Annotated in this window: 52 protein-coding genes and 1 tRNA gene; 31 read left to right on the forward strand and 22 right to left on the reverse strand. The window is 55.1% G+C overall.

Going from position 1 to position 53,839, the window contains the following annotated elements; translation table 11 throughout:
- Positions 1–127 precede the first annotated feature (127 nt).
- From folD to gcvPB, 7 genes are all read left to right on the forward strand, one after another.
- Positions 128–982 (forward strand): bifunctional methylenetetrahydrofolate dehydrogenase/methenyltetrahydrofolate cyclohydrolase FolD, encoded by an 855-nt coding sequence (gene folD, locus MJO47_RS07380; RefSeq protein WP_253960474.1) that lies wholly within the window; start codon positions 128–130, stop codon positions 980–982.
- Positions 983–1,052: 70 nt separating this feature from the next.
- Complete coding sequence (locus MJO47_RS07385) at positions 1,053–1,697, forward strand: methylenetetrahydrofolate reductase C-terminal domain-containing protein (protein WP_253960475.1); 645 nt, start codon at positions 1,053–1,055, stop codon at positions 1,695–1,697.
- Between the two features lie 9 nt (positions 1,698–1,706).
- A complete protein-coding gene (locus tag MJO47_RS07390; protein ID WP_253960476.1) occupies positions 1,707–2,561 on the forward strand; it encodes a methylenetetrahydrofolate reductase in 855 nt (284 codons plus the stop codon).
- Positions 2,562–2,579: 18 nt separating this feature from the next.
- Complete coding sequence (gcvT, locus tag MJO47_RS07395) at positions 2,580–3,671, forward strand: glycine cleavage system aminomethyltransferase GcvT (RefSeq protein ID WP_253960477.1); 1,092 nt, start codon at positions 2,580–2,582, stop codon at positions 3,669–3,671.
- A 44-nt stretch (positions 3,672–3,715) separates the two neighbouring features.
- Positions 3,716–4,102 carry a glycine cleavage system protein GcvH gene (gene gcvH / locus MJO47_RS07400; RefSeq protein ID WP_253960478.1) on the forward strand — a complete coding sequence of 129 codons (387 nt, stop codon included), beginning with the start codon at positions 3,716–3,718 and terminating at the stop codon, positions 4,100–4,102.
- Between the two features lie 29 nt (positions 4,103–4,131).
- Positions 4,132–5,484, forward strand: coding sequence for an aminomethyl-transferring glycine dehydrogenase subunit GcvPA (gcvPA, locus tag MJO47_RS07405; RefSeq protein WP_253960479.1), 1,353 nt, complete (start codon positions 4,132–4,134; stop codon positions 5,482–5,484).
- The gene (gene gcvPB / locus MJO47_RS07410; protein ID WP_253960480.1) at positions 5,484–6,947 is read left to right on the forward strand and encodes an aminomethyl-transferring glycine dehydrogenase subunit GcvPB; all 1,464 of its coding nucleotides are present in this window, start codon (positions 5,484–5,486) and stop codon (positions 6,945–6,947) included. Before gcvPA ends, gcvPB begins: the two co-directional genes overlap by 1 nt.
- Positions 6,948–6,973: 26 nt before the next feature.
- Here gcvPB and MJO47_RS07415 read toward each other — a convergent pair whose 3' ends face one another.
- On the reverse strand, positions 6,974–7,873 hold the full coding sequence (locus MJO47_RS07415) for a TonB family protein (protein ID WP_253960481.1): 900 nt from the start codon (positions 7,871–7,873) through the stop codon (positions 6,974–6,976).
- A gap of 211 nt (positions 7,874–8,084) precedes the next feature.
- Between MJO47_RS07415 and pta the strand changes: the two genes are divergently transcribed.
- Positions 8,085–9,086: a phosphate acetyltransferase gene (pta, locus tag MJO47_RS07420; RefSeq protein WP_253960482.1), complete on the forward strand. Its 1,002-nt coding sequence runs from the start codon at positions 8,085–8,087 to the stop codon at positions 9,084–9,086.
- Between the two features lie 83 nt (positions 9,087–9,169).
- Here pta and MJO47_RS07425 read toward each other — a convergent pair whose 3' ends face one another.
- Positions 9,170–10,435, reverse strand: coding sequence for an acetate kinase (locus MJO47_RS07425; RefSeq protein ID WP_253960483.1), 1,266 nt, complete (start codon positions 10,433–10,435; stop codon positions 9,170–9,172).
- Between the two features lie 286 nt (positions 10,436–10,721).
- Between MJO47_RS07425 and MJO47_RS07430 the strand changes: the two genes are divergently transcribed.
- Complete coding sequence (locus MJO47_RS07430) at positions 10,722–10,892, forward strand: DUF362 domain-containing protein (protein ID WP_253960484.1); 171 nt, start codon at positions 10,722–10,724, stop codon at positions 10,890–10,892.
- Positions 10,893–10,981: 89 nt separating this feature from the next.
- Entirely contained in the window at positions 10,982–11,173 is a 192-nt protein-coding gene (locus tag MJO47_RS07435; RefSeq protein ID WP_253960485.1) for a twin-arginine translocase TatA/TatE family subunit, read from the forward strand.
- Positions 11,174–11,247: 74 nt separating this feature from the next.
- On the opposite strand, the gene MJO47_RS07440 is transcribed toward MJO47_RS07435, so the two are convergent.
- Both MJO47_RS07440 and hpt read right to left on the reverse strand, forming a co-directional pair.
- Positions 11,248–12,753, reverse strand: coding sequence for a DUF3426 domain-containing protein (locus MJO47_RS07440; RefSeq protein ID WP_253960486.1), 1,506 nt, complete (start codon positions 12,751–12,753; stop codon positions 11,248–11,250).
- 23 nt (positions 12,754–12,776) lie between these two features.
- Complete coding sequence (gene hpt / locus MJO47_RS07445) at positions 12,777–13,304, reverse strand: hypoxanthine phosphoribosyltransferase (protein ID WP_253960487.1); 528 nt, start codon at positions 13,302–13,304, stop codon at positions 12,777–12,779.
- Positions 13,305–13,484: 180 nt separating this feature from the next.
- On the opposite strand from hpt, the gene MJO47_RS07450 reads away from it, so the two are divergent.
- The 5 genes from MJO47_RS07450 to MJO47_RS07470 all read left to right on the forward strand — a co-directional run bounded on the left by MJO47_RS07450 (position 13,485) and on the right by MJO47_RS07470 (position 16,751).
- The gene (locus tag MJO47_RS07450) at positions 13,485–14,189 is read left to right on the forward strand and encodes a DUF1573 domain-containing protein (protein ID WP_253960488.1); all 705 of its coding nucleotides are present in this window, start codon (positions 13,485–13,487) and stop codon (positions 14,187–14,189) included.
- Positions 14,190–14,250: 61 nt separating this feature from the next.
- A complete protein-coding gene (locus MJO47_RS07455; RefSeq protein ID WP_253960489.1) occupies positions 14,251–14,685 on the forward strand; it encodes a ubiquinol-cytochrome c reductase iron-sulfur subunit in 435 nt (144 codons plus the stop codon).
- Between the two features lie 9 nt (positions 14,686–14,694).
- Positions 14,695–15,792, forward strand: a complete 1,098-nt coding sequence (locus MJO47_RS07460; RefSeq protein ID WP_253960490.1) for a cytochrome bc complex cytochrome b subunit — start codon at positions 14,695–14,697, stop codon at positions 15,790–15,792.
- Positions 15,789–16,598 carry a NapC/NirT family cytochrome c gene (locus MJO47_RS07465; RefSeq protein ID WP_253960491.1) on the forward strand — a complete coding sequence of 270 codons (810 nt, stop codon included), beginning with the start codon at positions 15,789–15,791 and terminating at the stop codon, positions 16,596–16,598. Before MJO47_RS07460 ends, MJO47_RS07465 begins: the two co-directional genes overlap by 4 nt.
- Positions 16,599–16,674: 76 nt before the next feature.
- A tRNA-Arg gene (locus tag MJO47_RS07470) sits at positions 16,675–16,751 on the forward strand.
- Between the two features lie 574 nt (positions 16,752–17,325).
- On the opposite strand, the gene MJO47_RS07475 is transcribed toward MJO47_RS07470, so the two are convergent.
- The 3 genes from MJO47_RS07475 to MJO47_RS07485 all read right to left on the reverse strand — a co-directional run bounded on the left by MJO47_RS07475 (position 17,326) and on the right by MJO47_RS07485 (position 19,198).
- A complete protein-coding gene (locus tag MJO47_RS07475) occupies positions 17,326–18,288 on the reverse strand; it encodes a hypothetical protein (RefSeq protein ID WP_253960492.1) in 963 nt (320 codons plus the stop codon).
- 216 nt (positions 18,289–18,504) lie between these two features.
- Positions 18,505–18,870, reverse strand: a complete 366-nt coding sequence (locus MJO47_RS07480; protein ID WP_253960493.1) for a ParA family protein — start codon at positions 18,868–18,870, stop codon at positions 18,505–18,507.
- 4 nt (positions 18,871–18,874) lie between these two features.
- A complete protein-coding gene (locus MJO47_RS07485) occupies positions 18,875–19,198 on the reverse strand; it encodes a hypothetical protein (RefSeq protein ID WP_253960494.1) in 324 nt (107 codons plus the stop codon).
- A 555-nt stretch (positions 19,199–19,753) separates the two neighbouring features.
- Between MJO47_RS07485 and MJO47_RS07490 the strand changes: the two genes are divergently transcribed.
- The 10 genes from MJO47_RS07490 (at position 19,754) to MJO47_RS07530 (ending at position 31,114) form a co-directional block, all read left to right on the forward strand.
- On the forward strand, positions 19,754–22,864 hold the full coding sequence (locus MJO47_RS07490; RefSeq protein WP_253960495.1) for a type I restriction endonuclease subunit R: 3,111 nt from the start codon (positions 19,754–19,756) through the stop codon (positions 22,862–22,864).
- Positions 22,858–24,492, forward strand: a complete 1,635-nt coding sequence (locus MJO47_RS07495; RefSeq protein ID WP_253960496.1) for a class I SAM-dependent DNA methyltransferase — start codon at positions 22,858–22,860, stop codon at positions 24,490–24,492. Before MJO47_RS07490 ends, MJO47_RS07495 begins: the two co-directional genes overlap by 7 nt.
- The gene (locus tag MJO47_RS07500) at positions 24,485–25,780 is read left to right on the forward strand and encodes a restriction endonuclease subunit S (protein ID WP_253960497.1); all 1,296 of its coding nucleotides are present in this window, start codon (positions 24,485–24,487) and stop codon (positions 25,778–25,780) included. The genes MJO47_RS07495 and MJO47_RS07500 overlap by 8 nt, the downstream gene beginning before the upstream one ends.
- A 93-nt stretch (positions 25,781–25,873) precedes the next feature.
- On the forward strand, positions 25,874–27,631 hold the full coding sequence (locus MJO47_RS07505; RefSeq protein ID WP_253960498.1) for an ATP-binding protein: 1,758 nt from the start codon (positions 25,874–25,876) through the stop codon (positions 27,629–27,631).
- A gap of 111 nt (positions 27,632–27,742) precedes the next feature.
- The gene (locus tag MJO47_RS07510) at positions 27,743–28,456 is read left to right on the forward strand and encodes a DUF3800 domain-containing protein (RefSeq protein WP_253960499.1); all 714 of its coding nucleotides are present in this window, start codon (positions 27,743–27,745) and stop codon (positions 28,454–28,456) included.
- Complete coding sequence (locus MJO47_RS07515) at positions 28,453–28,953, forward strand: hypothetical protein (RefSeq protein ID WP_253960500.1); 501 nt, start codon at positions 28,453–28,455, stop codon at positions 28,951–28,953. The genes MJO47_RS07510 and MJO47_RS07515 overlap by 4 nt, the downstream gene beginning before the upstream one ends.
- Before the next feature lie 168 nt (positions 28,954–29,121).
- Positions 29,122–29,361, forward strand: coding sequence for an ATP-binding protein (locus MJO47_RS15620; RefSeq protein WP_371926637.1), 240 nt, complete (start codon positions 29,122–29,124; stop codon positions 29,359–29,361).
- A 61-nt stretch (positions 29,362–29,422) separates the two neighbouring features.
- Positions 29,423–29,584 (forward strand): hypothetical protein, encoded by a 162-nt coding sequence (locus MJO47_RS07520; RefSeq protein ID WP_253960501.1) that lies wholly within the window; start codon positions 29,423–29,425, stop codon positions 29,582–29,584.
- Positions 29,585–30,248: 664 nt separating this feature from the next.
- On the forward strand, positions 30,249–30,530 hold the full coding sequence (locus MJO47_RS07525) for an EAL domain-containing protein (protein ID WP_253960502.1): 282 nt from the start codon (positions 30,249–30,251) through the stop codon (positions 30,528–30,530).
- Positions 30,531–30,781: 251 nt separating this feature from the next.
- The gene (locus MJO47_RS07530) at positions 30,782–31,114 is read left to right on the forward strand and encodes a toxin-antitoxin system HicB family antitoxin (RefSeq protein ID WP_155875321.1); all 333 of its coding nucleotides are present in this window, start codon (positions 30,782–30,784) and stop codon (positions 31,112–31,114) included.
- Between the two features lie 1,303 nt (positions 31,115–32,417).
- On the opposite strand, the gene MJO47_RS07535 is transcribed toward MJO47_RS07530, so the two are convergent.
- Both MJO47_RS07535 and MJO47_RS07540 read right to left on the reverse strand, forming a co-directional pair.
- Positions 32,418–33,752 carry a hypothetical protein gene (locus MJO47_RS07535; protein ID WP_253960503.1) on the reverse strand — a complete coding sequence of 445 codons (1,335 nt, stop codon included), beginning with the start codon at positions 33,750–33,752 and terminating at the stop codon, positions 32,418–32,420.
- A 359-nt stretch (positions 33,753–34,111) separates the two neighbouring features.
- Positions 34,112–34,279 (reverse strand): hypothetical protein, encoded by a 168-nt coding sequence (locus tag MJO47_RS07540; protein WP_253960504.1) that lies wholly within the window; start codon positions 34,277–34,279, stop codon positions 34,112–34,114.
- A gap of 1,014 nt (positions 34,280–35,293) precedes the next feature.
- On the opposite strand from MJO47_RS07540, the gene MJO47_RS07545 reads away from it, so the two are divergent.
- From MJO47_RS07545 to MJO47_RS07555, 3 genes are all read left to right on the forward strand, one after another.
- Positions 35,294–36,109 carry a rhodanese-like domain-containing protein gene (locus MJO47_RS07545; protein WP_253960505.1) on the forward strand — a complete coding sequence of 272 codons (816 nt, stop codon included), beginning with the start codon at positions 35,294–35,296 and terminating at the stop codon, positions 36,107–36,109.
- Between the two features lie 380 nt (positions 36,110–36,489).
- Positions 36,490–36,714, forward strand: coding sequence for a carboxymuconolactone decarboxylase family protein (locus tag MJO47_RS07550; protein WP_155875325.1), 225 nt, complete (start codon positions 36,490–36,492; stop codon positions 36,712–36,714).
- A 38-nt stretch (positions 36,715–36,752) separates the two neighbouring features.
- On the forward strand, positions 36,753–37,451 hold the full coding sequence (locus MJO47_RS07555; RefSeq protein ID WP_253960506.1) for a TVP38/TMEM64 family protein: 699 nt from the start codon (positions 36,753–36,755) through the stop codon (positions 37,449–37,451).
- A 525-nt stretch (positions 37,452–37,976) separates the two neighbouring features.
- On the opposite strand, the gene MJO47_RS07560 is transcribed toward MJO47_RS07555, so the two are convergent.
- The 8 genes from MJO47_RS07560 to MJO47_RS07595 form a co-directional block, all read right to left on the reverse strand.
- Positions 37,977–38,486: a PCYCGC motif-containing (lipo)protein gene (locus tag MJO47_RS07560; RefSeq protein WP_253960507.1), complete on the reverse strand. Its 510-nt coding sequence runs from the start codon at positions 38,484–38,486 to the stop codon at positions 37,977–37,979.
- 20 nt (positions 38,487–38,506) lie between these two features.
- Positions 38,507–39,556, reverse strand: coding sequence for a cytochrome b N-terminal domain-containing protein (locus tag MJO47_RS07565; protein ID WP_253960508.1), 1,050 nt, complete (start codon positions 39,554–39,556; stop codon positions 38,507–38,509).
- 4 nt (positions 39,557–39,560) lie between these two features.
- On the reverse strand, positions 39,561–40,004 hold the full coding sequence (locus MJO47_RS07570) for a ubiquinol-cytochrome c reductase iron-sulfur subunit (RefSeq protein WP_253960509.1): 444 nt from the start codon (positions 40,002–40,004) through the stop codon (positions 39,561–39,563).
- Positions 40,001–41,629 carry a cytochrome c gene (locus MJO47_RS07575; RefSeq protein WP_253960510.1) on the reverse strand — a complete coding sequence of 543 codons (1,629 nt, stop codon included), beginning with the start codon at positions 41,627–41,629 and terminating at the stop codon, positions 40,001–40,003. The genes MJO47_RS07570 and MJO47_RS07575 overlap by 4 nt, the downstream gene beginning before the upstream one ends.
- A gap of 105 nt (positions 41,630–41,734) precedes the next feature.
- On the reverse strand, positions 41,735–42,358 hold the full coding sequence (locus tag MJO47_RS07580) for a hypothetical protein (protein ID WP_253960511.1): 624 nt from the start codon (positions 42,356–42,358) through the stop codon (positions 41,735–41,737).
- Between the two features lie 551 nt (positions 42,359–42,909).
- The gene (locus MJO47_RS07585; RefSeq protein ID WP_253960512.1) at positions 42,910–43,137 is read right to left on the reverse strand and encodes a hypothetical protein; all 228 of its coding nucleotides are present in this window, start codon (positions 43,135–43,137) and stop codon (positions 42,910–42,912) included.
- Positions 43,138–43,256: 119 nt separating this feature from the next.
- A complete protein-coding gene (locus tag MJO47_RS07590; RefSeq protein ID WP_253960513.1) occupies positions 43,257–45,686 on the reverse strand; it encodes a heavy metal translocating P-type ATPase in 2,430 nt (809 codons plus the stop codon).
- Between the two features lie 646 nt (positions 45,687–46,332).
- The gene (locus tag MJO47_RS07595) at positions 46,333–46,575 is read right to left on the reverse strand and encodes a hypothetical protein (RefSeq protein WP_253960514.1); all 243 of its coding nucleotides are present in this window, start codon (positions 46,573–46,575) and stop codon (positions 46,333–46,335) included.
- 462 nt (positions 46,576–47,037) lie between these two features.
- On the opposite strand from MJO47_RS07595, the gene MJO47_RS07600 reads away from it, so the two are divergent.
- The 3 genes from MJO47_RS07600 (at position 47,038) to MJO47_RS07610 (ending at position 49,898) form a co-directional block, all read left to right on the forward strand.
- Positions 47,038–48,978: an aconitate hydratase gene (locus MJO47_RS07600; RefSeq protein WP_253960515.1), complete on the forward strand. Its 1,941-nt coding sequence runs from the start codon at positions 47,038–47,040 to the stop codon at positions 48,976–48,978.
- Between the two features lie 41 nt (positions 48,979–49,019).
- Positions 49,020–49,202: a DUF362 domain-containing protein gene (locus tag MJO47_RS07605; RefSeq protein ID WP_253960516.1), complete on the forward strand. Its 183-nt coding sequence runs from the start codon at positions 49,020–49,022 to the stop codon at positions 49,200–49,202.
- Between the two features lie 210 nt (positions 49,203–49,412).
- A complete protein-coding gene (locus tag MJO47_RS07610; RefSeq protein WP_253960517.1) occupies positions 49,413–49,898 on the forward strand; it encodes an HlyD family efflux transporter periplasmic adaptor subunit in 486 nt (161 codons plus the stop codon).
- A 7-nt stretch (positions 49,899–49,905) separates the two neighbouring features.
- Here the strand turns inward: MJO47_RS07610 and MJO47_RS07615 are convergent, their stop codons facing one another.
- The 5 genes from MJO47_RS07615 to MJO47_RS07635 all read right to left on the reverse strand — a co-directional run.
- A complete protein-coding gene (locus tag MJO47_RS07615; RefSeq protein WP_253960518.1) occupies positions 49,906–50,415 on the reverse strand; it encodes a GNAT family N-acetyltransferase in 510 nt (169 codons plus the stop codon).
- Entirely contained in the window at positions 50,416–50,685 is a 270-nt protein-coding gene (locus MJO47_RS07620) for a DUF1778 domain-containing protein (protein WP_253960519.1), read from the reverse strand.
- Between the two features lie 167 nt (positions 50,686–50,852).
- Entirely contained in the window at positions 50,853–52,124 is a 1,272-nt protein-coding gene (locus MJO47_RS07625) for a hypothetical protein (protein WP_253960520.1), read from the reverse strand.
- A complete protein-coding gene (locus tag MJO47_RS07630) occupies positions 52,121–53,140 on the reverse strand; it encodes an NAD-dependent epimerase/dehydratase family protein (protein ID WP_253960521.1) in 1,020 nt (339 codons plus the stop codon). Before MJO47_RS07630 ends, MJO47_RS07625 begins: the two co-directional genes overlap by 4 nt.
- Before the next feature lie 103 nt (positions 53,141–53,243).
- Positions 53,244–53,839 (reverse strand): integrase core domain-containing protein (locus MJO47_RS07635; protein ID WP_253960522.1); only part of this gene is annotated, 596 nt, incomplete at its 5' end.

The following is a 53,839-nucleotide window of genomic DNA, read 5'->3' on the forward strand; positions in this document are numbered from 1 at the left end:
CGAGATTTTGACTTGTGAGGGCGGTTTTTTTCGGCGGGACGGGTAGAGAAAAGTATACATCTTCTCATTCTTTACAATCGATATTCGGTTGCGTATAGTTAATTCCATTTGAAGGAGGTTACGACACGTGGACAAAATTATTGATGGAAAAGCGATAGCGGCCAGCCTGCGCCAGGCCATTGCCGCCGACACGGCGAAGCTCACCGCTCAGGGGACGACGCCGGGGCTGGCTGTGGTCCTGGTCGGTGAGGATCCTGCCAGCCGGGTCTATGTCAGCATGAAGGAGAAAGCCTGCGCCGCCGCCGGCATCTATTCGGACGAACACAAGCTGCCGGCGGAGACGACCGAGGCCCAGCTGCTGGCTCTGATTGAGGAACTGAACCGGGACGAGCGCATCGACGGCATTCTGGTGCAGCTGCCTCTGCCGGCCCACATCGACGAGAGCAAGGTGCTCGAAGCCATTTCGCCGGCCAAGGATGTCGATGGCTTTCATCCTTACAACGTCGGGCGGCTGGTGACGGGCAATCCCCTCTTCCGCCCCTGCACTCCCTATGGGGTCATGAAGATGCTGGAGGCCACCGGCGTCGAACTGGCCGGCAAGGAAGTGGTCGTGGTGGGGCGCTCCAATATCGTCGGCAAGCCCGTGGCCCTTATGTGTCTGGCCGAACATGCCACCGTAACCATCTGCCATTCGCGCACCCGCGACCTGGCTGACAAGGTGCGGGCCGCCGACGTGGTCATTGCGGCTGTCGGCCGGCCGGAAATGGTGAAGGGGGACTGGATCAAGGAAGGCGCCGTGGTCATCGATGTCGGCGTCAACCGGGTCGGCGAAAAGAAGTTGGTCGGTGACGTCGATTTCGCCGCCGCCCGCGAGCGGGCCAGCGCCATTACGCCGGTGCCGGGCGGGGTGGGGCCCATGACCATCACCATGCTGCTGTACAACACGGTGGAAAGCGCCAAGCGGCGCGCCGCCGGCAAATAGACAATCCCCAAGGCGTTCAGGACACGGTGTTCCTGGGCGCCTTTTGTTTTTCGCCGCCGGTGGGGGCGCCATGATTATCAGTCAGCAGAAAAATCGCGAAGAGCTGCTGCAAAACCTCGAAGGGAAGAAGCGTCTATTTCTCGTCGGCTGTGGCGCCTGCGCCACCGCCTGCAAATCGGGCGGGGAGGAGCAGGTCTTCCAGTTGCAGGAGTGGCTCGCCTCCGTGGGGCGCGAGGTGACCGGCAGCGTGATCATCGACGAGGCCTGCCATATCATGCGTGCCGCCCGTGATCTGCGTCATCACCGCGACGCCGTGGCTGAGGCCGACGCCCTAGTAGTGCTGGCCTGCGGCGCCGGCGTGCAGTCCATCTCGAGCAACACCGACAAACGGGTCATTGCCGGTCTCGATTCGCTCTTTCTCGGCAATATCCGGCGGCTGGGGCAGTATGAAGAGAAGTGCTCCCTCTGCGGTGCGTGCATCCTCAACGAAACAGCGGGCATCTGTCCGGTGACCACCTGCGCCAAGGGGCTGCTCAACGGTCCCTGCGGCGGCATGGAGGAGGGGCACTGCGAGGCGGACCGGGAGGTGGAGTGCGCCTGGCACAGCATCTACGAGCGCCTGAAGAAGCAGGGGCGCCAGGGGGTCTTTGCCCGTACCGTGCCCCCCAAAAACTGGGGAAAGCTGCGCAAGCCCGGGCGGCTGAAGCTGGGCTGAGGGGTTCGGATGTCGCAGCTGCAAAGAGAGTTGAGCCAGCACCGTTTTGTGGTGACTACGGAGATTGCGCCCCCCAAGGGAGTGGATCTGTCGGCAGCGCTGGCCAAGGCCCGCGCGCTGCAAGGCATTACGGCAGTGAATGTCACGGACAATCAGGGGGGCAACATGCGTCTGTCTCCCCTGGTGCTGGCCGCCCGCCTGCTGGAGGCGGGTGTCGAGCCGATTCTGCAGCTGACCTGTCGCGACCGCAACCGTCTGGCCCTGCAGGCGGATCTGCTTGGCGCGGCGGCCCTGGGGGTGGAGAATGTCCTGCTCCTCTCCGGGGACCATATGCGCTTCGGCGATCATCCGCAAGCGAAGGCGGTCTTCGACCTCGATTCGGTACAGCTGCTGCAGGCCGTGTCGCATCTCAATCTGGGGCGGGATATGGCGGACCGGAAGCTGCAGGGCGTGCCCAGTTTCTTCGCCGGGGCGGCGGTATCCCCGGGGGCCGAGCCCTTCGAGCTGATGTTTCAGAAATATCGGAAGAAGGTGGAAGGCGGAGCCCGTTTCTTTCAGACCCAGGCGATTTTCGCGGAAGACAAGCTGCGTCGCTTCATGGACGCCGCCCGCCCTCTCGGCATTCCCGTGCTGCTGGGGGTGCTGCTGTTGAAGAACGCCGCGACGGCCCGCTTTCTCAACGCCAACATCCCCGGGGTGCAGGTGCCGCCGGAACTGGTGGAACGCCTGGAGCAGGCGGCCGACCCCCTGGCCGCAGGGGTGGCCATCGCCCGTCAGCAGGTCGCCCTGGCGCGGGAGATCTGCCAGGGAGTGCATCTCATGAGTCTGGGACAGGAAGAACTGATCCCGGCCATGCTGACCTGAAGCAAAAGGAGGGACCGCATGAAAAAGACGCCGCTCAATGCCGTACACAAGGAGATGAGCGCTCGCATGGTCGACTTCGGCGGCTGGGAGATGCCGGTGCAGTACCGCGGGGTTATCGACGAGCACCTGGCCGTCCGCCATGCCGCCGGCCTCTTCGATGTCTCTCACATGGGAGAGATCGCCGTTAAGGGCAACGGGGCGCTCGATTTTATCCAGCAACTGACCATCAATGATGCCAGCCGCCTGGTCAATGGCCAGGTCCAGTACAGCGCCCTGTGCTACCCGCACGGCGGCACGGTGGATGATGTGACCCTCTACCGCTTTGATCACGACCATTACCTCTTCTGCGTCAACGCCTCCAACATCGACAAGGATTTCGCCTGGATGCAGGAAGTGCTGGAAGAGGGGGATTTCGGTGACGTCCAGCTGCACAACGTCAGCGACGATTTCGCCCAGCTGGCCCTGCAGGGCCCCGGCGCCCAGACCATCCTCTCCCGCCTCACCGACACCCGTCTCGACCAGATCGCCACCTACCACTTTTATGAGGGGCTGGTGGCCGGCGAACCGGCCGTTATCTCCCGCACCGGCTATACCGGCGAGGACGGCTTCGAACTCTATTTCGACCCAGCGGCCGCCGTGGCCATCTGGCGGGCCTTGCTGGAGGCCGGTGCTCCCGACGGACTGGAGCCCATCGGCCTGGGTGCTCGCGACACCCTGCGCCTGGAGAAGAAACACGCCCTCTACGGCCATGAACTGTCGCCGGAGATTTCTCCCCTGGAGGCCGGGCTGGGGTGGATTACCGCCTTCGATAAGCCTGCCTTCATCGGCCGCGAAGCCCTGCTCCGGCTCAAGAAGGAGGGGCTGCCGCGCCGCCTGGTCGGCTTCGCCATGGTCGAGGCGGGTATTCCCCGCGCCGGCTATCCGCTCTTTGTCGGCGACGAGGAGGTCGGCCTGGTTACCAGCGGCACCCTGTCTCCCTCGCTGCGGGTCGGCATCGGTCTGGCCCTGGTCAAGCCGACCCAGGCCGCCGTCGGCACCGCGCTGCAGGTCGGTATCCGTCAGCGCCGGGTGGCGGCCCGCATCGTCAAGACACCCTTTGTGAAGAGATAACCCCCAACCCCTTTGTACCGTTTCAGCCAAAAGGAGGACGAACGATGGAATTTCCCGAGGAGCTCAAGTACACCGAGGAGCACGAGTGGGTCCTGGTCGAGGACACGATCATCACTATCGGCATCACCGATTTTGCCCAGGACAGCCTGGGCGATGTGGTCTTTGTCGAACTGCCGGAAGTCGGCGCCGAAGTAGTGGCCGGTAAGTCCTTCGGCGTGGTCGAGTCGGTCAAGGCCGTTTCCGACATCTATGCCCCTGTTTCCGGGGAAGTGGTAGAAATCAACGAAGAGCTCCCCGAAACGCCGGAGCTGATCAACACCTCGCCCTACGAGGACGGCTGGATGATCAAGGTGCGCATCAACGATCCGGCCGATCTGGCTGACCTGATGGACGCCGACGCCTACCAGGCCTTTGTCGAGGAGGAAGAATAGACGCCCAGCAGAACACGGAGAGAGCGGACATGAGCCATCCTTATATCCCCCACACCGAAGAGGACGTCCGGCAGATGCTGAACACTGTTGGCGTCCCGACGGTGGATGCCCTGTTTGAAGGCCTTCCCGGCGAGGTCCGGCTGACGCGACCCCTTGAGCTGCCCGGTCCGCTGGCCGAAAGCGATCTGCTGCGGGACTTAAAGCGTTTGGCCGACCAGAACGCCACGGTGGAGAGTCATGTAAGTTTCCTCGGCGGCGGCGCCTACAATCACTTTATCCCCGCCGCGGTCGACTATCTGGTCTCTCGCAGCGAGTTCACCACGGCCTATACCCCGTACCAGCCGGAGATCAGCCAGGGCACCCTGCAGGCCATTTTCGAATTTCAGACGATGATCTGTCAGCTGACGGGGATGGACGTGGCCAACGCCTCCATGTACGACGGCGCTTCCGCCTGCGCCGAGGCGGTGCTGATGGCCGTGCGGGCCACCCGGCGCCGGCGGGTGCTGATATCCGGAGCCCTGCACCCCCACTACCGGGAGACGGTGCGCACCTACTGCCAGTGTCTCGAGGTGGAGCTGGTGGAGGTGCCCTGGGACACTTCGGGAAGGACATCGCCTCCGGCACTCCGGGAGCTGCTCGATGGCGAGACGGCGGCGCTGGTGGCCGGCTATCCCAATTTCTTCGGCGTGATTGAAGGGGTGGCGGACCTGGCCGAAGCCGCTCATGCCGCCGGCGCCCGTCTGGTCGTCGCCGTGCCGGAGCCGGTCGCCCTCGGTCTGCTCAAAGCGCCCGGCGAGCTGGGGGCCGATATCGTCGTCGGGGAGGGGCAGAGTTTCGGCATTCCCCTCTCCTTCGGCGGCCCGTCTCTCGGCTTCTTCGCCTGCCGCCAGCAGGATCTGCGCTCCATGCCCGGCCGCCTGGTCGGCGAGACCGTCGACGCGCAGGGGAAACGCGGCTACGTGCTGACCCTGTCCACCCGCGAGCAGCATATCCGCCGGGAAAAAGCGACCTCCAATATCTGCTCCAACCAGGGCCTGTGTGCGCTGACCGCCACCATCTGGCTTGCCCTCCTTGGCAAGAAGGGGATTCGCGAGCTGGCCCAGCACAATCTGGCCAAGGCCGCCTACGCCCGTCGACAGATCGCGGCCCTGCCCGGCTTCTCCCTCCCCTTTACCGGGCCGGTCTTCAATGAATTCGTGGTGAAGGTTCCCGGCAGGGTCCAGATGCTTCTCGACCGCCTGGCGGGGCTGGGTATCCTGGGGGGCATTGCCCTGGCGCCCTGGTACGAAGGGATGGATGATTGCCTGCTGGTCTGCGTGACCGAACAGAACAGCCGCGCGCAGATCGACGCGCTGGTGGCCGCCCTGGCAGGAGGTGCCTGATGGAGAGTCTGGGAACGACGGGCCTTGTCCTCAACGAAAAGCTGCTCTTTGAACATTCCGATCCGGGCCGACAGGGCTATTCCCTGCCGCCGCTGGACGTGGAGGAGGCGACCTTGCCGGCGGGCCTGACCCGCGACGAGGTCGGCGGCCTCCCCGAGCTGTCGGAAGTGGACGTGGTGCGCCACTTCACCCGACTCTCCACCTGGAACTACGGGGTCGACTCGGGCTTTTACCCCCTTGGCAGCTGCACCATGAAGTACAATCCCAAAGTCAACGAGGTGGTCGCGCGACTGCCGGGTTTTGCCGCCACCCATCCCCATGCGCCGGCCGCGCTCTGCCAGGGGGCGCTCGAACTGATGCACGATCTGCAGCAGGCGTTGGCCGAAATCTCCGGTTTTCCGGCCCTGTCCCTGCAGCCGGCGGCGGGCGCCCAGGGGGAGTTCGCCGGCATGCTGGTCATCCGCGCCTGGCACGAATCCCGGGGGGAGAAGCGTCACCGGGTGCTGATCCCCGATACGGCTCACGGTACCAACCCCGCCTCGGCCGCCCTGTGCGGCTATGAGGTCAGTCCCGTGGCTTCCGGAGCCGACGGCCGCCTCAGCGCCGCCGCCGTAGCGGCGCAGATGACCGAGGACGTCGCCGCCCTCATGGTGACCAATCCGAACACCCTGGGGCTTTTCGAGTCGGATATCGCCGAAATCTGCCGCATCGTGCATGCCAAGGGGGGGCTGGTCTACTGCGACGGCGCCAACCTCAATGCCCTGCTCGGCATGGCCCGGCCGGGGGACATGGGCATCGATGTCATGCACTTCAATCTGCACAAGACCTTTGCCACTCCGCATGGCGGCGGTGGTCCCGGCGCCGGTCCGGTGGGGGGCTGCGCCAAGCTCGCTCCTTTTCTGCCCGCCCCGGTCGTCGAGAAGACCGCCGAGGGCTATCGGCTCACAAGCCCCGACCGCTCCGTCGGCCGGGTGAAGGCCTTTCACGGTCACTTCGGCGTCCTCGTCAAGGCCTATGCCTACATTCGCAGCATGGGTGCCGACGGGCTCAAGCGGGTGGCGCACATGGCCGTACTCAACGCCAATTATGTGCGGGCCCGCCTGCAGGAGGTCTATCATCTCCCCTACCGCGGGCGGTCTCTGCACGAGGTGGTCTTCTCCGATAAAAATTTGGAGGGTGGCTGCCATACCCTCGATCTGGCCAAGCGCCTCATCGACTACGGCTACCATCCGCCCACCATCTACTTCCCGCTCGTGGTCAAGGGCGCCATCATGATTGAGCCGACCGAGACGGAGAGCCTCGAAACCCTCGACGAATTCTGCGAGGCGATGCTGGCCATCGCCCGCGAGTCTCGGCAGAGTCCCGAATTGCTTCTCAAGGCTCCTGGTCGTACGCGCATCGGGCGACTGGATGAAACGGCGGCAGCCCGGCGACCCAAGCTGAAGTGGGAAAAATCAGACTGAAGGAGGGGGCCCGCAAGGGCCCTTTCCTATAGGATGTCACCAGGCCGGGAAGAAAAACTGGTCAGGTGATATTGGAAGAAGACGAAGATGGTCAGGGTCTCTTTCTCGTAGTAGCGGGAAAGAGCGCCGTAGGGAGCACCCTTGCGTACGGCATCGATCGCTTCCTGGTCAAGCAGCGGGTAGCCGGAGCTCTCCTTGAGTTCCACGTCCCGCAGAGTGCCGTCCTTGTTGACGGTGACCTGTAGCAGGCAGCGTCCCTGTTCCCCCCGTTCGGCGGCACGGGCGGGATAGCTCCACACCCCGTAGATGTTGTCCCGGAAGCGGCGGAAGAAGGAATTCAGCAGGTCGTTTTCCATGTCCAGCCAGACCGCCTGACTTTCTTCCACATCCTCTCGATACTTATTTCGCCACTCCTGCAGATACTGGTTGGCGCTTTTGGCCGCGGCCTGATTAAGGGCTGCCATCAGGGCTTTTTTATCCGGCAGCTCCGCCGGTTGCTCCGGTGCTGCCGGCGCTGGACCGGTGGTGCCGGGCCGGGACTCGATGCCTGCCTTGGCCGAGGGGCGCTCGGCGGGCGTTTCGGGGGCCGGGGGCGTCGGAGACGGAGGTTGTTGCGGCCGCGGCGGTGCCGAAGGAGCGCTGGGGGTCCGATCCTCGATGAAATCGCCCTTGGGGGCCGTCTCTCTTTCCACCTGCTGGTCGGCGGGGCCGAGACGTTTGGCGGGGGTCTGGCGCGGCTGTTCCGGCGGGGTGACGACCGGAGCGTCGAGTTCGCGCTCCCGGGCCGGGCGTCTGGGCTCGGGCGGGCGCATCTCCACGACCATGGGCGTGTCGGCCTCGGGTTCGGGGAAAAGGGAGCGCTGCGGCACCAAAAGGAGCAGCAGGAGATGCACCAGCAGGGACAGAATGATAAAGACCAGGATCATCGGATCCTGGTTGCGGCTGAATTGCATAAGGCAACGATGTCGTTAATAGGAAAAGGTTTACGGACAGTATACATGAATACCGCCGAGGGAGGCCAGCGCTCATTCATCGGGAAGAAGCGGCTCGGTCTGGGGAAAATGGTTGACCTTGGCAGGGAGCTTCAGGTATAAAATGAGGCTTTAATAAAACCCTGTTTTGAAGGAGGAACCTCTTATGCATTTGGTCGATCAGATTAAAACAAAAGCCCGGCAAAATGTGCAGACCGTTGTTTTGCCGGAAGGGTACGACGACCGCATGATTCAGGCTGCCGGCCAGATTGTTCAGGACGGCCTGGCCAGGGTGGTGCTGCTGGGCCAGCCTGATGCGCTTACGGCCAGGGCCCGCGAACTCCAGGCATCTCTGGAAGGAGTCACCTGTCTCGATCCCAAAACGGCGCCGCAGTTGGAAGCCTACGTGGATGAACTGGTCGAACTGCGAAAGAAAAAGGGGCTGAGCCGCGAGGAGGCCAAGGCGCTGTTGACCGCCGAGGACAATCTCTACTTCGGCGCCATGATGGTGCGCAAGGGGGATGCCGGCGGTGCCGTGGCCGGGGCTTTTAATACCACGGGCGATGTGTTGCGCGCCGCGTTTCAGGTGATCGGCACCTCGCCGGGGATGAAGACCGTCTCCTCTGTCTTCCTCATGGTGACCAAAAATACGGCCTTCGGTGAAAACGGAGTTCTGCTCTTCGCCGACTGCGCCGTTAACCCCAATCCCGATGCCGAAGCTCTGGCCGAAATTGCCGTGGCCACGGCCAGAAGCTGCAAGAGCTTCCTTGGTGTCGAGGCCCGCGTCGGCATGCTGTCCTTTTCCACCAAAGGCAGTGCCAGCCACCAGGATGTGGACAAGGTGCTCAAGGCGCTCGAGTTGGCCAAAAAACTCGACCCCTCGCTGCAGATCGACGGCGAGCTGCAGGCCGATGCAGCGCTGCTGCCTAAGGTTGGTGAAAAGAAGGCCCCGGGTTCTCCGGTGGCAGGCAAGGCCAACACCCTCATCTTCCCCGATCTCGATGCCGGCAATATCGGCTACAAGCTGGTGGAAAGAATAGCCGGTGCCGAGGCGGTCGGCCCCATCATTCAGGGACTGGCCAAGCCGGTGAACGATCTTTCCCGCGGCTGCTCCGTGGAAGACATCATCAGCGTCGCCGCTATCACGGCGGTGCAGGCCCAGGGTTGATGCCGTAATTCTGGCAGTCAGCGTAAACGCAAAAAGGCCGGCGGATAACCATCCGCCGGCCTTTTTGCGTAATTTTCCGCGTTCTATTTGCGCTGAAAGTCGCTGCTGGCAAAAGAATAGCAGAACTGCATATGGTCGGTATAGGTGTCTTCGAGAATGCCGACGACGTCTTCGGTAAAGACCAGTTCTTCATCTGTGGGGATAACAAACACCTTGACCTTGGAGTCGGGCTTGGTGATGACCGTCTCCCTTTTGCGCGTCATGGTGTTACGGTTCTTTTCCTTGTCAAGGAGGATTCCCATGAATTCGAGACCTTCCAGGGCCTTCTCCCGAATGAGCCAGGCCATCTCGCCGACTCCGGCTGTGAACACAACGGCGTCGATGCCGCCGATGGCCGCGGCATAGGTGCCGATATATTTTTTGAGGCGGTAGGCTTCGATTTCAAGCGCCAGTTGGCAGCGCTCGTCGCCTTTTTCTGCTCCTTCGATAACGTCGCGGCGGTCGGTGAACTGGCCGGTGATGCCGTAGATGCCGCTCTTCTTGTTGAGGATGGAGTCGATCTCGCGAGGGTTGAAGCCTTCCTGATCCATAATAAAGGCCGGGATGGCAGGATCGATGTCGCCGCAGCGTGTCCCCATGACGGCCCCTTCGAGCGGCGTCAGGCCCATGGTGGTGTCGACGGAGACGCCCCCCTTGATGGCGCAATGGGACACGCCGTTGCCAATGTGCATGGTGATGATGTTGCAGTCCTTCGGGGCTTTGTCGAGCAGGACCGCCGCCCGCTTGGAAACATAGAGGTGGCTGGTGCCGTGAAAACCGTAGCGACGCACGCCGTATTTTTCGTACCACTCGTAGGGCAGGGGGTAGATGTAGGCGTGCTGCGGCATTGTCTGGTGGAAGGCGGTGTCGAAAATGGCCACGTGAGGAACGTTGGGCAGCACAGCCTGGGCGGCTTCGATGCCGGCGATATTGGGCGGATTGTGCAAAGGGGCCAGATGCTGGACGTCCTTGATGGCGTTCAGAACCTCGTCGTCGATGCGAACGGACCGGGTGAATTTTTCACCGCCGTGGACGACTCGATGGCCGACGGCAGAGATTTTGTTCAGATCGCTGACCACCCCATGGGTTTTGTCGGTCAAGGTTTTAATAATAAGGTGCATGGCCACCTTATGGTCAGGGCATTCGTACTCTTCCCGGTAGGTCTCCCGTCCGGGAACTTCGTGAACGATAAAAGAGTCCCCGATGGTGACACGCTCGACCATGCCTTTGGCGATGACTTCCTTCCGTTCCCAGTCAAAGAGCTGGTATTTGAGTGATGAGCTGCCGCAGTTCAGAGCGAGTATATCCATGAAGCGAATGTCCTCCTCGGATTAGGTAGATAAGATAGCCGAATATTTCAAAATATTGTTTTATATGACTGAAAAAATTTGTTGAAAATAAAAAATGTCCGCAATGAATTCAGCCGGTTGGACCACTGGATAGCGGATAAAAATGTTCTAGAAGACTATAGCAACGCTGTTCGGATTGCAAGAACTTTGTTTCATTTTCAGGGTTCTTTGGGGGTGGACACGGGGTGGCAACTGGTGTATATATGCCCGATGAGAAGACAATAAACAGGAAAAGGAGGTGATTCCTTTGGCTCACACTATTACTGAAGAGTGTATCAACTGCGGTGCTTGCGAACCCGTCTGCCCCGTTGACGCCATCAGCGAGCAGGGTGACGTTCGCGTCATCGACGCAGCTACCTGCACTGATTGCGGCGCCTGTGTCGACACCTGCCCCGTCGACGCGATCGAGGCTCCCTGATCGACCCGTACCAAGGGGCGGCTCTCGGGCCGCCCCTGATTTTTTCTGCCATCCCCTGAAATTTATTCCTCGGTAAACGGGAGGTTCGCATGTTCGGATTGGGCACCACGGAGCTCGTCATTATTCTGGTGCTGGTGCTGGTGATCTTTGGTGCCGGCAAGTTGCCCGAAATCGGTGGTGCCCTTGGCAAGGGCATCCGCAACTTCAAGAAAGCCACCCAGGAACCCGATGAAATAGATATCAGCCCTGACCGCAAGGATGAAGACGAGGAGCCGAAGTAGGGACCCTCAGGCTGGAAGCACCAACTAAAAAAGCCGCACATTGTGCGGCTTTTTTAGTTGGTGAAACAGTGAAGTTACTGCTTGGAGCCAGGCTTGGAATCGGCCATTTCGACCGTGAACTCGCTCAGGTCGCGCGGCAGGTTCTTGAAGACGATGGTGAAGGGAATGCGGGCGCCGGGCGCGACGTTGAGATTGGAGAGGGAGTCGCCGAACTGATTGTTCATGGCTTCTTCAATTTTGGCAAAAGGCCATTCCTGCAGTTCCGTTGCCGTGAGGCGGTTGCCGCAGAAGACCGTCTGTTGCAGCAGGGCTTTGCCGTTCGGGTTGTAGAGAACGCCCTTGACGGCAATGGCCGAACGGACCTCCTTGAACTGATTGACAGCCTGGCCCTGAATGACAAAGAGTTCACCCGCCTCGCGGTTGTTGACAAAGGTACTGGACAGATCCGTGATCTGGATTTGCCCGGCTGGTTGCGCCGGAGGCGCCTGGCCCGTCAACTGGGTAATGATAGCGCCGATGTCGAGATTTCCCTGCTTGTAAAAGAGGTACCCGCCAGCGGCGCTCAGGCCGAGAAGTAGGACAAGGATAAAAAGGATGAGACCGCGCAATGGGCTCTTGCGGGGTTTTCTCCCCGGCTTTTTTCTGGCCTTGGTCGATTTTTTGGAGCCTTTGGCGGTGGACTCTTCGGAGACTTCCTTCGGCGATGGAATCGCGGCGGCCGCCGAAGTTTCTTCTTCCGCCTCCGGTTCGCCAAATAGAAAGCTCGCTTCGCCTGCACTCTGGTCCACCAGGTCTTCATCCTCAAAGGGCTGGTCCAGTGCGGGGGAGCTGGCGGATTCTTCAAATTCAAAATCGCCGGCGCCGCTTTCAGGAGATGTTTCTTCCCAGGAGAAATCATCGTCGCGGGCTTCGCCAAAGCTGTCTTCGAAAGGTGAGGCGATCTCTCCAGGTGTTTCGTCCGTCTCGGTGGCAAAGAAATCTTCCGTATCCGACGGCGACTCGTCCGTAAAGCCGAAATCGTCCTCAGTCGTCTCGCTGCCAAAATCGAAGTCTTTCGCCGAATCGTCACTGGCCAGCGCGGTTTCCTCCGTCAGGCCGCCAAAGAAATCGTCGTCCTGCTCGCTGCTCTCGGCCGAAGGCTCAGCAGGGCTGTCCTGGTCGCTGGTCTCTAAGGAGGTCTCTTCCGTATCACCGAAGGAAAAAGGCGGCTCCTCTTTTTCTTCCGCGGCCTCCTCGCCGAAAGAGAATTCATCGAAGGAAGAGGCGGACGTGTCTTCACCCATTTCTTCTGTCTCATTTTCAAACAGGCCCTTGACCGCATCCTCTTCGTCGCTGGCTTCAAAGGCGCTGAAGTCGATGTCAAGCTTGGGGCCGGCCGGCTGTTCCGGTTCGGGGGTTGGTGCCGTAAAGGATTCTCCCGCCTCTTCGATCTCAGCGGGTATGGAGACCTCCTCGGGCTCGGGAGGATAAACGGTGAAAATATGACGGCATTTCGAACAACGGACTTTCGTGCCTTCGGGTTTGACTTTTTCGTCCGCGAGTTTAAACCGGGCCTGGCACTCGGAGCATTGGATGATCATGCGTTCCTCTCCTATAAGGCTTGTCAGACGCCTTCTACCAGATAGATATCTGGGAGATTGCGGTATTTTTCATCGAAATCAAGGCCATAGCCGACAATGAAGCCATCTTCCATGGTGATGCCGGTGTAATCTGCGTCGATATCCACCTCGCGGCGCGCTTTTTTGTCGATGAGCGTACATATCTTGAGGGACTTGGGGTCGCGCAGAAGCAGGCGATTGTACAGCGACTGCAGAGTGAAGCCGCTGTCGACAATGTCCTCGACGATAATGACATTGCGCCCTTTTATGGGCTCTTCCAGGTCTTTGCGCATTTCGACGATACCGGAAGACTGGGTGTCGGACCCGTAGCTTGCCAGGCGCACGAAATCGACCACGACCTGAGAGGTGATTTCTCTGACCAGATCGGCGAAGAAGAGGAAGGATCCCTTGAGGACGCCGACCAGTAGAACCTCTTCCTGGGCATAGTCACGGCTGATCTCTTCGCCCAGGCGTTTGACCTGTTCGGTGATATAATCCTTCGAATAGAGCACTGTCAGGGTGGGTTTTTCCATGCGATTTCCTGAAAAAGGGGATGGTGAGTTAAAGCTGTATTCTATAGCAAGATAACGAAGTTGTGTCAATTTATTCGGTATATTTCAATAGGTTTACAGAGGGCTTTCTTGGATGTGGTAAACTAGAAAAGTTGTTTTTCCCTTCAAGGGGGATTTTTTCAGTTCAAAGGAGGTTGCAGGATGCAGATAAAGAGGGTGTGGGCCGGACTTCTGCTGGTGGGTCTTTTTTCCGGCTTGGCTTTGGCGCAAGAGCCGCGCCTGTGGGCGGAATCAACCGATTTTCGCTTTGGCGAGATTTACCAGGGGCAGCAGTTGGAACATGCTTTTCGCCTCGAAAATACCGGCAATGAGCCGCTCCTCATTGAAAAGATCCGTAGCTCCTGCGGCTGCACGGCGGCCCTGCTGTCGGATTACCAGATTGAACCCGGGCAGTCAGCGCAGCTGCGGGTGACCTTTGATTCGACCCGCTTCCGGGGCCCGGTCGTCAAAACCGTCTACGTTTACACCAATGACCCGCTTCACCGGGTCGCCCAATTCTATCTGCGTGGCCAGGTGACGCCCGAGCTCGTGTTGGAGCCCGCCAAGGCTGATCTGGGGTCACTTGAGCCTGGCGCCGTCGGCGAGGTGGCTATCGTGATCGGTAATGTCGGTCCACAGAACATCGCGATCCAGGAGGTTCAGACCGACCTGCAGGATGTTCAGGCCACTCTCTCCAGCAAATTGCTGCAGGCGGGTGGATCCGTGACGCTCCATATTACCGCCACGGCGGGGGAGGAGGGGGCTGTCAAACGCAAGGGATATGTCGTTATGTCCACCGACAGCCCCTACTCGCCCGTGGTGAAGGTTCCCGTCAGTTTTTCCGTTACAGGTGTGGCGCAGCCATGAAAATGTTCCGGGCAGAACATGGCCGCGCGTCTGCCGGCATCAAATGAAGTCAGGGGAGTCTATGGAAAACCAGCCCGTTTCTTCCTCTCAGCGAAGATTCTTTCTCTCCGTGGTATTGGCTGCTATCGGTGCCGCCCTGGCGTTTCTAGCCGGTTGGCCTTTGCTGCGCTTTCTCACGCCTCTACAGCAGGACGGGGACGATGGACGTGTCGCCATTGACCGGAAGCGCCTCGAAGTCGGCGGTGTCCTGTTTTTCAGCTATCGTGGCGGCACCGCGGTGGTCCTGCAGATGGCGCCTGGCGAATTCACCGCTTTTTCCGCCATCTGCACCCATCTCGGTTGCGTCGTGCAGTGGAAGTCCCAACCGCAGGAATTCGTCTGCCCCTGTCATGGTGGCCGTTTTTCTCCAGCGGGTGCCGTTCTCGGTGGTCCCCCGCCAAAGCCTCTAGTACCCCTACCTGTGACCCTCTCGGGGGAACAGCTTCTCATTGGATAGGAGTAAACCATGCGTCTCCTTGCGGGGATGGTCGAATTTCTGGATGCCCGGCTGGGTATCCGCGAGCTCATCCGAGCCAACCTGACTGGCTACCTGGTGCCGCGGCAAATCAATGTCTGGTACGCGCTGGGGTCTGTTCTGCTGACGCTCTTTGCCGTCCAGGTCGTCAGCGGTATGCTGCTGCTGATTTATTACGTGCCGCATGCCGCCATGGCCTATGACAGTGTCCACCGGATTATGAACGAGGTGCCCTTCGGCTGGCTGTTCCGCTATTTGCACGTCGTCGGCTCCAATGTGATCGTCATCGTTCTGCTGCTCCACATGCTCTCCGTTCTCTTCATGGGGAGTTACAAGAAACCGCGAGAACTCAACTGGCTCTCTGGATTCATCCTTCTCAACCTGACCTTCGGCCTGTGTCTGACCGGCTATCTGCTGCCCTGGAGCCAGTTGTCCTTCTGGGCGACCACGGTCGCCACCGATGTGGCAGGAGCCGTGCCCTTTGTAGGGGAGGCGCTGGTGAGCATGCTGCGGGGCGGCGCTATGGTTTCAGAGGCCACGCTGGGGCGATTCTTTGTCCTGCATGTCATCGCCCTGCCTCTGTTCCTGGCTCTTTTGGTCGGGTTTCATCTCTTTTGTGTGCGGCGGGTCGGTATTTCGACCCCTCCCTTCGCATCGGGCAGCCAGGGAGCACCGGCTGACAACCCTTCATCACCCGCTGCTGCAGGCGATATTCCCTTTTTCCCCAATGTCATCACCAAGGACCTGGCCGTCAACGCTTTTGTCTTCGCCGTCTTTATGGCCCTGACCTTTTTTGTCCCCCACCTGTTTATCCCGCCGGCTGCCTTTAGCCCCGCCGATCCCTTTGTGACGCCACCCGGCATCAAGCCCGAGTGGTATTTTTTGTGGGCCTATCAGACCATGAAAATTTTCCCGAACGAATTCCTGGGGCTTGCCGCCCAAGGGGCCGCCATGACCTTTATGGCGCTCCTGCCTTTCATCGACCGCGGGCCAGAACGCCGCCCCGCTAAGAGGCCGCTCTTTGTCACCTGTTTTGTCCTCGGTCTGCTCCTGTTTGTCGCCATTTCCCTGTGGGGGCACCACTCATGAGAATAGCTGTCTGTCTATTGATGAGTTTAGTGACCTTCCTGTTGGTGTCGATATCAGCCGCGGCCGTAACGAAACCAGCTCAAGCGACTGTCTGCTTGCAGTGTCACGGCGGTCAGGACGGTCGGCTCGGCCAACCTGTACCCCAGTGGCGCCAGAGTATCCACGCCGAGCAGGGCATCTCCTGTCACCATTGTCACGGCGGCGACCCCACGGATGCCCCAATGGCGATGAGTCCCGAAAGGGGATTTGTCGGGGTGCCGACCCCTTCACAGGTGGCCGACTTCTGTGGCCGCTGCCATATCGGCGTACTCGAAGACTATCTCGCCAGCGCGCATGGCAAGGCCCCCAAAGGAGCAGGTCCCCAGTGTGTGACCTGCCATGCTGCCCACCCCATCAAAAAGGCCAGCACAGATTTGATCAATTCCCAAACCTGCGGGCAATGCCACGGGTATGAGCGCGCAGACGAAATTCGCCGCGCCCTGGCCGCTACCGATCATGAAATCGCCGAGTTGGAAAAAGAGTTGAATCTGCTGCAGGGCCAGGGAGTAGCCACTGACACCCTGCAGAAGTCACTGTTCTCGCTGCGTAACGAATACCACCGACTCTTTCACAGCGTCGATTTGCTGAAAATAAAAGCCGAAACGGGAAAATTCAGGGAATCCCTGCGCGAGATGCGGCAGCAAGTCGATACCATTCTCGACGAACTGGCGGGCCGCAAGGTCTACGGTGCCATTGTCGTCGGTTTTTTTGTGCTGGCCGGTTTCGTGCTGCTGCTTATTCGCAAGACCTACGAAGAGGAAGAATAAGGTGCCGCCCCGAACAGCCCCATCACAAGAATGCGGTTGCAATTCGGCAGGAGATGGTTTATATAGAACAGCCCATGCGCGATTAGCTCAGCTGGATAGAGCGTTGGCCTCCGGAGCCAAAGGTCACAAGTTCGAATCTTGTATCGCGCGCCAAAAATTCAAGGGATTTCTGATGGTTGAAAGACTGTTGGAAGTCCTTTTTTTGTGTGTAAAACCTTGGTGGGGACAATTCAGTGTCCCCGTTTTGTCCCCGTAAATTTTATTGGATCATTTTGTGTCATTTTAGAAACTGTCCCCGTTTTGTCCCCGAGCCATCACCCTCTCCCGGAAGCCTGTCAGGAATTTCTTTAATGTGCGGTCCAACCGGAGAGTGTTCGACTGGGACAACAGCTCTTTACATAAAAAGATTTAACCGCCTTTATTAGAAAGCGCAGCGAGTACCTAATATCTCGTAGTAGTCTTCGCTGGTACCTGATATCCCGTAAATCGCTCTTTGTGGATACAGACGGGATATCAGGTACATTTGCGCTTGAATTGAGCAATCAGCCCGTGATGGTGTACCTGATATCCCGTCAATAGGGTTCATGCAACATGCAGGTAAGATACTCTCTATCTCCTGCGGGATATCAGGTACGTTTTTTTGAGGCTTTTATTGCGATCCGCAGGGTGTACCTTATATCCCGTTCAGGGCTGTACCTAATGTCCCGCTGGACAGGCCCAACTGACTTTACGGGATTTCAGGTACACTTCCGTACTTGCCGGCAACCTCTTTCCATTTAGCCCGCAAGAAAATAGAGGCTGGTTCCGGAAAGGCTTTGCCGGTTCTCTCTCTTTCGTATTCCTCCTTGTCTTTGTCGGACAGGGAATCGAGCCAGTTTTGAAAGGCTTCCTCCTCTAGCTTTTCTCTTTTTGCCTGCCGATTTTTTTCGGCATCCAGAGCTTCTTCCAACTCGTCTTTGTATCCTTTTGGACGGCGGTAGCAACCTCGAAGACTCAGGCTAGAAAAAACAAAGGAAGCCGGGTCTTCGACAGCGCGGCCCTCTTTATCGACCATTTTTCCATGAGCCAATTCCCACTCGGCGTATTCCAGGGAGACTGGGATAAGGTCCAGAGGTTTAAGCCGGGCCTGGAGATTTTCGACAATCTGTTGAATCTGAGCCGATCTGAATCCCGCCCTGGCAAGCAAGGGATACCACTGCTGCATTTGCTCGTCCGTCCATGACAAAATTTTTTCAGCCATCGTTTCTAAGATAGATAGATTTTTATCTTTTAAAGATCTTTCTATCTTAGAGGGGGATAGTGGCTGCCCTTGAGGGGTATCACTATAGGGTGACACTGTTCTTTCTTTTTCCTCATCTAATGGCCCACAAAAAATGATTTTTTGACCGTGCATCCTTTTCTTACGATCATACGATTGAGCTCCGGCCAAAATAATCCCGGCTTCCTGCAATTTGTAAAAAGTTTTTTTAACCATACTTTGGGAAATGTCTAATTCTTCAGCTATTTCCGAGGATGATGTAAACAGAATTCGCTGGTTGGCTCTTTGTATATATTTGATTATTTTTCTTTGTGCGGACCCTTTAAAAAATTTAATTGCCCGCGAATATGAATATTCATCAAGGAGAGGAAAATCACTCTCCTTTAAATCCTCCAAAGGATGACACTCAGGGGTGACACTGGTGGCTGACAAGGGTGACACTCAGGGGTGACAAGGGTGACATTAGTGGCTGACAAGGGTGACACTGGAGCTTCTTTTTTGTCGCCTTTGGCAAACCTTGATGAATTTATTTTTTGAATATTTTCCCTGATACGACGATCTCGCTCCAAATCCTTTGAGGAGAAAGTGTCAGGGTCAATGGGACCCTCTCCGAAGAGATTGTCGAGGTGCTCATCCAGCCAATGCTTTTCAGCCACGGGCCTTTTCCTCCATATCAACTACCGCCAAAAACTCTTCAACAAGAGCGCGAAAGTTCTTCGCTCCTGTTGAATTCGGGGCCTGCCTTATAATGGTGTTCTGGTCTTTTTCCGCATCCCAAAAGGCCGGGTTTTTAGGGATAACGGTTTTGAAGACACTTTCTTTCCCAAGCTGCTTTTTAAGGGCGCCAATGGCCGCCTGAGGAAAAAGTATTGGGATCAATGTGACATAGTTTTTTCCAGCATCTTCCAGTGATAGGTCCGTGTATGTCAATGGTGTATAACACACCTGCCACTCTGGTCTGCTTCGTTTTTTTTCGTTTGGAGGGACAGAGGGTTGATTTTTCTTTTCCCTCAATCATTTAGGTGGCCTTGGCCGTGTGGGCCTTTTTCCTGGGGCGACCGCGGCCCCGTTTGGCCGTGGTCTGTCTTTTGGGACGGTCATCTGTGCTGGGCTTACCTAAATTGAATGATGGAGACTGGGCGCGATCATCCAGCCACGCCAATAGTTTGTCCGTAGGGTAAATTACTGTTTTTCCGACCTTTAGTCTTTCTGGGCCCTTGCCTGCGCAATCTAGATTGCGCAGACTGCTAGGCGTGAGCCACCCGAAATAGGTGCTAATTTGGCGGCGCTCGATGAATGGTGGATAGTGATCAATGAGACTCGAAAATGAAAAATCTGCCATGTGCCCTCCTTTATTCTTAAGTAGGGTCATTCTGACACGATTTTTGTGGTCAAAATTGCACAGAAAAGGGCCGAATATCGTCCTTTTCGGTACTTTTTCGAATTACCGCTTAACTTTTTGTGATTTTTCCAGGCCTCGCGAGTAGCCACCACTTGGCAAAAAATGTCGCTGATTAAAGTCAGTGGTCATAAGTAGAGCAGCATGCAGTCGCTCATGGAAAGTATTGATTTCAAGGTGGTACGGTTGTCACTTAACACTGCATGAGGGGAACGCTATTTGCCTCTCAAAATCATCTGGCGATGTTGACCGACGATGGGAAATTAAATGTGATTCTAGGGTTTTTCCTGATAGGCACCGGCGGGATAATTTGCTAGAAGTAGTTGTTGAACTTCAGTAAGACAGAAGAGCGGCACGCAGATAGTTCTTTCTTTGAATTTATTTCGTCAATCAAACGGGCAGGCCGGCGAAAAGGGTCATTTCGTTGGCCAGTTGTTTTGATATTGACGACCACCTCTCAAATTTGTTTTTGAGGAAGGGGAGGGGGGGATTAGTCAAATGGTATTCAACGAAGATTCAAGGGTCAAGATACCCTGCATCCTTCACCTAGCCAGGCTTGGTTATGCTTACATTTCCCTCAAAAATGCCACCTGGGATGAAGAAACCAACATCTTTCCCGACCTGTTTCGATCTGCAATCGCTCGGATAAACCCAGATTTAAACATTGATGATGTCAATCGCTTGCTGGCCGACGTCAAGCTCTCGCTTGAAAACGAGGACCTCGGTGAAGCTTTCTACGAAATGCTCACGGAACGATCCGGTGTTAGGCTGATTGACTTCGTCGATTTTTCAAATAACCGTTTTCACGTCGTTACCGAACTGCCCTGCAAAAACGGTGACGACGAGTTCCGGCCCGATATCACCCTGCTCATCAACGGCATGCCGCTGGTCTTCATCGAGGTCAAAAAACCTAATAATCGAGAAGGCGTGTTGGCCGAGCGTACCCGTATCATCACTCGATGCCGCAACCATCGCTTCCGTCGCTTCATCAATATCACCCAATTGATGGTCTTCTCCAATAACATGGAGTACGATGACGGCTCACCCCAGCCCGTTGAAGGGGCTTTTTACGCCAGTCCCTCGTATGATACCCCCCTCTTCAATTATTTTCGCGAAGAGGAAAACCTGAATCTCACCGATTTACTCGCCGAAGAAGACGAAGCGGTGGAAAATGAGGTTCTCAGGGACAACAATCTGACCGCGATCAAACACAGCCCAGAATTCATCAGTAATAAGTCTCCCGATACACCGACCAATCGCATCTGCACCTCCCTGTTTAGCCGAGACCGCCTGGCGTTTCTGTTAAAATATGCCCTGGTCTACGTGAACGAAGACGACGGCCTGCACAAGCACGTCATGCGTTACCCGCAACTCTTTGCCACCAAGGCGATCGAGGGCAAGCTTGATGCCGGGATACGGAAAGGGATCATCTGGCATACTCAGGGCAGTGGCAAGACCGCGCTGGCCTACTACAACACCCGCTTTCTGACCGACTATTTTCAGCAGCGCAAAATCATTCCCAAGTTTTACTTCATCGTTGACCGGATCGACCTGCTCATCCAGGCCCAGCGGGAGTTTTCAGCACGGGGGCTTACGGTACACACTATCGATACCCGTGAGGCCTTCACCCGCGATATCAAGGCGACAAAGGCGATTCACAACGACTCCGGCAGGCCGGAGATTACCGTGGTCAACATCCAGAAATTCCAGGATGACCCAGACGTAGTGCGTACCGTGGATTACGACGTCAGCATCCAGCGCGTGTATTTTCTCGACGAGGTCCACCGCAGTTACAATCCTAAGGGCAGCTTTCTTGCTAACCTGAGCCAGTCTGACGAGAACGCCATCAAAATTGGACTCACTGGCACACCATTGCTGGGAGATGATTACAACTCCCGCGTTCTGTTTGGTGATTATTTTCATAAGTACTACTACAACGCCTCCATTGCCGACGGCTACACCCTGCGGCTTATCCGGGACGAGATCGCTACCAACTACAAGCTCTCTTTGAAAGAGGCACTGAACGCAGTGCATCTCCAACAAGGGGATATCAAGAGAGACATCCTTTACGCCCATCCACGTTTTGTTGAGCCGATGCTCGATTACATTATTCATGATTTCGAGAAGAGCCGAGGTGTACTGAACGACGGTAGTATCGGCGGCATGGTGATCTGTGACAGCGCCGAGCAGGCGAAGAAGATGTTTGAAATTTTTCAGGCAAAACGCCATGCAGAAACAGCTAGGTACGACGGCGTTTACGGAAGTGACGATCTACCCTTGGCGGCACAAAAGCCTGCGACCGCATTGGATGCTCGAAGGCAGGCCAACAAGGTAAAAAACGCCGCCCTGATTCTGCACGACATCGGTAGCAAACAGGATAGAAAAGACTGGGTGGAAGACTTCAAGTCAGGCAAAATCGACCTGCTGTTTGTCTTTAATATGCTGCTTACCGGCTTTGATGCCCGCAGGCTGAAAAAACTTTATTTGGGGCGGGTCATCCGTAAACACAACCTGCTTCAGGCCCTGACTCGGGTCAACCGTCCCTACAAGGATTTCCGCTACGGCTACGTGGTCGATTTCGCCGACATCAGCAAAGAATTCGAGGAAACGAACCAGCGTTATTTGAAGGAACTCAATGAAGAACTGGGCGATGAACAGGAACACTACTCCCATCTGTTCAAATCCGCCGAGGAGATCCAGGGCGAAATTGAGCAGATTAAGGATATTCTGTTTAGCTTCGATATTGAAAACGCCGAGGAATTCTCCCGGCAGATCAGCCAAATTGAGGACCGCTCTACCGTGCTCGCCCTCAAAAAAGCCCTGGCTGATGCCCGCAGCCTCTATAATCTGATCCGCCTGCAAGGGGAATACAGCTTTCTTGATCAACTCGATTTTCAAAAACTCAACCAACTCTACCGGGAGACCAATAACCACCTCGACCTGCTAAACCTTAAAGAGGATCTTGAATCGGATACCGACACTACCGGTTTGCTCAATCTCGCCTTTGAAGACGTGCTCTTCATGTTCACGAAGGTGCGCGAAGAAGAGCTGGTACTCGCTGACACGCTGAAAAATACCCTGCGCCAGACCCGAGAGGCTCTAGCCGATAACTTCGACAAGCAGGATCCCCGATTCATCTCACTTAAAGAAGAGCTGGAACGGCTCTTCAAGAAGAAAAAACTGAATGAAGTCAGCCAAGAGGAAATGACGGCTAACATCGGGTCGGTGACTGCGATTCGCGACCAGGTCAAGGAATTGAACCGCCTGAACAACCAGCTTCGCGCCAAATACCAGGGCGACGCCAAATACACCCGCATTCACAAGCGACTACGGGAGCGTGGGGTGTTGTCTGAGACCGAGCGCAGTCTTTTTGCCGCACTGTCCGGGGTTAAGCAGAAAGCTGATGACCAGGTTCTGCGGAACACCCAGCTGTTGGCCAATGAAAGCTATTTCGAGCGAATGATGATGCCGCTGGTGATCAGCGAATTCAAGGCACTTGGAAAAATTAAACTCAACCCGAAAGCTTTCCAGGATATCAATCAATTGGTAGTCACCGAATACATGAACGAATTTATTTCAGGTACACGGACAGGAGCACACACTTGGTAACGCAGGATTTTACAAACAGCACCCGACAACTGATCGACAGCCTCAAGAACATCTGCGCCGCCTACGGCCTCGGTAACGATGGTAACGAGTTCAAGATCATCACCCAGGTTTTTCTGTATAAATTTCTCAACGACAAATTCGCTTTCGAAGCTAAGAAAATCAGCCCTGAGCTGAACCAGGAAAAGAAATGGGAGAAGGCAGTCAGCGATATGACCGCCGACGAGCTTGAGATGCTGCAACTGCAGATGGGCCCTGACACCGCCCGCCTCAAGCCCGAGCACTTCATCGCCCACCTGTGGAACCGCCAGAACGATCCGGAGTTTGCAAAACTCTTCGATGACACCCTGCGCGACATCGCCATCAGCAACAACGATATCTTTGCAGTCAAAACCGACGGCGGAGCCAAGGTCACCTTGTTTGACCGGGTGAGCGAATACATCAGCGACCCCTCCAGGCGCGATGCCTTCTGTCGTGCCATCATCAACAAGATTGGAGATATTAGCTTCGAAAGCATTTTTACCCAGAAGTATGACTTCTATGCCGCCCTGTTCGAATACCTTATTAAGGATTACAACAAGGACAGTGGCGGCAAATATGCCGAGTATTACACCCCGCACGCCGTCGCCAAAATCATGGCTGCCATCCTGGTGCCTGAAGAAGTGCGCGGCCAGATCAGTAACGTCAGCTGCTACGACCCCTCGGCCGGTTCCGGCACCCTCTTGATGAACCTGGCCCACGCTATCGGCGAGCAGCGCTGCGCCATCTACTCGCAGGATATCTCGCAGAAATCATCGAGTCTGCTCCGACTGAACCTGATTCTCAATAATCTGGTTCACTCTATTCCCAACATCATTCAGGGCAATACCTTGCTGCACCCCTACCACCGGGACGGCAAGGCGTTGAAGCAGTTTGACTACATCGTCTCGAATCCGCCCTTCAAAATGGATTTCTCTGATTTTCGCAACGAGCTGGATACCAAAGAGCACCAGGTCCGCTTTTTTGCCGGGGTTCCCAATATTCCCAAGCAGGCTAAGGACAAGATGGCCATCTACCAGCTCTTCCTCCAGCACATCGTCCATTCCCTCAAATCCGGCGGCAAGGCTGCCGTTGTGGTGCCCACCGGCTTCATCACCGCGCAATCCGGCATCGACAAGAAGATTCGCCAGCACCTGGTGGATGAGAAGATGCTGGCCGGGGTGGTCTCCATGCCCAGCAACATTTTCGCTACCACTGGCACCAACGTCTCCATCCTCTTCATCGACGACGCCAACAAGGAGGGCGTCGTGCTGATCGATGCTTCCAGTCTTGGCACCAAAGTCAAAGACGGCAAGAACCAGAAGACCCTGCTCTCCGAAGCAGAGGAAGATCGGATCATTGCTACCTTCAACGCCAAGGAGGCGGTGGAGGATTTCTCGGTGGTGGTGAGCTATGACGAGATCGTCGCCAAAAACTATTCTCTCAGCGCCGGGCAGTATTTTGAGGTGAAGATCGAATACGTCGACCTGACGCCGGAGCAGTTTGCGGCGAAGATGCAGGGCTTTACCGACAATCTGGACAGGCTGTTCAAGGAGTCGGCGGGGCTGGAGCAGGAGATTCGGCAGCAGTTGGCGGGGTTGCGGTATGAGTAGGTTTCCGCTCGTACAATTTGAGAATGCAGCGTTGCAAATCATAGACGGAGACAGGGGAGTTAACTACCCCCAGAAATCAGAGTTTGTGAAAAGTGGACATTGCGCTTTTCTGAATACTGGGAATGTCACCAAGTCCGGCTTTGATTTTAGCGAAACCGATTTCATTTCAAAGGAGAAAGACGTTCGATTACGTAAGGGTAAGGCAACACGAAATGATATCGTTTTAACCACGAGAGGTACGGTTGGGAATGTTGCTTTCTACGGCGAGTCTATTCCATTTCAAAACATTAGAATCAATTCCGGGATGGTCCTTCTTCGCGCCAATCCAAAAGACATAGCACCCTACTACCTATATTGTTTTCTCAGGTCTGATGTTTTCAAAAAACAGGTTTTCTCAAATGGCTCCGGTAGTGCCCAACCACAACTACCTATAGGTGCGTTAAAGAATATTGCATTCCCATTACCGGGAATTGAAGCCCAAAAAAAAATCGCCGCCGTCCTCTCCGCCCTCGACGCCAAAATCGACTGCAACAACCGCATCAACACCGAGCTGGAGGCGATGGCCAAAATCCTGTACGACTTCTGGTTCGTGCAGTTCGACTTCCCCTTCGACTTCGCTTCCGGCAAGCCCGCCCAAAACGGCAAGCCCTACAAATCCTCCGGCGGCAAGATGGTCTACAACCCCACACTGAAACGGGAGATTCCGGCGGGGTGGAAGGCCGGTATAGCGGCCGATTTGTTCGATTTCAATCCCGGCCTAGCTCTGCCAGTGAACAAGGAAGCGAGTTATATCGACATGAATTCGCTGCCGGTGACAGGTTTTATGACCAATCCGCCTGAACTCAAACGGTTTGCCGGGGGAATGAAATTTCAGAATGGTGATGTGGTGGTTGCCAGAATCACCCCTTGTTTGGAGAATGGCAAAACAGCACTGATCTCACTGATGAGGGATGGCGAGGTTGGATTTGGCTCGACAGAATTCATCGTGATCCGCGGCAAGGAATCCTCTCTGAGCGCATTTGCTGCACAACTGAGTAGATCGGCATCCTTCAGGCAGTTTGCCATTTCCAATATGACAGGAACTTCTGGAAGAAAGCGTATCGACGCAGGCACGTTAGAGACATTTTCCTTGCCATTGCCGCCTAAGGAACTCTTGCTGCAGTATGAAAAAACGGCTGCCTCCTTGTTAAAACGAATGACAAATAATGCCCAGGAAAACCAGCACCTCACCCAACTCCGTGACTGGCTTCTACCCATGCTGATGAACGGTCAAGTTACGGTGGAATAAGTGGGGAGGGGGGTATGGAAAAACTCATAATTGCTCTGGATAACTGCTACGGTATTCAACAAATCAACTACGCAACCTGATAGGTGAATTGGTATGACAAAACCGGCTCGATTTGGGGTTGACCCGAAGCTAACATCCATTCTGGGCTCGACATATTCATCATCTGAAAAAGCGCTTTGTGAACTTGTCGATAACGCTTGGGATGCGGATGCGTCTCAAGTTTGGGTTACCTTGCCTGAACCGCTGACAAAAGACCCAATCATTATCAAGGATGATGGCGTGGGAATGACAAATAAAGAAGTTCGAGAAATTTATCTGAAGATAGCAAATGATCGCCTGTCCCGAAGTAAAGATTCGCGAACCTCCGGAAAGCGGAGACTTGTCAAGGGAAGGAAAGGCATTGGTAAATTCTCTGGACTCGCGGCCGCGCACACGATGCAATTGGAAACTCGCTCTAGAGGAGAGTTGACAGCGCTTTCAATCAACAAAAATCATCTTCTCGCTGTTCACCGTAGTAATGACCTTGAAAAGATTGATCTCCCGATTATGACGGAGCAAATCGAAAAATCTGATCGTGGCACGACTATAACGCTGACAGATTTAGACCAGTCAAAAGAATTCCCTCGCCCTGATATCCTCCGACGAATGCTTGTCCGCGAATATTCAAGGGAGGCAGACTTTCAGGTCTTTGTAAACGAAGAGCCATTGACGGTTTCAGATCTTGGTGGTGAGACAAAAACAGCAAATTTTAATCATCCTGAGATCGGACCATTTACCGTGAGTTGGACCATCACGGAGAAACCTCTATCAAAATCAGAGGCAGGCTTTGTCTATCGAGTCGGCGGCAAGGTGGTTGGGCGGCCTACATTCTGCGGTCTCGATGAGGAAGAGGATCTGCCAGAAAAAGTACGAAACAGAATCTGGGGAGAAATCGAGGCAAATGGTCTTGACAACCACGTTACTTCCGATTGGGGAGAAATTTTTCAAAACAGTCTGCCACTCAAAGAGATAAAAACGACTGTTCGGGAAGTGGTGTCTTCCCATATTCGTGAAGTCTGCAAGACTGAAGTAAGTGCAGCTAAGGCGAGGCTTGCCAAGATCGTCAAAGCGCGAATCGAGACCCTCCCTGAGCATCGCAGACAATATGCAGCCGAGGCGGTCGAACGGGTGATTCAAAAATACTTCCCGGAGGGAGATGATAAGGTCAAATTGCTTGTCGGTCTGGTGCTGGATGCCTTGGAGCGGGATGAATATTTTGTAATCTGTGAAAAAATCGCAACTGCGGCTGGCTCGGATGTTGCTACCATAGCGGAGTGTCTTGCCGAATTCGGAATGGTGGACATGGCGGTGATGGTCAAGCAAGCCAGAAATCGTCTGCATGTATTGGATGAGTTCGAGCGTATCGTTCGCGACAAAAGCACCCTCGAAGCGGATGTCCACCACGCTCTCGAACACAATCTTTGGGTTATCGGTCCGCAGTATAGCGTTATTGCCTCCAACAAAACACTCAAGACAATAATTGACGATTATTTCACCAAGGGCGGAAAGAAATCGCGCGCAAAAAAAAGGCCTGACCTTTTTCTCGGGCAATCTGTCGATGGTAGAAAGCTGTTGATTGAGTTTAAGCGGCCTAGCGACAGCGTTGGACGAGATGCCGAAGCCCAGGTCAAGAAGTACCGGGATGACCTGACCCCAAGTCACGGACCAATGGATATCGTGATATTGGGAGGGGCGGTAGATCAGTCCTTGGCTCGCGAATACCAGTCAGATACTCAATTTCGGTCTTATCTGGCGATTATTGGTGATGCCCGCAACCAGCTTGAATGGCTGCTCAGGGAGTTGGCGCCATGATTTCTCCTGCTACCTATAGGCATCTACGGGGCGCCCATTTCACTCAATTCCGCGACTGGCTCCTGCCCATGCTGATGAACGGCCAGGTGACGGTGACGTAAGGGGGATGGAATGAGCGAAACTTTCAACATCTACTGCGACGAATCCTGCCATCTGGAAAACGACCATCAGAAGGCCATGGTGCTGGGCGCTGTCTGGTGCCCAATGGACAAGACGCGCGAGATCGCTGTCCGGCTGCGGGAGATCAAACAAAAACACGGGCTCCCGCCTCATTTTGAAGTGAAGTGGACCAAGGTTTCGCCCGCCGGCAAGGCCCTCTATCTGGAGCTGGTCGATTATTTTTTCGATGATGACGACCTTAACTTCCGGGCCTTGATCGTGCCCGACAAATCCCTGCTTCGCCACGACGCCTTTCCCGGCCAGGACCACGACGGCTGGTATTACAAGATGTACTTCGACATGCTCAAGGTCATCTTCCGGCCCGATGCCCGCTACCGTCTCTATCTCGACATCAAGGACACGCGCGGGGCGCGGAAGGCGGCCAAGCTGCACGAGGTGCTGTGCAACGACCGCTACGACTTCTCGCGGCAGGTGATCGAGCGGTTGCAACTTGTTCATTCCCACGAGATCGAGCAACTGCAACTGGCCGACCTGCTCATCGGCGCGGTGGCCTATTTGAACCGAGGCTTGCGGGGGAATGCCGGGAAAATGGCGGTGATCGAGCGGATGCGGCAGCGCTCCGGCTACGACCTGACCCGCACCACCCTGCTGCGCGAGGAAAAGATGAACCTCTTTCGCTGGCACGCGGCCGAGGTGCAGGGATGAGCGATTCTCCCAACTGGCTGCCGCCGCTGGTCCTTTTTAGTGGCCATGGCGGCGACTGGGATCGTTATCTGGGTGCCCTCTATGCCTGGTTCAAGCAGGACTTCGTCGACACCAAGCCAATCTTTCAAGGGAGACGGCTCGGCCTGAAACGGCACCCCATGACCCACGGCAAAGAGGCGACCTTCTGGCACATGATTCAAGAGGGTGAGGTGGAGGAAGAACGGACCCCGGATTTCAGGCGTTGCGAGCGTATCCGCTGGCCAAAGCCGATTATCGAGCGGGACACGGACCCGGCAATCAAGGTCTGGCGTAACCGGCGAGGCAGGGAGGAACGGGTGTGTTTGTGGCTGGTGCAGGAAAGCTACCTGGTCATTCTGGCGGATCGCGGGGATTACATTCTGCCGTGGACGGCCTATCTGGTTGAACAGCCGCACCGGCAACGGAAATTGCGGAAGGAATATGAGGAATACTGGCGAAACCAAGGCTCAAAAAGCTGAAGCCGCCCCGGGGGACGGCTTCGTTACTCCTTCTACACGTGGTAGATGAGCTGCTTTGAAGTTTGACACAACCAGTCAAAATGTCAAGCTTTTCGGGTAGGCGCGTATAGCTAGACTTGAGATTCAATGGAATCAGGGATTTAGGGCAGGCAATAACGCATCCAAGCCATGGGTACCACCAACCCAGGCCTGTCGTTGGTAAAAACCGACCGCTTTCTTGACAGCCCGCCGAAATCCCGCAATGAAGTACTATCCCCCTTCACACGGCGCATCGGCGTCTGTGGGGAACGCGGTAGCGGGGTCGATAGGGTTGTGAATTCTACCAACTCCCTGCCCCACTGTTTGAAACCACTGACGAACAAGCCAGGGCGGTTCTTTTTTCCCATCGTGAATTCTGGGCATGGATAAGGAAGACCGAATTTGTGCTTGCTACTTGCATGTTTGCCTTTGTTATGTCCAACAGGATTTCATGACCACTACCACCCTGCGGGAACGGTTCGGGATCGAAGAAAAGAACAGCTCCATGGCGTCAAGGATCATCAGGGATGCCATTGAGAATGGACTGTTTCGCTGTCACGATGAAGCCGTCGGCAGTAAGGCCAGGAAATACCTGACCTGGTGGGCTTGGTGATGTCTGCCAATTTGCTTGACAGGGTTTCTTGAGGACTTTTACTCCTGTAAACTGAATACCTGATTCGCATAAAATTGAAAAACGAAAAATCCCGCCTAAGTCGGAAAAAAATCGGCCTAAGTCGGAAAAAATTGAGTTAGGGAAATCAAATAAATAAAAACAGGGAAAATTTTTCTGGGTTTTTTCCGACTTGTGTGGGATTTTTTTGGACTTAGGCCGGATTTTTTGATTCTGGATATTGTGACGATCAAATCGAAAAAATGGTTTAAAGGCCCCCTTTCCCTTTGAAGATATGAAGTGTTTACAAAGGGGGAGGCCGGTTGCCACACTCAGTGTGGCAAATGGTGGTAGATTTTACCTAGTGTGGCAAATGGCTGCTCCTAACAGGGAAGGACAAAACCGTTTTCCATCAGTTTGCCAAATTAAGTGTGGCAAACACTATGGTCATTGCCACACTAGGGGCCAAGGTTTCGCACTTTCAGAACCCTCCCTAGTGTGGCAAACGACATGTCATTTGCCAAACAGATAATAAGTGTGGAAAAGAAGCAGATGGAGGGCGGGAAAAAACATGGAAATCAATCGGGGGATTTTCGATTCATATGACTATATTTCTCGGTATTGCTGCAGACGGCTTTTTACGGGTGTGTAAGGGATTTTGGTTTGGATGAACCCATCTCCTCAAACAGAACCAGTGCATCCGATGATTGATCAAAGCGGAACATCCCCACACCGTTTCTCCCGCCCGCTTGTTGCCGCGGCCATCGCCTCTTCTGTCATCGCACTGGCGCACACCATGGGCCTGAAGGTTGTTGGTGAAGGCATTGAGATGGAGGAACAACACCAGTTTCTGAAAGAGAAGGGCTGTGATATGGGGCAAGGATACCTGTTCAGTCGCCCCCTGCCAGCCGAGGAAGTTGTTTTGGCCATTCACCCAATGGAAAGATAGGGACGAGAGAAAAACGGCAGGGATCGTTGAATTGTAGGTTTGTCTTTCCTTTTTATTTGCCACGAAACTTAGGATGATCCGGATCAAAAAAATCAGGACTTTTTTCAGACGTAGGCCAGGTTTTTTTGAAGGGATTCCAGAGATGACGATCGGACTCTTGTTACGGCAATAATCTGTTCCCCATGTTTGCTGAAGCCAGATAAAGGCCGAAAATACACCTAGAATGATTTCGCTTTGGAAAGAGGCACAAAATGGCCAAGTACGGATTCCGGTTCTTGTGGAGCGATGAAGACAGCGGATTTATAGTAACCTGTCCAGATTTCCCAGGGTTTTCTGCGTTCGGAGAGACGACCGAAAATGCTCTTGAAGAAGCAAACATCGCACTTGATCTTCTCGTTGAGTCTCTTCGGACCGCAGGAACGGCCCTCCCCGAGCCCACAAAGGCTGCCGATTATAGTGGCCAGGTGCGACTTAGAATGCCCAAAAGCCTGCACCGCTCTTTGGTTCAAAGAGCTGAAATGGAAGGCGTGTCTCTAAATACCTGGTTGATTACTCTTCTCTCCGAACGTAATGCGGCTAGATGAAATAGAAGCCTTGAGAAAATAATGGGTATTGGTCTATGTAGGGTTTGACGATTTTTTACTGTCTGCGGTGAGACGTCAACCCGCCTTGACAATCGCTGATGATTGATATAGTTCTGTCCTGTAGGCTCGGATTGGCTCCCTCCTGAACTTTGTTGGTCAGTGCAAACCGCCGAGTATTTACCCAGAAAAGCCCGGATCTCCGGGCTTTTCTGTTTGTGAGCACCTTACCCTCCTTTTCCTCAAAACCGCTCTGGAAAAAGAGTCTTTTTGAGTCCCCGAACCAGCAATTTCACTCCTCTTCGATCACAGGAACATACTGGCCAGTCCTGAAAGGCTTTGGCTGTGCGCGCGAGGCATTGCGCGTAGCGCCTTGACTGGTGCACTAAATAACCAAAGTCCCTGCCAAAATAATGGGGACTTTGTCAGCGGCCTGGGGGACTTAACAGGCCTTTCCCTTAATATTTCGATAAACAAGGGGTGATATGATGATTTCAGGAAGATGGAAAAAGGAAAGGTTGCCACAGTAAATGTGGCAAACAAGTGCCAATTTTCCATACTGTGGCAAACAGGCAGCAACGCCAGTCTGTAAGGGCAAAAAGTCCCCAAAAAAGCTATCTTGCCCAATCGTTCATAACGAAGGTCTTGCCACAGTAAATGTGGCAAACAGGTGCCGATTTTCCCTACTGTGGCAAAAAGATAGCCCTAGACAGGGAAGGAGTCCGCAGTTTGTTGCTACTTTTCCAAATATAATGTGGCAAACATGCTAGATTTTGCCACATTAGGCCAATTTTTCTGATATGCCAGAAACTTCCCTAATGTGGCAAACGGCATGTTATTTGCCAAAAAGATAATGAATGTGGAAAAGGGCGAAAATGAGATACTTGGAAAAAACAGTTGAGGCATCAAACCAGTCCCTCCAAGTTTTGATTGAAAAAGCAGATGCCCTTTTGAGGTGAGTCGATACACCGAAGCGCTGGCGCACAATAGAAAAAGCCCGGAAGCAAGCTTCCGGGCTTTTTTGAGGGGTAAAGCACCGGGATCGTCACTGATCTTCTGCCAGGATAGGATTTGTCCGGTGGATGCAGTATGTTTTTATACAAAAAATGCTTTTTTGTCAAACTCAAATTGGTCACAAAAACACTTCGGCCACACAGACCAGATTGATCCGCCGCAATATGAGGTGATTGGAGTCGCCGTTAAGTCTATAGGAACACTCGTCCGAAGAGCTCCGACTTTCCAGTAAAAAAAAACCCGCAGATTCCGGTGGGATTCTGCGGGCTTTGGCTTCGGGGCGCGGAGTGAACTACATCATCATCCCACCGCCGTGCATAGGCCAATCGATTGCTCCGTCCCTATATCCCTGGTGCCCGGACTCCATGGTGTAACCCCTGTCGTAGCGGTATCCGGTAAAGTCGTTGACCCCGTCTGCGTTGGTGTCGACGAAGGCATCGTTTATGCCATCATTGTTTGCATCAACCCAACCGAAACCCATGCAATAGGGGCGGCCGGTTTGGTCATCGATCCCGTCGCCGTTGTCGTCCTGATGGCGGCTACCGAATCCGTAGCGATAGGACATCTCTGCGTAGGGGCCTCCCGCATAGTCGTTAATGCCATCCCCGTTTGCATCCACAAAGCGGTCGTTAATACCGTCGCCATTCGCATCGACCCAGCCAAATCCGTGGGCATAGGACATGGGCAAGTCAGACAGATCGCCGATGCCGTCACCGTTGGCGTCTCTGAAATAGTCATTTATCCCATCACCATCCAAGTCAACCCAGCCAGGAATCGGCATATAGGGCATCGCGATCAGGTCGTTGTAGCCATTGCCGTTTGCATCGACGAAAAGGTCATTGATGCCATCCCCATTCTCGTCCTGATATCCGAAGGAGTGACGGAAGGGCATGCCTGTAAGGTCGCAAATGCCGTCGCCGTTAGCGTCTACGAAACGGTCATTGACGCCGTCGCCGTTGGTGTCCACGAAACCAAACCCGTGCCCGTAGGCCATTTGGTTTAAGTCGTTTATACCGTCGCCGTCGGCGTCGCGGAACAGGTCGTTGATGCCATCGTCGTCTGCATCGACGAACCCTGCTTCCATCATGTAGGTATACCCAGCGTACAGCCCTCCTCGATCACAGATGCCGTCGCCATCGGCGTCGATGAAGTTGTCGTTGATGCCGTCCCCGTTTTCATCGATAAAGCCGAAGTGGTAGCCGTTAAATCCGGTGTGCTCCACGAGAGCACCGTCTCGGATGGTTAGGGTGCCGAGATTCAGACCACGTCCTTCCAGCATTCGAAAAGGGATCTCCGTGACCTGTCCGGACATGTGGTGCAGATAGAGCGAATGATCCCCGTCGGCAATGCCCCTTACCTCAAAATACCCCTGAGGACCAAGGGGTATTTCCGTGGTGCTATCGTCGAGAGTGAGAGTAGGCTGCGTTTCGGAGACCACCGCCAGGGTTGCAACCTGGCCACTGTCCGTTGTACTCAGCGTGCCGATCACGGTCGACGCCGGGGCCGGTTGCTCAGCCGGCGCTGGGTCGCTGCTGCCGGATCCTCCGCAGCCGGTGACAAGGAGAGCCATGCCGGCACTCACTAACCAGAACTGAATTCTCTTTAGAAAAACGGTTTTTGCTTGCATTGATTACTCCTGGGAAAGAAAGTTTCTCATTAGACGAAGGCGGAGCGAAGAGGTTTACCCTGAAAGGGTATTTTTCCGAAGTGTTGTAAGTGTCAGTTTTTCTATAGCAAAACGGGGTCGGACCTGTTTTCCTGATGAGCCTGAATGCTCTGAACCAAAGAAATCTGAACCCATATGTCGCTGCATTGTCTAAGCTTGACCAGTCCCTACGGACTATCTTGCTCCCGTGATGGTTCACGACTGGTGGGGAAGGCTGGCGCGGTCTTTGGCTGCGATGGAAGGGAGTGGCCACAGTAAGGGCAGAAGGCCCATTTCATGGAACATCCTGCAAATACGCACGTTTTGGTTTTTTTTCTGTGCTAGGACTTGTCTAAACGCTTTTTCTCGACAGTGACTCCGTAATCTTCCCGAAGGACATGGATAATCGCGTCAAAAAGTTCGGCCTTCTCCCGAGCCGCCCTAATCTGCACCTCAAGTGCCTTTGTCCCCTTATCAGGGTTTTCTATGGAATCTTTGTCATCAGACATCTGAGTCATCTTGAGATCGGATAAGCGTTTCCGTTGACAGTGGAACTTCCCATGCTTTCGTAGTCAGGCCAGGATGGTGGAGCGCCCTTGAATGCCACAGTGACTATGGCTTTTTGCAGCTCATTTGACCTTTTTCTTCTGGAGAAAAGGGGCAACGCATTTCAGAATGAGTCATTGGCAAAAAAAGGCACTTTAAGGTCTTACCCAGGACCACGCCTCAATGGAGGCACACTGTACCCTTGTCTTAAACACATTCCGTGCCATGAATCTGCCATGGGGCAAGCGTATGAAAATAAACGGAAAAAAGTTTCTGCGCGAAACGGCCAGCAACCGATGTGCGGAATATTCTCTCCCAGATGAAGAATATTCCGCGATTCATGTCAAGGCAGGGCGGCAAGCATAGAGCGAAGCCTGGATATCATGGCCAACTCCTGATCAGAGGAAGCCGGCTGTCATTCAACCTCTGTGCATTCCGTCCGATTGTTTATTCCCGAACTTCATTCGTGGCTTTGAGTCTGGTGCGCTTGGAAATCGACACGACTTTTTTGCGGCCAGAATGCAATATCTGTCCGTCTTTTTGCGCCTCTAGCTAAAACCCTCCAGAAAGCCTGTAAACCGAGACCCCAGCTCTTCCCGTCTTTTAGTCCTCGATATTTTAAAATAATTGATTCCAAAAACACTAAGCGTGCGAACGCCTGCAAGTTCTCCCATTCAATATCCCATCGCGAAAATCGAAGCACTCATCCCCTCACTTTGCCCGATAAAGCACACCAAAATGTGCGTAAATAAAATTAGCAGACATGTTTAAACTACTGCTTAAAAGTGATGTATAGAAGAATTTATTATTGACTTAAATGGTAGGGTTAGAATATGGTTGCAAGCACGTTTCGAGGGCAGACAAACCATTTTCGACGGAGGTGTATTGTGCGGAAGATTGTGTTGGTATTTTTGTTGGGGGGCCTTGGGCTCATCTTCTCAGCCTCTTCGGCCTTTGCCGAGCTGGGTGATTTTTTCGTGACAACCGATTGGCTGGCCAAGCGCCGGCACCAGGTCAAAATTGTCGATGTACGTGTGACCCCTATGTATCTTCTCGGTCACATTGACGGGGCGCTCAGTATTCCGAAACAGCAATTTCTGTCCACCCGGGGCGGGGTCAAAAGCCTGGTTCCAACAGTATCGGAGTTCGCGTCCCTAATGGATCGCTATGGCATTACACCGGATACGACCGTGGTCGCCTATGCCGAGGATGACAACCCGTACGCCGCACGATTTATCTGGACTCTCCGATACCACGGACACGAACGGGCCTATGTCCTGGATGGTGGTTTTAACAAGTGGGCCAAGGAAAACGGCCCCACAGCGTTTCTCCCCACGAAGGTGGTGTCGACGGCAGGCTATCATTGCCAGCCAGGCAGAGATATCCGGGCAGAGACAGACTATATTCTGACCCGTCTGGGAAATCCTGGGGTGATGGTTTGGGATACGCGAAGCTACAAGGAATTCGATGGATCCGATATTCGGGCCGAGCGCGGCGGACACATTCCCGGTGCTGTTCATCTGGATTGGACGAACCTGCAGAAGGAGGTCGACGGTGTCCGTGTACTTAAGAGCGAGGAGGAGATTCGGGCCTTGCTCACGGCGGTCGGAATCACGCCTGAGCAGGACATCGTGGCCCATTGCCAAACCGGGATCCGTTCTTCCTATGCGACCCTGGTTCTGTTGGGACTCGGGTACCGCGTCGAAAATTACGACGGTTCCTGGATTGAATGGGCCAACAACAAGGCACTGCCCGTCAACAGGACCATTCGAACCGCCTCGCGAAGCCATTAAACCGCGCCATTGGGGGGCGTTAAGAAAACAAGTCAATAAATAGGAGGAAAAAAACTATGCGTATTGCTGGAATTGAGAAATCCAAAGGTCCTGTCTGGTTGCGGGTTCTGTTCAAGATTATGGGATCGCGCTCTGGCGGAGTACCAACCCCTCTGTGGGTGTATGGCTGGAAACCAAGCATTCTAAAATCGTTCCTTGGCTTGGGCCGTTCGGTCCGCACCCCGGGTGAACTGCCCGAGAGATTGAAGAGGCTTGCCATGTATTGGACGGCACGGCAGGTCGAGTGCGCGTTCTGAATTGATCTGACGAATCGTCTCGCCCGTGAGGCGGGAATAACCCACGAAGAAATTGCTGCTCTTGCCAATTACTGCAGCAGCGACATGTTCACCGACCTGGAGAAAAATGTCCTGGCCTATGCCGAGGCTGTCACGGCCACGCCTTCACGTGTTACGGACGAACTTTTTGAAAAGCTCTCTACGCAATTAAATGAAGTACAGATGGTGGAATTGACGGCAGCCATCGCCCTGGAGAATTTTAGTGCCCGCTTCAATCGCGCCTTTGGCATCGAGCCGGGAAAGTCAGTTTCGTTGAATAACGGGAAATAGGCGCAAATCCGTTCCACATTAAAATGTCTGGAGACCCCATGGAGAAAAAGAAAATCCTTTTGGTCCTGATTTTGGCAGGACTTGTGGCTTTGTTTATCGGCCTTGACCTGAATCGCTTCCTGTCGCTGGAAGGTATTAAAACGCACCGGGATGCTTTGGAGGCCTTTTATGCCAGGAATCGGCTGATCACTCCGATTGCTTTTATCCTGGTCTACATCATTCAGACAGCGCTTTCCCTTCCAGGGGCTTTGCTGCTCTCCCTGGCTGCAGGGGCTCTATTCGGGGTCTTCCAGGGGACGCTTTTTGCTGTAACTGGAGCCACCCTGGGAGCGACCTGTGCGTTTCTGGTGTCTCGTTACCTTTTGAGTGGATGGGCGCAGAAAAGGGTCGGGTCAAAATGGGATACGCTGAATGTAGCCCTTGAAAGGGATGGACTAAACTATCTGCTGTTCCTGAGATTTGTTCCCATTTTCCCCTTTTTTCTCATCAACCTCGTAGCGGCGTTAACAAGACTGCCCCTTCGCACGTTCTTCCTGGGAACCTTCGTGGGCATTCTTCCGGGAGCTTTTGTCTATGTCAACGCGGGAGCGAGTCTTGCTTCCATTGAGTCGATGGCTGGAATCGTCTCGCCAAGAGTCCTTGGTTCCTTTGTGCTGTTGGGGGGCTTTTCCCTGGTGCCAATTCTTAGTCATAAGTGGCATTGGGCAAGAAAGAGCGAAAAGCAATCCGAAGCTTAGGTCGCGACAAATTGCCAAAGGGAGAGTACTGATGCCTTGCTTGCGCCATATCAAAAAGGCTGGTAGGCCTGGCCGGGCAATCAGCACCATGTAGATGGCCTGCTGTTGATACTAAAAGGCTAGAACGCCATGTGCCATCATAGATTGACCTCGTTGGGGATCGCTTGTCGGGGAACAACCGCATTCTATCGTCCAGGCTGGTCTGGGCCGACGAGGCTTGTCTATCTTATGGCTGGTGGATCAGGAGCCTTGGCGTGTTACAGGAAAGATTACGGGTTCTTGAAAAAAAGCACTTTAACGTTTTGCCCTGAACCGGATTTCATTTGAGGCACGGAACGTATCATGGTCTTAGATACGTTCCGTGCCATGAATCGGACGTCTGAAAGAACGAGAAAAACAGGTTCTGAGAGAAACGGCGATCCATGTCAGCGTCAGACTGACTGCATGGAGCGATGCCTAGATCCCATGACTAACTCCTGATCAGGAAAAGCAGGTTGGCACTCTTCCTCCGTGCGTTCTGCCCAATTATTTATTCCCAAACTGTTCAATCAGCTTGGCGAATTTTTTCTCAAACCCGAGGGTCATTCTTTCTGCTGAAAAACCCGCCTCTTGCCACAAAAGGGCCATCATGGCCTGGCCGTAACAGATGTTGCAGTCGGAACCGTGATCGTCAAATCCTTTTTTGAGTTTCCCCTTCTTGAGAAAGCACCAACTCAGATCGGCATGGCCCATGGTGTCGCAGAAGCAGTAGCACTTGAATTTCTTAAGAAGTTCTGGCTCCTTTACCGCAATCATGTAGCCTGCCTCCACCGAATCGCTGGTAAAAACATACTGGGGGAATTTAACAGCATCCCAGTCTTCATCAGGGTATTTGCTGTCAAGAAGCGCCAGGGATTCCTGGGTCAAGTCGGCCATGCCGAGATTGAGTATGCGGTTGAATTCCTGGTCATCGCCGGCAAATACATGGCCCGCGGCCAACAAGAAGACCAAAACAGTAGCCATGATCGAAGTCAGACGAAAAATGTTCGTTTTCATAAAAACCTCCATTCAGTTCGTTAAAAAGGCCAGATCAGGCCCCAGTTGGGGCCACGAAACCATTGTCCAACAATGATAAAACCGACTTGGCTCAGCAGAAGAGCGCTAAAAAAGACATTGAGCAGGAAGCGGTCCCTGGCAAACCACATACCCGGCGGACTCGCAGTTCGGTCAAGGTGTGGCGAGAGCACAAAGAAAATAAAAAGAAACAGAGGAACGGCAACACCACCCCAAAAGGCTGAATAGCCGACCAGTTCCTGAAAACCGACAAAATACCAGGGCGCTTTCGCCGGATTGGGCGGATGATTCGGATCGGCACGCTCAAAGAGCGGGGCATCGACTCCCAGGGCGAGAAAAAGGAGAAGGGCAAGGGTTAGCAGCGCCACGCTTGCTTCGGCGCGGTAAAGCCAGGGATCCGCCGGGATTTTATCGCCTAGTTGATGGGGTGGTGAGGCAAGTCCACCGTCTTTGCGAATGCGCCAGAGGTGCAGGCCAGTAAAACCCACGATAAGTGGTGGGATCACGCCGGCATGAAAAGCGAAGGAACGCAGCAGGGTTTCCACGCCGACCTGGGAACCGCCCAGCAAGAAGCGGCGCAGCCCGCCACCGATAAAGGGGATATACTCGGCAAGGGAGGAGGCCACCTTGGTCGCCCAATAGGCAACCTGATCCCAGGGAAGCACATAGCCCGTAAAATTGGCGAATAGAACCAGGAGTAGTAAAACCAAGCCGTATTGCCAGTTCAAAGAGCGCGACTTGTAGGCCGCGGTGAAAAAGACGCGCGCCATATGGAGAAACACCAGAACGATGAGCCCATTGGCTGCAACGAAGTGGAGATTCCGAATCAGACGCCCAAAATAAAGGGTCGTGGTGATGTGCAGGATTCGCTCATAGGCCACGGCTGTATCCGGCGTATAGTACAGGAACAAGGTCGCCCCAGTGACCAACAGGACCCCTAGGCAGGTCAGGCAGGCCATGCCCAGTCCTAGGGTCGTCGATGGCGAAAGCGTGCGCCGGTAGACCATGACGGGGTGCAGGTGGCTGAAAAAGTGACGTTTGGACGGCGGCATGGACCTAACCTCGCTTAATCCAGAGGGGCGAATCAAGGCGGGTGCCGCCCTGAATCCAAACCCGTCCGTTTTGAATGCGCACGGGCAGCCAGTCGAGGTCCCGGGAAGCAGGTCCCGATAGGACTTTGCCCGAAGACGCGAATTCACTGCCGTGACAGGGGCAGAAAAATCCCTGGTCAACGGTGTTGAGCAGGCACCCCAAATGGGTGCATTCAAGACTCAACGCGCCAATATCCTCCCCCCGGCACAAAAGGGCGACACGCTGGCCGGGAAAGGCGCTGGTTCCCTCTTCAGGAAGGCTGTCCACCGCCGTCACGTCAGACCAGTGTCTTGAAGAAAAACGGCCCGCGGCCAGCCAGACCTGCGAAAAAATACCACCGAGGGCAGCACCTGCCACAGCTAAGGCGGGCATGGAGATTGCGCGAAACAACCACTGGCGCCGATTCATGGTCGGCCTCCTGAGAATCGTCGGACTTTCTCTACCAGGGCCCACGCCTCCTCGTCGCTGACCACTCCCCGCCATGCAGGCATGGCGGTCCCGGAGACACCATTGAGAATACCTCGCAGAATGCGTTCATCCTCAACGGCTGTAAAAAAGGGAGCGTTGGTCAAATTGCGGGGACGCGGCAGGTGCCTGCTGGCCTTGGGTCCTTTGCCGGTGCCGCTTCTCCCGTGGCATTCTGCACAAAACCGGTCATAGAGGCGTTCAGCCCGTTGCAGAGGCAGGGCATCCGGCCTGGGAGGCAGCGGTGTCTCCTCCACCTTGTCTTCCCGAGAGATCCCGATGAAGGATTGGAAGATTAAATCGAGCAGGTCCTCTCGGGATTTTGCGGACAAAACATGCTCATAAGGCGGCATGGAGGTCCCGGATATGCCCCGGGCGAGGCTGTCCCGCAACCGTGAATCAGTGACCCGCCGAAAAAACTCGTCATTGCCCAGAAAAGCCCGCGGAAACTGGGCCAGATTGGGTTGGATAAGTCCTTTGCCGTCGCCATTGGCAGCATGGCATCGCTGACAGTGATGCATATAGACTTTTTTCGCCTCCAGATGATGCGCCTCTTCGGAGGTGGCTCCCGCCAAAAATTCGACCAGTTCCACCTTGTCTGCGGCGTTCAGCAGGGATGTCGGCATGGCAGCTCCAGGGATCAACCGCGACGGATGTTCCAGAAAACCTTCAAGGTAATCCCTGTCACGCATCTTGCCTACATAGGTGAGGTCAGGAGCAATGCGACCATCCTCCTCTTTATATTGATGACAGGCCAGACAGCCTCCCTGCCATAAAAGTCGTTCTCCCGCCACCAGAGAGGAATCTTCGGGGACGACGTCCGGTACCGCCACAGCGGGGCGACCTGCCGTTACCCACATGGGCGAGGTAAAGAGAGGCGCCTCCACCCGGCCCTTGAGAAAATAAGTGAGGTCACGCACCTGATTGCGGGAGAGGGGAAAGCGCGGCATGGTCGAGTTGTCAGGCTCGGCGCGGGGGTCTCGAATGGCCTTTTCCAGTTGAGCCAGCCCCAGCTGGGAACCGACATGGCTCAGATCCGGCCCGAACCCACTGCCTTCAGGCATGCCGTTCAGATAGTGACAGAGATAGCAGGCCTTTTGCCGAAAAAGCCGGTAGCCGTTCCAGGCCTTCTCTGCTCCCGGCAGAACTTCCAGCTCATGACAGACATAGCATCGTCCCTGCACTTGCTGTCCCTGCAGCACCTGCCGCCCTCCCAGTCCAGGCAGGCCATGGGAGAATGTACGGTCCATCGCCATCCCTTCACCCAGATGACAGCCCGTGCAGCCCAGGCGTTCCGGCGCGTGAGGAGTAATATCAGGATGCGAGGAGCTCATCCAGTGGGTGCCTTCCCAGGTGGGCCGTCCTCCCTCCGTATGACAGGTCGTGCAATGTTCACGGACGGGGCTGCCGCCCAGGTTGACAGTAATATCCGCGATAGTCCCATGGAATTGATGATCATGATTGTCACCGGTCAGGAGGGCGAGCAGGGACGCGGCCAGCACCAGCAAACTGGCGACGGCCAGCAGGGGGGGTATCCAGCGGGGGGGTGGGGATTCTTCTTTTGGCATTTGGTTGTCTTGTGTCAACGCATTCCCCCGAAATCATCCTGTTGCAGCGGCGCTCCTGCTACCGTCCTGACGACCAGCGTTCAGGGCCTGATCAATGCTGGCCAATCAGCTCCGCTCCACCTTTAGCCTGATAGAGCGGAGGATCTCCTTCATCTCGCGGTAATCTTCCGGATTGCGCTTGAAGTCCGTGTAGTACAGGTAAAACCAATGACGATCGGCAAAACCGATCACGCCACAAAACAAAACCGGTTCATCATGCCTGCGATAGGTCGCTTCAAGCTGATAGGCGTATTGGGCCCCCGGGATTCGTATTTTCTCGACGTCATGCTTCACGTCGCTGAGCCCTTCTTCGCCTTGCAAGGCCTGTCCGGCGAAGGCCGCCGACCGCTTCACCGCTCGCCGCCCAGGAGCCGGTTCGCCCTCTCTAAGAGCGCTGAAATCAACAGCCAGCCAGGCGCCACTTTCGGCATTGACAATAAAAAGCTCATTAACGGAAAGGATGTCGCGTGCCACTTCTGCTGGATCTTCTTTCCCGGCCTTTCTCAGCATCTCCTGCCGCAGGTGGGCAGCGGTCTCCTGCACCAGGGGCTCGGGAGGCGAGTCACTGACCTGCCAGTGGTCACCGGGCAATTCGACATGTAAAAGGACGCCAGGCGCCACTTCAATGGTTGTACCGAACGCCGTTAGCGGAACAACCAGCAGCAGAAGAAAAAAGACAAGGCGTTTCATTTGTCAATACTCTCCAGATTTGTGCCGGCCCCAGCCAGGCATAAACGACAGGGGCCAAATAAAGGTTCTGGGCGGACTCAGTTCTTTTTAGCAGGTTTCAGGCCAAACCCCCATCCCTCTGCTCCAGGAACGGCTATCGGGGCCCGGGAGGCCGTCAAATGCAGGGTCCAGGTAACACCTTGATCGCAGACTCATTCCTGTTTTTCAGAACGTAATCCGCGCGCCATTGGTTTTCTCCAGCCTGCCCCTGTTGAATATTGCCAAAGGCTGTAGATTATCCCACAAAAAACAGTCCGACAGCCCGGTTGGTCTTCCAATAATATCGATAGATCTCTCGAGAGGCTTCTGCAGGACTTTGGCAGATAGCCGTCTCCCTGACCACTTCTCCATCCAACTCACCATCATCATACAGTAGGTCGTTGACTACAAAGCGCTCCAATAGTCACATCCCCCTCCATAAAACAGAGGAGGTGAGATCCCGGAACATCATAAAGGGTGATAAATAATCGGATAAACCTGTTGAGTGTCAGCGATCTCGTGGCACTCAACACTTAACCATTATGACCACCAGTTTTTTCTATGGGCCAATCTGCAAAGGCAATGAAATAAAGTAAAAAGAGATTAGCGACGGGAATCAGAATGAGAATTCCCAGCCAGCCCGGAAATCCTGCGCGCTGGCAGATACGCCAGACCGGGATGACGACCACAATGCCGATCACCAGCATCCACAGCCAATGCCCTCCCCACATGGTGTTGTTATACATATGATTCCCCATCATGGTATGACCCTCCGTTTCAATTTCGGGTTTGAGTAGTTGTGCTTATAAAATTCATTATGACCGGATTGTCTGGTTCCCGCCGATTGCTTGTGTGTGGTCGCATAAGGTTTTCTCCCCGATTAAAGCGTGACCTTGCGCAGTCGTAAGGCGTTGCTGATGACCGAAACGGAACTGAAGGCCATGGCGGCACCGGCGATCATCGGGCTGAGCAGGATACCGAAGATGGGATAGAGCACTCCTGCTGCGATAGGTACACCGGTTGCATTGTAGATAAAGGCGAAAAACAGGTTCTGGCGGATATTGCGCATAACCGCGCGGCTGAGGCGTAAGCCACTCACAATGCCGCGCAGGTCGCCCTTCACCAGGGTCAGCCCGGCACTTTCGATGGCAACGTCCGTGCCTGTGCCCATGGCGACACCCACATCGGCGGCAGCAAGGGCGGGCGCGTCATTGATTCCGTCACCCGCCATGGCAACGCGGTGTCCCTTGGCCTTCAATTCATTGACAATGCGTTGTTTGTCCTCGGGAGAGACTTCGGCATGCACTTCGTCGATCCCCAGTTCTTTGGCCACAGCTTTGGCAGTGCGCAGATTATCCCCCGTGCACATGACCACGATGATCCCCATCTCGTGCAGCGATTCGATAGCCTCCTTCGAGGTTTTTTTGATCGGATCGGCTATGGCGATGAGGCCGAGGAGCTGATCGTCGCGTCCCGCCCAGATGACGGTCTTGGCCTCACCTTGCAGGCGCTCCGCCTCCTTCGTCAGCGCGGCGGGGATGGTGATGTTTGCCGCTTCGAGGAATGTCCTTTTGCCGATACGAATCAGCGCACCTTCGACTCTGGCCTGGACGCCGCCACCGGTCGTGCTCTCGAAGTCGGTGATGTCCGGCAGTTCCAGATCCTCTTGCTTCGCCTTATCGACAACAGCCCGGGCGAGGGGATGTTCAGACTGAGACTCGACGGCCGCCGCCAGACGCAACAAGTCGACGGTTCTAACGTCGTCTGGCGCTTGCGCATCGACAACTGAGGGCTTGCCCTCGGTGAGCGTGCCGGTCTTGTCGGTGATGAGGTGCGTGACCTTTTCAGCGCGTTCGATGGCTTCGGCGTTTTTGATCAGGATGCCGTTTTGGGCACCTCTGCCGACACCGACCATGATCGACATGGGGGTGGCCAGACCCAGCGCGCAGGGGCAGGCGATAATCAGCACAGAAACGGCGACCACGATGGCGTAGGCCATGGCTGGCGCCGGGCCGAAGGCGGCCCAGACCACGAAAGCGATCAGGGCGGTCAGCACGACCGCAGGTACAAAATAGCCAGCGACCTGGTCGGCCAGTTTCTGAATTGGTGCCCGGCTGCGTTGGGCCTCGGCGACCATTTTTACGATCCGGGCGAGCATGGTTTCCTCTCCCACGGCCTCAGCGCGCATGACGAAGCTGCCTGTCTGGTTGACTGTGGCGCCGATGACCTTGTCATTCTCGCCTTTCTTCACCGGGATCGGCTCGCCGGTGAGCATGGATTCGTCAATCGTGCTTTTTCCGTCGAGAATGACGCCGTCGAGAGGAACCTTTTCGCCGGGCCGCACGCGCAGGCGATCGCCTTTTTCAATGGCGTCGATCTCCACTTCCTCTTCTTCACCGTCTTCCTTGACCCGGTGAGCGGTTTTGGCCGCGAGGCCCAGCAAACTCTGGATGGCTTTACCGGTCTGCCGCCGGGCGCGGGCTTCGAGCCACTGCCCGAACAGGATGAGGGTTGTGATGACCGTGCCCGCCTCGAAATACAGGGCGACTTCACCATGCATGCGGAAGGAATCCGGGAAAAGTTCCGGAAACAGAACCGCCACGACGCTATAAGCATAGGCCGCACCGACACCCAGCATGATCAGTGTGAACATGTTCAGGCTGCGGTTGACGATGGATCGCCAGCCTCGAGTGAAAAACATGCTGCCCGCCCACAGAATGACGGGTGTCGCCAGAATAAGCTCCAACCAGCCTTGAAGCTTCGCTGAAAGGAACCCTTCAAAGGAGAGCCCTGGAATCATGCTATCGAAAGCGAGAAGCAGAACGGGCAGGGTCAGCGCGCCGGCAACAAGAGTTTTGCGCTTCAAACTCCGAATAACCGCCTCTTCCTCTTCAGCGTCGTCGCTTGACGCACTCAAAGGCTCCAGGTCCATGCCGCACTTGGGACAGCTTCCTGGCCCCTGCTGGATAATTTCGGGGTGCATCGGACAGGTGTATTCTCTCGACGCAACAGCCGGATCGGATGTCTTCGGCTGCGGGTGAAGATAGGCCTCGGGATCGGCCACGAATTTTTCCCGACACTTGGTCGAGCAAAACAGATATTCGGTCCCCTTGTGGGTATGAGAACCGGCGTTTTTCTTCTTGCTTACGGTCATGCCGCAGACCGGATCCTTGGTTATATAGGCTTTGGGATCAGCCGCGAACTTCTCTCGGCATTTATCCGAGCAGAAAGAATAGGTTTCTCCCTGCCACTGTGTTGTTCCGCCTTTGGAGTCGGGGGTAACCTCCATGCCGCATACAGGATCTCTCATGATTTACACCTTCTCTCTCGGGAAAGAATTCATTGAAACCTGTTTTCCAGATTCGCAGTACCGCCCTCTGTCTGTACTTTCGAAAAAAGAAAACTACGTTAATTTTACTACTTATGATCGGTTTTGCTTGATTGGACCTCCCGTTTCAGTTCTGAGTAAGCATACAAGGGGTCATCCATTGCATTATGTCACTCCACTGCACCATGCCATTGCACCTGTTGATCGGCTGTCACTTTTGACCCACTATCAGCACATGGGCCAAAAGTGTAAAACATTACAACCCAATGAAATTAGATACAAAACGGTTTCGCAGTGGGCCGAGGTTGGACGCCGTTGATGGGCCAGATTTCGATGCCGATTGACAAGCACAAGATCAATTACAGGAGTTGGCAGAAAGGGCGCTCCCAGCGTGAAGAAGGGGAGCTCGTCGCAGAGTTTGACGGAAAACACGGTTGGTTCTGGCGCAATCGCACCTCAACGTCGATGACGATAACCCTTCAGGTTGAAGGAGAACACACTGACTTGATGAGGTCATCTGATCTTTTATAGCCCAGTCAAATCAAAACGCCCGCAGCAAGCTGCGGGCGTTTTTGTTAAAAACCCTTGCACCGAATATGGAGCAAGGCTGGGCTCAATTATCAGAAGTTTATCTTGACTCTTTGCCACATTCCGAATTGGAGTGAAATTTTTCCAAAATTTGCTCGAAGGTAGCGTCGGGCGGTAATTGAGCCAGAACTTCCAGAGCCCGCTCTTTGTCGCTTTTCATTTCGTCAAGACTCTTCCCTTTGGCTCCGGTCTTTTTGTCGACAATTTTGTCGTGAACAATAATGACGACCATGATGAGCATGAAGATGGTCAGTAGAAGAAGAAAAAGAGCCATATTAGACATATGTGTGACATCATTTCCTTTAGGTTTTCATAACTGCAACTATGGCGAACTCCCACCAAAAATCCAAATCCCGACAAGCTCATATGACCAGGTCATCCCATTTTGGCAGGTTGCGGGAATCTACCGACCTGCCAAAGGTAAGGCACATTATATCGATTGATATAATACCAAAAGATATAATGTACCCTGATCTAAATGCCAACCACGTGCCTTGCCATACGTACAACGAATTAAGGCGTGTGGCTCCTTAGTTTTCACGGATCTGTCCGAATTTGCGCCGAAAACGACACCTTGACAGGGTGGTGATGGCCGATAGAATTTTACCTTATACGGCAAAGCCTTTCACTGCAGGGCAAAAGCCGACCAATGCACATGGGAGTGGATACAGCGATCTCAATGCATTCAGAAGCTTTGGCCAGTGATTGGCGCAAATAACCTTCCGCTCTGCGAGGAGACTTGCTTATGGCCCGTAACCTCACGCAAAAAATTCTGGCCGAGCACCTGGTCGAAGGGCGTCTGACTCCGGGCGAGGAAATCGGCCTGCGCATTGATCATACTTTGCTGCAGGACGCCACTGGAACAATGGCCATGCTTGAGTTCGAAGCCCTCGGCCTTGATCGGGTCAAGGTCCAATTGGCGGCCCAGTACGTCGACCACAACTTGTTGCAGACTGACTTCAAAAACGCCGACGACCATCGTTACCTGCAGACCGCCTGCGCCCGTTACGGCATCTATTTCAGTCGTCCGGGCAACGGCATCTCCCACCAGGTGCATATGGAACGTTTTGGCCGCCCCGGGCTGACCATGCTTGGCGCCGATAGCCACACTCCGGGCGCTGCCGGGGTGTCGATGTTGGCCATCGGAGCTGGCGGCCTCGACGTGGCCATGGCCATGGCCGGTTACCCCTATTATTTCCCCTGCCCGCGGGTTCTGGGAGTGCGGCTCACCGGTGAGTTACCGGACTGGGTCAGCGCCAAGGATGTGATCCTCGAGATGCTGCGCCGCTACGATGTCAAGGGCTGCGTCGGCAAGGTGATTGAATACTACGGCCCTGGGGTCGAATCTCTCTCCGCCACCGACCGCGAAACCATCGGCAACATGGGGACCGAACTCGGCGCCACCAGCAGCATCTTCCCATCCGACCGACGGACGCAGGAATACCTGCAGGCGCAGCAGCGCGGCGATGCCTGGCGCGAGCTGCAGGCCGATACCGGCTGCGATTACGACGAGCACGCCGAACTCGACTTGTCCAAAGTCGAGCCGCTGATCGCCTGTCCGTCCTCTCCCGGCAATGTCAAGACGGTCCGGGCGGTGTCCGGAACCAAGGTTGATCAGGTCATCATCGGCTCATCGGTCAACTCCTCCTTTCGTGACCTGATGGTGACGGCGCGAATCATCCAGGGACGTCACGTCCACTCCGATGCCTCATTGCACATCAATCCCGGCAGCCGCCAGGTTCTGGAGAATCTGGCCGACCATGGGGGCGTCATGGACCTTCTGCAGGCCGGCGCCCGTATCCACCAGAGTGGCTGCCTGGGCTGCATTGGCATGGGGCAGGCGCCGGGCACGGGACAGGTCTCCCTGCGTACCTTTCCCCGGAACTTCCCGGGCCGGTCCGGAACCAAGGACGATCAGGTCTATCTGTGCTCCCCGGAAACCGGCATTGCCGCCGCCCTGAAGGGGGAGATCACCGACCCCCGCGAGCTGGGTCGCGAAATGGACTATCCTCGCATCAAGGACCCGGAACAGTATCGGGTCGATGAAGCTTCTATCATCTGCCCCAGCGAGAGCTTGCGCCAAACCGAGGTCAAACGCGGGCCGAATATCCAGCCTTTCCCCGAATTCGACCCATTACCCGCTACCATCGAGGCCAAAGTGGCGATCAAGGTCAAAGACAATATCTCCACCGACGGCATCATGCCCGCCGGTAGTGAGATCCTGCCGCTACGCTCTAACATTGCCGCCATCAGCGAGTACGTCTTTCACCTGGTCGATCCGGAATTCGTCGGTCGCATCAAACAGATGGGCGACGCTGTCGTGATCGGCGGCGAGAATTACGGCCAAGGGAGCAGCCGCGAACACGCCTCCCTGGCGCCACGCTACCTAGGCGTAAGAGTGAAAATCGCTAAAAGCTTCGCTCGTATCCACAAGGCCAATCTATGCAACTTTGGCATCGTGCCCCTCACTTTCCAGAATCCAAAGGACTTCGATTCCATTCAACTTGGCGACCGGCTGATTTTCGACGACCTGCGTAGACGCCTGGAGCGCGGCGACACCGAAATCCCTGTCCGGATAGGCGACCGCGAGATTTTGACGTTGCTGGAGGTTTCCGACCGCCAGCGGCAACACCTGTTGGCTGGTGGAACCCTCGGCTACATCAAGAAGGAATTGGCCATTCAATAGCTGATTTATAGCCCACCATAATCAAGAGAAAGGAGCTCATCATGGGAACCCATCATATCCTCGACGGCTGCATCAATTGCGGGGCCTGCGCGGCGGTCTGTCCGGTCAACGCCATCGCCGACACGGGGGATGTGCATGTGATTGACAAAGAGGTATGCATCGACTGCGGTGCCTGCGATGAGGTCTGCCCGGTGGATGTCATTCGATGGGAGACCACAGCTTGATTTTGTGACTAGAAAGAGATCGGCTGAACAATCTGATTTCCTGCGAAATGAATCGAATCAGCGCGGGCAAGTATCGAGCAATCGGAAAAAAAACTTGTCCAGATTGAGACCGATTATCGACGAAATCTCCACGTAGAACGTAATGATATTCAGGGGCAGGTCGATAAGCTCACCCAAGAGGTTGCAAAGCAGTCCCACCGCAATGAACTCATGGAGCTAAAGGCATCACAGGACAGCATCGTCAAAGATATCGCTACCCATACCGCCGGGACAGTCGTGCAACCCGGCACAGTTCTTCTTACCTTGGTGCCCAAGGAAGAAAAAATGCGTGCCGAGGTTTGGGTCTCCAACGATGACATCGGTTTTGTTCGGCAGGGACAATCCGTGAAACTCAAGATAGCCGACTTCCCGTTCCAGAAATATGGGATGATCGAAGGAACCGTTACTCATGTGAGCGCGGATGCGGCAGACGATGCCATGGGAGCGTCAAACGACCCGAGGGAAAGTGGGCAACCTCTGGTATATCGGGCCCTCGTGGGGCTGAAATCCATGCACCTGGAAACAGACGGGAGACGCTTCCCTCTTACGGCCGGCATGCAGACCCATGCGGAAATTCATTTAGGCAGTCGTACGGTGATGGAGTACCTGCTGTCTCCCGTCAGAAAGGCGTGGCACGAGGCGGGTCGGGAAAGATAGACGCTCGCTAAGCGCCAATGGCTTCCACCGCTGCAGCCAGCGTAGCCAGCGGCAAAAAGAGGGCGAGCGGATGGTCGGGCAGGGCGACGAAGCCATACTGCTCATAATATGCGCGGGCGCCCTGGTTCTTCGCATCCACAAAAAATCCTATAATCCCGATGTTCTCTGCAACGGACAAAGTGCGCCGCATGGCATCGACCATCATGAGACCACCGAATCCTTGGCGCTGTCGATCCCTCGCCACCGCCAGTCGAGCCAGTTTGGCCGCGGGTGCTTTGCGCGGGTATTTCTTCGCGTATTCGGGAGGCAGTTCCACTGCCACGACTTCGCAGCTCGTCAGGGTGAAAAAGCCCAGGATCTCCTCCGGTTCAGCCGAGTCGACAAGGACGAAGGTGCGGGAGATCCCTTTGTCGTTGTGCTGACGAGCGGTCCTTTTGAGATAGTCGTCCAAGTCCCCCTCGCCGCAGGTAAAGCCTTCCCGGTCGTGTCCCCTCGAAAGAAGTTCGATGCGAAGCATTTATAGCCGCTCCTTATGAGTGCGGAAGGCCGCCAGCAATTTCTCGTTCGGCGCTGGCGGGTTCTCAATCGCGTCGAAAAACCGCCTTGCTGCCTCCGCGTCCAAGCGAATAAGGCTCTCCTCTTCGATCACTGTACGCGCTCGATCGAGTGCAGATTGAACCAGAAATTGATTCATCGTCGCACCGCACAACTCGGCCGCGCGGGTAAGAGTCTCGTAAACGTGCTCGGGGACTCGTGCTGAAATGCGTGTTTCGACTTTTGCCGCCATGACGTCATCCTCCATGTATGGGTGATTTGCTGTAAGGTTAACATAGTGGCGCCAAAATGGCAACGAGGTGGGGCCGTTTTGGCGTTGATCCTTTTCTGCCCCTCGTGCGCGACATGAATCGCCGCGAGCTTACACACAAAGATCCATCCCCTGAGCCAACCTGGGGATCACTGCTGCCATTGATGCAGGGTGGTGCGAATGATTTCAAGATAGCCCGGCTCCCGCACGACTTCTTGATATCCCGGAACGGCTCCCACCCACTTGCCCAGTCGGACGTTGCGTTCCTGCGTGAGATAAAGGGTGGGCAATCCCATAAGCGCCGGTCCGTCCATGCCCGCCGTGGTGACGCCAATCTGGCCCACCAGGCCGTGGCGGCATCTCAACTCTTCAAACAGGTGCAGTTGCGCTCGGCGCATGTCCGGCCCCTGGAAGAGCGGCTCTTTCCAGCAAAGGGTCAGGTTGACTGCGCCTGGCGGTACAAGCTCAAGAGGAACAGCATCGCCGAAAAAAATGGGCGTGAGCCCGGCATTCAAGACCAGCTCAGAAAGCTGACGCAACTCATCGAAACAGGTATTGCGCAGGGCATCGTGGTCACCCGTTCGTACCCAAAGCAGCACCTTCTGTTCTGGATTCCCTCCCACATGGCCATCGATCCATGATCTTAAGGAAGCCGCTGGCGATTCGTCTCCCAAAAACGCGGTGCGAAGGGCGACCTGTGCTCCTGCCGCATCGGCGTGAAAAGCCTCAGCGATGATATGCGTCAGATGCTTGGGGCTCGCCGGACGAGATCGGTAAGGGCGAAGGGATTCTTCCAGCCCGGCATCGCGCAGAAAGCGTTTGGCCTGCAATTCCTGGGTAGCGCCAGGTCTAATCTGGATGGGAAGTCCGGCAAATAATGCCGCAGCAGCCAGGTACCAGCCTTCGCCAAAGGAAAAGCCGGGATCAGCATGAAAAGTGTACGCGCGGTTGCGCTCTATGACGATGTTCCTCGCGGCTTTTGCGGCAGCTTCAGCTCTGTGGGCAATTGCTTTTGCTTTGGCCGTATCAAGTAGCCGGGCAAAACGTGCGGCCGCCAATGCCGCCTCTTCGGCCGTGCAGGCGATCTGCTCGACGCGCTGCCAGCCGTCTTCACAGTCCTCCAATGTTGGCGCGCGCTGAGATCCACGCGAGAGCTGTCCGGCACCATAGCGCGCATCCTCTGCCCGGGCCCCTTGAGCCCGCACCAGCACCCACTGGAGCAAGGCAATCTCTTCGCTTTCCGCTACAGTGTCCAGCGCCCGTGTGGCTAGTAACACCACCTGCTCCAGCCGGGATCGATAGTCATCGCGCACTCCGGGCAGATGCAGCGCACCCTCCAACGCCGTGGCCTCCGCCAACAAAGTGGCGGCTTTTTGTGCGAGCCCGTCGCCGTCTGTTTCGTAAGCGTACAACTTTGTCACAGGATCTTCTTTGACCAGGTCTTCGGCGCGAGCGGCCCGTCTATTTCCAGCTCCACATTGTGTAAAAAGGGGCGGGGGCCGCGAGATTTTATCCAGTCGATCATCACGGCCAATCCCTCTTCGAGTTTCACCTTCGGCTGGTAATCGAGGAGTCGCCGGGCTTTGTCGGCGGAGCAGTTGGCAAAGAAAACCTCCTGGGGACGGCTATCGATCCGGTTCGGTTTCAGATCAAAATCGAGCAGTCTGGCAATAGTGGCGGCTAATTCGTTGATGGTCACAAACTCATCGTCGGGGCCGATATTGATGACCTCATGGACACAGCGGTCGTCGGTGGCCATCCGCAGAAGGGGATCGACCACGTCGGAGACAAAGCTGAAGCAGCGTCTCTGATTGCCGTCCCCGTAGATATAGGGTTGACGTCCCTGCAGCATCAGGTTGATGAAAATAGCGGCCACGTTACGATAAGGATCGTCGTAGCGCTGCCGCGGCCCGATGATATTGTGGGGAACCGCCACCATCCACTCCATCCCGTGGGTTTCGGCAATATTGGCCAGCAGCCGTTCCGCACACCATTTGGCGATGCCGTAGGGATCCTGAGGAGCCGGCACCATATCCTCGGTAAACGGAACCTTATTCGTGCCGTACCTGGCCATGGACGAACAGAGCACGAAGCGCTTCACACCTCCGGCCGCTGCCGAGGAAACAACGCCACTGGTCGCCGTGACAACGTTCCGGGTGACCAGATGGGGGCTGAATACGGAGAGGCCTTCATAGGCGGTGGCAGCGCAATGGTAGACAATGTCGACGTCTTTCATCAAGGCGGCCAGTGGCGCAAAATCATTGCAGTCGATTTGATGAAACCCCGCGCCAGTCGGAACATTGTCAAGGTAGCCACCCGTCAGGTTGTCACATCCCGAAACACGGTACCCTTCAGCCAGACACCTGTCCGCAATATGACTCCCTAAAAAACCGGCTATCCCCGTAATGAAAATTCGTTTTCCGTCCAATTGAAACACTCCATACCGGATTTTTTATTAGAACCTGTAATTAAGTAAATGATCCGGCGAATCATAGCACAAGTTATTGCATCGCCTAAGCTGTTAGATCTGAACGCGTTGTTTACACTTTTAAGCCATAGAAATGATCCAGCAATTTTTCGTATGGCGTTAGATCGTCAATGCCCTTGTGGGGCTTGACCGTGTTGTAAAAGTTGATGAAGCGCAGCAGGCTGAAATGGCGGTTCTTACGATCTTTGAACGTCTCCTGCTGATGCCACATCTCCATGATTGTGCGGATAACACGCTCGGCTTTGCCGTTGGTCTGGGGCCGGCTGATCCGCGTAAACTTCTGGCCGATACCGAGTTCGTTACAAGCCTTGACGAAAGCATGTTCGCCAGTGCCTTTAAATTCTTTGCCGTTGTCTGAGTAGGTGTATTCGATGGTGTAAGGGCATTCATCGACCACCTGACGCAGAAAGAGTTCGGCACTGTGTTGTGTCTTGTCCGGGAATACCCCTGCATAGAGTTCCCGGGAATAATCATCAATGGCGACGAACAGATACTCGCGTGGCAGCGTCTGATCTTCGCCCTTGATCAACGGGAGCCGCTTGCTGTCGAAGTGAACCAGCTCTCCAGGATATGATTTGTTGTAGCGTCTGGCTTCTCTTTTTCGTTTTTCTTCGAGTTCGCGCTCGACTTTAGCCAGCCGCTTCAGCC

Origin of the sequence: Desulfuromonas sp. KJ2020, from assembly GCF_024197615.1 — a bacterium.
Taxonomy (GTDB): domain Bacteria; phylum Desulfobacterota; class Desulfuromonadia; order Desulfuromonadales; family SZUA-540; genus SZUA-540.

What these genes read in the sequence shown, in the direction of transcription:
- MJO47_RS07385 (WP_253960475.1), top strand. Translation starts at nt 1,053, where the DNA reads ATGATTATCAGTCAGCAGAAAAATCGCGAAGAGCTGCTGCAAAACCTC.
- MJO47_RS07390 (WP_253960476.1), top strand. Translation starts at nt 1,707, where the DNA reads ATGTCGCAGCTGCAAAGAGAGTTGAGCCAGCACCGTTTTGTGGTGACT.
- gcvT (WP_253960477.1), top strand. Translation starts at nt 2,580, where the DNA reads ATGAAAAAGACGCCGCTCAATGCCGTACACAAGGAGATGAGCGCTCGC.
- gcvH (WP_253960478.1), top strand. Translation starts at nt 3,716, where the DNA reads ATGGAATTTCCCGAGGAGCTCAAGTACACCGAGGAGCACGAGTGGGTC.
- gcvPA (WP_253960479.1), top strand. Translation starts at nt 4,132, where the DNA reads ATGAGCCATCCTTATATCCCCCACACCGAAGAGGACGTCCGGCAGATG.
- gcvPB (WP_253960480.1), top strand. Translation starts at nt 5,484, where the DNA reads ATGGAGAGTCTGGGAACGACGGGCCTTGTCCTCAACGAAAAGCTGCTC.
- MJO47_RS07415 (WP_253960481.1), bottom strand. Translation starts at nt 7,873, where the DNA reads ATGATCCTGGTCTTTATCATTCTGTCCCTGCTGGTGCATCTCCTGCTG.
- pta (WP_253960482.1), top strand. Translation starts at nt 8,085, where the DNA reads ATGCATTTGGTCGATCAGATTAAAACAAAAGCCCGGCAAAATGTGCAG.
- MJO47_RS07425 (WP_253960483.1), bottom strand. Translation starts at nt 10,435, where the DNA reads ATGGATATACTCGCTCTGAACTGCGGCAGCTCATCACTCAAATACCAG.
- MJO47_RS07435 (WP_253960485.1), top strand. Translation starts at nt 10,982, where the DNA reads ATGTTCGGATTGGGCACCACGGAGCTCGTCATTATTCTGGTGCTGGTG.
- MJO47_RS07440 (WP_253960486.1), bottom strand. Translation starts at nt 12,753, where the DNA reads ATGATCATCCAATGCTCCGAGTGCCAGGCCCGGTTTAAACTCGCGGAC.
- hpt (WP_253960487.1), bottom strand. Translation starts at nt 13,304, where the DNA reads ATGGAAAAACCCACCCTGACAGTGCTCTATTCGAAGGATTATATCACC.
- MJO47_RS07450 (WP_253960488.1), top strand. Translation starts at nt 13,485, where the DNA reads ATGCAGATAAAGAGGGTGTGGGCCGGACTTCTGCTGGTGGGTCTTTTT.
- MJO47_RS07455 (WP_253960489.1), top strand. Translation starts at nt 14,251, where the DNA reads ATGGAAAACCAGCCCGTTTCTTCCTCTCAGCGAAGATTCTTTCTCTCC.
- MJO47_RS07460 (WP_253960490.1), top strand. Translation starts at nt 14,695, where the DNA reads ATGCGTCTCCTTGCGGGGATGGTCGAATTTCTGGATGCCCGGCTGGGT.
- MJO47_RS07465 (WP_253960491.1), top strand. Translation starts at nt 15,789, where the DNA reads ATGAGAATAGCTGTCTGTCTATTGATGAGTTTAGTGACCTTCCTGTTG.
- MJO47_RS07485 (WP_253960494.1), bottom strand. Translation starts at nt 19,198, where the DNA reads ATGGCAGATTTTTCATTTTCGAGTCTCATTGATCACTATCCACCATTC.
- MJO47_RS07490 (WP_253960495.1), top strand. Translation starts at nt 19,754, where the DNA reads ATGGTATTCAACGAAGATTCAAGGGTCAAGATACCCTGCATCCTTCAC.
- MJO47_RS07500 (WP_253960497.1), top strand. Translation starts at nt 24,485, where the DNA reads ATGAGTAGGTTTCCGCTCGTACAATTTGAGAATGCAGCGTTGCAAATC.
- MJO47_RS07505 (WP_253960498.1), top strand. Translation starts at nt 25,874, where the DNA reads ATGACAAAACCGGCTCGATTTGGGGTTGACCCGAAGCTAACATCCATT.
- MJO47_RS07510 (WP_253960499.1), top strand. Translation starts at nt 27,743, where the DNA reads ATGAGCGAAACTTTCAACATCTACTGCGACGAATCCTGCCATCTGGAA.
- MJO47_RS07515 (WP_253960500.1), top strand. Translation starts at nt 28,453, where the DNA reads ATGAGCGATTCTCCCAACTGGCTGCCGCCGCTGGTCCTTTTTAGTGGC.
- MJO47_RS15620 (WP_371926637.1), top strand. Translation starts at nt 29,122, where the DNA reads ATGGGTACCACCAACCCAGGCCTGTCGTTGGTAAAAACCGACCGCTTT.
- MJO47_RS07520 (WP_253960501.1), top strand. Translation starts at nt 29,423, where the DNA reads ATGACCACTACCACCCTGCGGGAACGGTTCGGGATCGAAGAAAAGAAC.
- MJO47_RS07525 (WP_253960502.1), top strand. Translation starts at nt 30,249, where the DNA reads ATGAACCCATCTCCTCAAACAGAACCAGTGCATCCGATGATTGATCAA.
- MJO47_RS07530 (WP_155875321.1), top strand. Translation starts at nt 30,782, where the DNA reads ATGGCCAAGTACGGATTCCGGTTCTTGTGGAGCGATGAAGACAGCGGA.
- MJO47_RS07535 (WP_253960503.1), bottom strand. Translation starts at nt 33,752, where the DNA reads ATGCAAGCAAAAACCGTTTTTCTAAAGAGAATTCAGTTCTGGTTAGTG.
- MJO47_RS07540 (WP_253960504.1), bottom strand. Translation starts at nt 34,279, where the DNA reads ATGTCTGATGACAAAGATTCCATAGAAAACCCTGATAAGGGGACAAAG.
- MJO47_RS07550 (WP_155875325.1), top strand. Translation starts at nt 36,490, where the DNA reads ATGTTCACCGACCTGGAGAAAAATGTCCTGGCCTATGCCGAGGCTGTC.
- MJO47_RS07555 (WP_253960506.1), top strand. Translation starts at nt 36,753, where the DNA reads ATGGAGAAAAAGAAAATCCTTTTGGTCCTGATTTTGGCAGGACTTGTG.
- MJO47_RS07560 (WP_253960507.1), bottom strand. Translation starts at nt 38,486, where the DNA reads ATGAAAACGAACATTTTTCGTCTGACTTCGATCATGGCTACTGTTTTG.
- MJO47_RS07565 (WP_253960508.1), bottom strand. Translation starts at nt 39,556, where the DNA reads ATGCCGCCGTCCAAACGTCACTTTTTCAGCCACCTGCACCCCGTCATG.
- MJO47_RS07570 (WP_253960509.1), bottom strand. Translation starts at nt 40,004, where the DNA reads ATGAATCGGCGCCAGTGGTTGTTTCGCGCAATCTCCATGCCCGCCTTA.
- MJO47_RS07575 (WP_253960510.1), bottom strand. Translation starts at nt 41,629, where the DNA reads ATGCCAAAAGAAGAATCCCCACCCCCCCGCTGGATACCCCCCCTGCTG.
- MJO47_RS07580 (WP_253960511.1), bottom strand. Translation starts at nt 42,358, where the DNA reads ATGAAACGCCTTGTCTTTTTTCTTCTGCTGCTGGTTGTTCCGCTAACG.
- MJO47_RS07585 (WP_253960512.1), bottom strand. Translation starts at nt 43,137, where the DNA reads ATGATGGGGAATCATATGTATAACAACACCATGTGGGGAGGGCATTGG.
- MJO47_RS07590 (WP_253960513.1), bottom strand. Translation starts at nt 45,686, where the DNA reads ATGAGAGATCCTGTATGCGGCATGGAGGTTACCCCCGACTCCAAAGGC.
- MJO47_RS07595 (WP_253960514.1), bottom strand. Translation starts at nt 46,575, where the DNA reads ATGTCTAATATGGCTCTTTTTCTTCTTCTACTGACCATCTTCATGCTC.
- MJO47_RS07600 (WP_253960515.1), top strand. Translation starts at nt 47,038, where the DNA reads ATGGCCCGTAACCTCACGCAAAAAATTCTGGCCGAGCACCTGGTCGAA.
- MJO47_RS07605 (WP_253960516.1), top strand. Translation starts at nt 49,020, where the DNA reads ATGGGAACCCATCATATCCTCGACGGCTGCATCAATTGCGGGGCCTGC.
- MJO47_RS07610 (WP_253960517.1), top strand. Translation starts at nt 49,413, where the DNA reads ATGGAGCTAAAGGCATCACAGGACAGCATCGTCAAAGATATCGCTACC.
- MJO47_RS07615 (WP_253960518.1), bottom strand. Translation starts at nt 50,415, where the DNA reads ATGCTTCGCATCGAACTTCTTTCGAGGGGACACGACCGGGAAGGCTTT.
- MJO47_RS07620 (WP_253960519.1), bottom strand. Translation starts at nt 50,685, where the DNA reads ATGGCGGCAAAAGTCGAAACACGCATTTCAGCACGAGTCCCCGAGCAC.